Genomic DNA, 42,077 nt, shown 5'->3' with positions numbered 1-42,077 from the left:
AGGCACTTCCGAGCCGTGGAACGACCTCCAACCCCGTGACCTGCACTTTCAGGCCCGCAGAACCTCCAGGGCCCCCGAATTACGTCGAACCCGGGTTCGAGAGAGAAGCTGGCATAACCGAACAGCCCTGATCCAGAAGTAGTCAAACACTCACTCAGGGGCGGAGGGCGGTGGTCGGTCCTTCATCCGCATGGCGACGTAGCTGGCGCGGTCGGTGGCGGAGTGCTTATGCCAGCGGTGGGCAGTGGCGTCGCAAGTGCCGATGAGGTCGGCGAGCATCTTCCAGTGCACGGAGCTGACCAGGGAGAGCCAGGCGCCGTTGCGGGCGAGGCGGGTTGCGGGGATGCCGTGGCGGATGAGTCGCTCGCTCAAGGCGTTCGCGGTGAGGGGACGGCCGGGGCGCATGCCGGGGAAGAGGTAGGGGGTCGGGCGGGCGCGGGCAATGGCTGTCGGTGGTGTGCGGTCGTCGATCAGTCGTTGCAGTAGCGCGGACAGGCGAGGTCGGAGCCAGAGCGGATCACGTCCGAAGAGCAGCCCGACGGTGTCGGGCTCATTCGGGTGGCGTTGGACATCGTCCAGGGTGAGGCCGACGATGCGGGTGCACAGCTGTCCGTACTGGAGGACCAAGCATCCGGCGACGCGGTCGGCGAGAGGGACGGACTCGTCGGTCTCCAGCCGCAGGGCGGTAAGGACACGTTCGGTGTCACTCATGATCGAGCGGTCTTCTGTGCGCTGGGCGGCAGCGATGGCGATGTGGGACGGGGACAGGCGAGCGTCAGCCGACCAGACCAGGAAGTGCCGGAGTTCTGCCTGGTAGTGGCCATGCTGGGTGACCCACCGGTCGCACCGGGCCTGCGTGCAGTCGGCCAGGAGGACGCCGCGGCCATGGAGATGGTCGAGGAACTGACCGGCGACGCGAAGGCGACGTAGGAGGTAGGTACGTTGGCCCTTGGTCAGGGGCTTGCCGCGACGGATGGCGTGCTGGGCGAGCGGCATCAGGGACCAGCGGCCGTAGCGAGCGAGGATGAGCCGACTGCCGGGGTCAAGTGCGTTGGCGCGGACGGTGATGTCGCGGACGAGGTGCGCAAGGTGTTCGTCGCGTGGAGGCAGGATGCCCACCAGGATGAGTACATCCCGCAGGTGGTTGACCGAGGCGGTCTGCCGCAGCTCGTCGAGGGCCTCGTGCGTGGGCAGGAGGGAACCCGTGGCGAGCTGCCTGATCATCTCTCCCCCGGGGCCGCGGAGGTAGGCGTCGAGACTCGACGGCTTCTCGTAGGCGGCCAGCTCGTCGACGAGTGGCCGCAGCCACTCGGGTGCGGTGCCGGTGACAGGGTCGGTGGTGAGGGCGGCCAGTCGGCTCTGAGTGGTGCAGGCCCGGCAGCACGCGTCGGATTCGAGCCGGGCGAAGCCCTGGCAGGTGCGGCAGCGGTAGGAGAAACGGACGCCGACGCACTCAGGGCACACGGGGTCACCACCGTCGTGTTGAAAGGCGATGCTGGGCTGTCGGCAGCGAGAGCAGACAGCGGGGCTGGACAGGACCTGGTCAACACACGCCCGGCAGACCGGCCCTTCGGGCCAGCGGCGGTTGGCGCGGGCGATGGCTCCACAGCGACTGCAAGAGACCCGTATCTTTCCGTAACACGAGGTACAGCGGGGGACTCCGTCTTCGACGGCGGTGACCTCAGCGGTACGCAGTCCGCAGTCTCGGCAGGAGTGTTCGGGAAACCGGTCCTGGCGGCGGCACCGGGTGCACAGAGGCCCGTCGGGACCGCGGGCGACGATCACGGTGGTGGTTTCGCACCGTGCGCAGGGGCGGGAGCGGTCGCGGCTTCGGCAGTACCGGCACTGGGGACCGTGCTCGTTGCGGTGGGCGACCTCCCGGCTCTTGCCGCAGTCCCGGCGCGGCTCATGCGTGCGCATCGCCGCGGCACAACGGCGGCAGATCCTCTTCGCCGCGTTCTGCATCTGGCGAGCTTCGCCGCACACCGCGCACTTCAGGCGAGGGGTGCGCTGGCGGTAGCAGCGCTCGCACAGCGGCCCGTCCTCGCCGCGCTGGTGGACCGCGCGTACCTTGCCGCAGCCGGCGCACGGCTCGCCGGGTTGCTGCTTCTTCCAGCAGGTCTGGCACAACGGTGCCCCATCGTCCAACCGCGCTGTCACGACGCGGAGTTGGCCACAGCGGGCGCACGGTTGGGCATTACGGCGCCGTTGACACGCCTGGCATACCGGGCCGGCAGCGGTCCGAGCGTAGGGAGCCCTGAGCTGGCGGCAGTCGACGCACTCCTCGGTTGGACGGCGGCGATCGGAACAGGTCGCGCACAGCCGACGCGAGCGGGTGTTCACCCGCAGATACCGCTCGCGCCCGCAGTCGTCGCACGAACCGCGGCCCCGCTGCTGGCCTTTGTCCACCACGGTGGCGCCGATCAGGTCTCGGCGTCGAAGAACCCGGCGTCGAGCATCGGCGACTCCGGCAGCAGCGGACGCGGCCCGGCCTGCTCGGGCGGTGCGGGCACGTCGCTTTCCGCCGTAGCGACCTCGACGACGAGTTCCTCGAACCGGCAGCCGAGGATCTTGCACAGTGCCAGCAGCAGATCGACCGGCATCTTGGGCGGCTTGCCGCCGCTGACCAGCCGGTAGATATGACTCCGGTCGAAGTCGAACCCGTACTCGTGCAGGGCCTCGGTCAGCTTGGTGGTGGTGTACCAGTGCTTCCTGACGGCCATCAGCTCGCGCAGCCGCCACTCGTACCGCGGTCTTGAGCTGGCCCTGACGCCTTCCGGACGGGGCTCCGGAGCGGGTACCGCCCTCATCACGCGCCCCTCCGAGACTCAGCACCCTGCAGAGCGAGGGTGATCGCCATCTCCTCATCACACTCCGCCTCGAGCTCGGCCTGGGCGAACGCGAGACGGAGCACCTCGGCCTCGGCCGCCTCCAGGTGCTGGCGGACCTGCAAGTTCTTGTACTCGCTGCTGAGCGCCGTGTAGATCGCCGTCGTGGCGGCGTGAGAGTGGCCAACCTGCTCGGTCACGAACCCCGCGTCGTATCCCGACTCGATGAGCCTGGTGACATACGTATGACGAAGACAATGGGGGCCAAGTTCCTCGGCCAGGCCGGCCTTGTCCCGCCAGTGCGCAAACCGGTCGTTGAGCGACCGCTCGCTGATCCGCGAGCCGCGCTCGGTGGGGAACATGACGCCGTCGTCCCGGCGGCCCTGGTAGAACAACGGCCGCACGTGCTCGACGTAGAACCTGACCGTGGATACCGCCCATGGCCACACAGAGACCACCGTTCGGCGCCGCGGCGGCTGCCCGGCCATCGCCTTGCCCCAGCGCACCGCCAGACCACCAAAGTCCCCGAACTCCGGGAGCCGGGGCTGCCGACGCCAATCGTGCAGGTCGAGCCGGGCGGCCTCCCGGCGCCGCAACCCCCACGCGTACGTGGTCGTCAGCAGCGCAAGATCCCGCGCCGCCGACAGCGCCCCCTTGAGACCGACCGACTGTAGCCGCCGGATCTCCGGATCGATCTGCCCGATCAGCGACCGGATCTCCGGCCGCGTCAGCGGACGGTTCCGGTTCGGTCGGCCAACGTACTCCTGCGAGTGGCGAACCCGGTTCAGATCCCACAGAGCCCGCTCGTTGAATGTCCCGAACAGTTCCTGACAGACCTCCCGCCAGCCGTACGCCGGCTCGCACAGATACGTCAGATACAGCCCGACCTTCTGCTGGTGGGCGATCACCGTTGACGTGGCGACCTGGTCGGCGAGTGCCGCCGACCAGCGGTCGTACAACGGCGCACCCCAGACCGGCTGCCACGGGAAGGCACCCGAGAACGCCTGCAGCTGCCGCACGGTCCGCTCCCGACCACGGATCGTGTCCTGGCCGAGATGCCGGGCCCTCTGACTGCCGCCGAACCCGGTGAGGGTCTGCTCGAAGACGACCGAAGGAGACCGCAGCCGGGCCACCCCGTCCGGCAACCCATGGGTCGAACTCCCGAGTCCGGACCGCCGTGTTCGGTGCGTCGGAAGTTCGATCTTCGTGCTCATGAACCGCTCTCCGCCCCACAACTAGCCGATGCCATTGAGGCATCGGTGATGCCTTGCAGTCATCACAACGAGTGGGCCCGCAGATGGGCACGCTGTCCGGGAGGGCGGGAAGTGGTAGAACTGCGGAGAAGGCGCTCCAGAGATGCGGACAGGTCGGCACTTTCGGGACCGCGCTGATGATGACTCCCGGGCAACCCTGCGCGGAGAAGAGGACGACCCGGCCGTCGGGGACGAAGCACCACGCCCAGGCTTGCAGCACGGGCAGCCGCTCGGGGACGGGGCCGCGGTTGAGGGGGCTGTCCCACAGAGGCCGGTAGCGGACGTGGACGTCATGGCGGTCCAGCGCCGGGACGTCGAGGATGTGCCGGCCGTCGGCGAGGTGCGCTGTGGCGGTGTTCCCGAGCCGGGCACGGTAGGCGGCGAGCATGATCTGCCCGTCCACGGGCCTCAGCCGCTGCACCGCGTCCCGGGTTTCGAGGAAGGCGAACTCGGACAGTTCCTCGCGCGGCAGGCGGATCGCCTCCACCTGGTCGGGGGTGAGGGTTCCCCCATCGAAGACGAACCGGATCTCCCCGGGGAAAGGCGTGCCGGGCTGGGTGTCGGGGTGGTGCGGGGAGAGAGAGTGGACGGCGAGCACGTCCGACAGGGGCAGGTTCGCCAGGCCCAGTTCCTCGGTGATCTCGCGCCGGCAGGTGACGTGAGGGTGCTCGCCGGGTTCGACGACTCCTCCGGGCAGCAGCCACCGGTCGTCCTCGCGGTAGGTGGGGTGAACGAGCAGGACTCGGCCGATCTGGTCAGTGACGAGCGCGGCGGCGCCGACCCACACCGCGTGCCGGGAGACGGCGTGCTGCCCTGCGGACCGGGCGGCACGCGGTGCAACATGATCCGAACGTGAGATGGGAGTGGTCACTTGGCTCTGCCTTCCTCGAGGGTGGGCGGGCGTGTGCTCGGCGCGGGCTGGGGAGCGGATCTGTTCCTCGGACCAGCTCGGATTGCCTGCTCGCAGCTCTCCCGCGTATTTCTCGAAGTACGACCCCTGGACCTGGGGTGGCCGGTATCCCTCGACGAACAGCAGCCGGAGTCCGGCAGGAAGCTGCGACTGGGCATGAAGGGGGCGTTCCAGGACGCCCTGATGTAGGTGCGCGAAGTACCCGGACGGCTCGGACTTGAGGTCGTCGACCAGCAGGTCTCGATAGGCCCGGACACCGACGAGTGGTTCGTCGCACTCCTTGACAGGGATGGCGGCCACGCGCGGGTCGGGCATCAGGATGACGTACAAACGGATCTCCTTGACGGACGGGGGTTCGCGATGCCGCCACAGGCTCGTACGTGGGGACGGCTTCAGCATTAACGGCTTGTGCGGTGCGGGCTCGTCCAGTCGAAGTCGAGGCGTGCGTGCCGCTTCACGAGGGTGCGGGTGCCCGTCTCTTCGGTGCCGCCGCCGAGGCGGGACCGGACCGTCAAGCGGGGAGCGTCGCGGATGTGGTGGTCGCGGTCCCAGACGATGACCTGCTGCGTCATCTCCTCAGCGAGTTGCTCGGCGGCCGGTCCGTAGGCGTGAATGCACCACTCCCATGCGGCAGGGCCGGTCTGCTGGAGCAGCAGGCGGGCGAGGGAGCTGCCTCGGACCACGGCTGCTGCGTCCCAGCCCTTGGAGCGCTCGACGATTCCGGTGTCGAGTTCCGGGTCGACGGCCAAGCGGCAGAAGCCGTCCATCGTGGTGGCGAGCCACAGCATGAGCTTGTCGAACGGGGTGTTGCCAGGAATCGTGATGCCGGTCCGGCGTTCGAGCCGAGGCGCCTGCAGGGCCCGGGTGAGCTGCTCGGCGTCCGCCGTTCCGCCCTCGGGGAACCGCACGCGGATTTCCCCGCCACGCAGGGACACGACGTCTTCCGTCGGCGCTCCGGCGCCTTGCATGGGGATGAACCCGCACACCGTGTACGAGCGGCTGACCAGCTGGTCGCCGTGCTTCTCGAAGGCGACGGCCCAGCTGTATCCGTGGATTGTCAGCGGGACCACGAGGCGCCCGCCCTCGACGAGCGGGGTGATCCAGGCCGGCGGGATGTCGGGGGCTTGGACGGTCACGATGATTGCGTCGAGAGAGCCTTCGTCGGTGAAGCCGGGAGCACCGTGCTCGCCGTCGCCCAGTACGACGCGCACCCGGTCGTACCCGGCGGCGGGCAGGAACCGTGCCGTGCGCTCGACGACGAACGGGTCGATGTCCATGGTGACGATCAGCCCTCCGGGGCCGACGACTTCCTGCATATGGCCGGCGTTGGGGCCGTTGGAACCGATCTCCAGCGCGATCTGGCCAGGGCCGAGGGCAGCCTCGCGGAGCATGACGGCCTGCAGCCAGGGTGCCGAGACCGTACTGGTGGCCCGGCCGTTGCGGTCTCTTTTGGTGGCGATAATCGCGTCCTCTGCGGCGTACACGGTCTCCAGCGGCACCCCGGGGAGGAAGAGGTGTCGGCGCACCCGTCGAAAGGCAGCCTCGACGGAGGCGTCGGCGATGTAACCCTGGTCGATGAGTCTGTCGGTCATCGCCTCGCGCAACCGGTGGCTCGCGCGCTCCCTCTCGGGGTCCTCTGACGGCCTGGGCTGGAGGCAGAGGTTACGGTGCACGGGCGGCAGGTCCTTGAGGAGACCGGGCCAGACGCAGTCCAGCACATGCGCGGACGGCGTGAACAGCGTGCCCGTGAGAGCGGGCAGGTCGGCGGGCCAGTGCCACTCCCAGCGGTGGAACAGGTCGCGTTCGAGCACTGCGGGGGTTCCGTGGTGGGCGGTGACGCGGACGGCGGCGGTCAGGCGGGGCACGTTGTAGGTGGTGTCCATCAGGACGGCGAGTACTTGGGCGTCGTCCGTCGAGGCTTCCAGTCCGGTCTCCTCGGCCAGCTCGCGGACGGCTGCCTGTTCGAAGGATTCGCCTGGGTCGGGCTTGCCGCCGGGAAGTTCCCAGACGCCGCGCGCCGATCGGCCGAGCAGTACGCGGCCCTGTTCGTCGGTGACTACGACACCGGCGCCGATGAGGCCCTGCGGGGCGGGGCGTTGCTTGTCGGCGAAGGCCACCGGCCCGGTGACCGGATGGCGCAGCACCAGCACGGCCAGGCCGTCGGCGTCGAATCGATCGGCCATGGCCCATCCGGCGCTGGCAAGGGTGAGTTCGTCCTCGTCCAGGGCGATGTCGCGCCGGTCTGCGGGGACGGTGCCGGCGAGCGGCGTGATGATGCAGATGGTGCCGTCGGGGCGCAGTTGCTCGCGCAGACGGTTGAGGAGCCATGTGCGGTTTTGGACGAAGGCGTAGCTCAGGCGGAAGGTGATCAGGTCGTACGCATCATGCGGCAGGGCGGCGAGGGAGTCGTGCTCGATGTCGTGGTGCAGGAAGCGTACGTCGGCTCCGTCGGGAGCCTGCGCGGCGGCGAGTTCGACGGCCGACTCCGCGTAGTCGACGGCGTCGACCGAGTAGCCCGTCTGGGCAAGGTGGAGGGCGAGTTCGCCCAGACCGCAGCCCACGTCCAGGGCGACGGCGGGGCCCTGCGGGCGCAGGGTGGTATCCACTACGGCGCGTTCCGCGTCGGTCAGGGCCCGGAAACTCTTCCCGCGGGCGTAGTGGTCGTGCCATTCGTCTTGCTGCGTGTATCCCACCGAGGCTGCTCCTTACGGTCGAGAGGGTGGTCAGGCGCTCTGGGTGCGATGGAGGCGGCGCAGGGTCCGCCGGCCGCGTTCGACGACCTCGGGGTCGTCGTGGGTGAGGCCGTAGGCGATGCCACTGAGGGCGTCGAGGGCCGCCTCGCACTCCATGTGCTCGGCTCCGAGCGGGGTCAGGGGCCTGCCGTACCCAGTGAAGAAGGCAGCGCGCAGGTCTTCGCGACCGTCCCAGAGGTCGGCCAGGCGTACGAAGTCGTGGCCCCGCTGCCGTGGCTCGGCCCGCTCAAAGTCGAAGACGCCGACCAGGCCGGTGTCGGTGAGCAAGGCGTTGCGCAGCTGCAAGTCGCCCAGGGTAGGGACACGCTCGCCGGGCGGCAGGCTGTCGTAGCGCGCGGCCAGCTGGCGTACCAGGTCCTCGTCGGCGGAGGACACCAGCGGCCGGGCTGCCTGAAGGTGACGGTCCACCTTCTGGGTGCGGGAGACCGATGGTTGCTCGGCCGGGTGGCCAGGGGCGCTGTCGTGGAAGGCCCGCGCGATCTCACCGAGCTGCTGGTGCACACGGCGCTCGTCGGTGGATGCCAGGGTGAGGCCGTGGAGGTTACGGCCAGGCAGTTGGGTCAGGACGACCGCCAGGAGCCGGGCGTCCGAGGCGACCAGGCGCGGGGCGCGCTCGCCGAGAGCGGGCACCCACTCCCGGTATGCGAACACCTCACGCGAGTGAAACTTCTCGCTCGGATGCTGCTTGAGGTACCAGGTGCCGCCTGACCTTCCGGTCAGCCTCCAGACCCGGCTGGTGGTACGGCTCCATGAAGCGTCCTCGATTGCCGCGAGCGGGCCGACGGCCTGCTCGGCGAACCTCCAGAGTTCCTGCGAAGGGCTCGACAGATCACGAGAATTGGTCTCGGACAGCAATTGCAGCCGGTTCGGGGCGTCCGCGGTGTAGGCGATGGGATCGTCGGGCTGCTGGAAATGGATGGCGAAGTGCCGTCCGGCGCGCAAGGCTTCCAGCCCGGCGCGGGGGTAGGCGACCATGTCCGGCGGGAGGCGGTCCAGGGGGTACCAGGCCATCTCGCTGCACAGTTGAGGTTCGCGGATGTGCGGCTCACCCGTCCAGGAGCGGACGGCACCGAAGACACCTACGCGGGCAGAGCCTTTGGGACTGCGGTGATGGACGACAGCGGCGATCTGAACATCGCCAGGGACGATGGCGACACCGACTTCCTCGGCGGCCTCCCGGACGAGGGCCTCGACGACGTCCTCGTGGCCACCGTCGATGTGACCCGAGGGCATGTGCCACAGACCGGTGGCGTAGACGCCCCCGGCCCGGCGTGTGAGCAGGACTTCCCATTCGGTCGCGCCGGGGCGCAGGAGGACCGCGTGTACGTCGATGGGCGCGGCGAAGCGTTCGCTGGCCGTCGGCGGCGGCGTCACTGCGGGCTGCTGTGAAGGTGTGGGGGCGGAATCGCTCATGCTGGCTCCGAGGCGGGCGTGGCGGGATGCGGTGCCGTGGTCTGGTCCGGGACGGTCTGGTTGAAGGCGTGGGACTGGAGCAGATAGGCGTCGCGGAAGGCTCCCGTGCCGGTGCGGGGGTCCATGAGCTGGTCGAAGTCACCGTGCTCGATGACGCGGCCGTGGTCGAGGACGACGATGGTGTCGGCGTGCCGGACGCTGTGCAGGCGGTGGGTGACCAGGACGACGGTTTGCCCTTGGCCGGCCAGGGCGCGGATCTGGTCGAACACACGCTGCTCGGCGGCCGGATCCAGGGCGCTGGTGGGCTCGTCCACCACAAGCACCTGGCCTGAGCGGAACCGCCCGCGAGCGATGCCGATCTTCTGCCACTGTCCGCCGGAGATGTTCTGCCCGCCTTTGTAGCCGCGCTGCAGGAGTGTGCCGAGCCCGCGGGGCAGCTCGTCGATGACCGTGTCGGCACCCGAGTACGTGGCTGCCTCCATGATCGGCTCGTCGTCGAACGGGCGGCGGGGGCGGCCGATACCGATGTTCACCCGTGCGGTGAAGGGCCACCGATAGAAGTCCTGGTTCACGGCGGCGACGCGGTCGAAGATCTGTGCGCGGTCGGCGCGGACCGCATCCACGCTGTCCCACCAGATGTGTCCCTCGTCAGGGGCGTAGAGCCCGCACAGCAGCTTGACGAGAGTCGACTTGCCGGAACCGTTGCTGCCCACCAGCGCGATCGTCTTCCCTGCAGGCAGTACCAGGTCGACTTCGGACAGCGCCGGATTCTCCTTCCCCGGGTAGGTGAAGGTCACCTTCTCGAACCGGATCTCCTCTACGTGTTCGGGGAGGTCCTGGCCACCGTCTGGGATGGCACGGCGGCCGGCCTCCGCGCACAGCCGCTCGAAGTCCCCGACGAACAAGCTCTCCTGGTGGACATCGGAGATCTGCAGGACGCATCGACGCAGGGCCGAGGAGCCGGAGCGGATGGCCAGCACCGCGGTCCCTGCGACGGACAGCTGCATTGACCCGGTCCACAACAGCACACCGAGCATTCCGTACGTGGCGGCGGTGGCGGCACCGGTCGCGGCGGCGGACAGCAGACCGGTACGGGCATCGAGCCGGGCCAGCCGGGACTGCTCCCGCTCGCTGGTGTCAGCCATGCCCCGGAAATGCTCCAGCAGGAACGGGCCCATCGCATACAGGCGGATCTCGGCGGCGGCCTCCTGGCTGATCAACAGCCGGGTCAGCAGCTGCGCAGCGCGTGCGTGCTGCACGAACTGGTGGAAACTGACGTACCGGCGGCGAGCCTTGGCCATCGCACCCCACGCGCTGGGCAGCGTCATCGCGGCCAGCAGCGGCAGCAAGGCCCAGTGCAGCACGGTGAGAACCCCGGCTGCGGCGATCAACGAGATCAGCGCGTTGACCACGCTGGTGGTGTACTTCACCATCCGGCGGGCCGACTCCGCGCCCCAAGACGCTGAGTCCAGCAGCCGGTGGAATTCGTCGTCCTCGACCGCTTTCAACTCAACCCGCGAGACCAGCGTCAGGTAGCGCTCCGTGGCCACCCGCTGGACTTTGGGCTCCAGGGCCCCCGTCGCGGCGGTCGACGCCGCCGCACACAGCGCCCCCACGACTCCCATCACCGATACGGCCATCAGGACGGGAAGCGCATGGGTGATCCGCTCCGTGATCGTGCCCGCCCCCAGTAGATGGCTCAGCACCGAATTGACGGCCACCAGGCCGACCGCCTGGGTGACTCCCGAGCCGATCTCGGCCACGGCCACTGTGCGCAGCGCCCGCCGGTCCGCCCAATGCGCCAGCCGTACCGACGTAGCCACCAAACGGGGAAGCTGCCGGGCCATCGACCACAAGGACAACCCCAGCCACGCCCCATGGTGGGCGTTCCAGCCCACGTCGTACTCCAGCTGACCGCCGAACAGCAGCATCTCCGACGCTGACACCGCTTCCTCGGCTTCCTCCGTATCGGGTCGCGGAGCCGTGTCTTCGCTCATGACCGCTCCCGTGCCGGCGCGGGAATGCCGGGTGCGGCCGGGCCGGACAGCGCCCACTCCAAAGGCGCTGGTCCGGTGGCGGATGTGACGTGCTGGGTTCCGTCAGCGGCGATCTCCAGGCGGTAGGAGGTCGGCTCGCCGGCCGCCACCCAGCGCGCCTGCACCTCCTCGACTTCGGCCCAGATGGGCCGTTCGCCGACGGACTCGGCCATCCACCCGCCGTCTGCCGCAGGGCGCACGACGACCCACGAGTCCTCGTCGGGGGCGACGAGCGTCAGGTGCTCGGCCTGGTAGTCCCGCACCAGCCCAGGGGCGAGATGATCGAGGGCGAGCCACAGGCCGTACGCACTCTTGTCCGGTGGCGCCAACGATGTACTCCGGCGTGAGCCGGGCTCGGCGGCGATCCGCTCGCGATGGGCGAGCGCGGTCAGCCATTCCAGCCCGTGCGCGGGGCGATGACCGCTGCGCACCGCGCGCAACGTGGCCTCCACACGCCCCCGCGCGGTCTTCTCCACCACGGCACGTCCCGGCCAGCTCGGCGACCGGGTCGTGATAGTCGTCAACAGCCGTCCACCATTGGCCAGTTGATCCAGCCAGTGCGGCGGGACAGCCTCGACCGCGAAGCCGGACAGCACCCGGTCGTACGGACCGAAGGCAGGTGCTCCGGCATACCCGTCTCCGGTGACGGCGCGAGGGCGGAAGCCGAGCGGGGCCAGGCGCTCCAGGACCGCTTCCACCAGATGCGGGTCGCGGTCCACGAGCGTCACCCGCTCCGGTCCGCAGATCAGGCACGCCGCCGCCCCGGTGACCCCCGGGCCGCTGCCCAAGTCGAGAAAGGACTGACCCCTCTGTGGCTGGAGTTCGCCGAGTAACGCGGCGGTCATCGACATCACGCTGGACATGGACGTGATGCGCCCGCCGGTCACCACGCCGCGCCGCTGCTCGTCCAGGCGTTCACCATCGTGCTGGACGCGGACGCTGTCGCCGCTGTAGAGAACCTTGATCCACTCTTCGCGGTCCTCGGGATGCGCCCCGTCCAGCAGCTTCCACACTCCCGGCTCGACACCGTCGGGTACCTGGCGTACGTACGCCCGCGGGATCAGTACGTCCAGACGCAGGGCAAGCAGCGCCTCGCGCACGACCGGGTCCAGGGACTGGTCGGCTTCCAGCCGGGCGACCATCTCCTGGCGTGCCCGCCTGGCCCGGGGGTCCTCCTCGGGCAGGGGAGCAGGCGGCGCGGTGTGGGGAGCGGCAGGGGTGATGTGGTGCATGCGGGCCTCCAACGAGCTGGGCGAATCGGCGGGCAGGGGTGCGGTGCGGTCAGATCTCCTCCTCGGGAGTGGCCGGCCATGGACGCGGGACGGGAGACGGGGCGGTCACGTGATCGACTCCTCGCCGGCGGCGGGCATGCGGATATTGGCGCGGGGGCTCCCTGCGACGAAGTGCTCCAGCAGGGCAGCGGTGAAGGGGTGAGCGTCGAGGGGAGGCTCACCGGGTTCGGCCCACACCAACTCGGTGTGCCTGTCCGGCTCGGCGTTGAACGGCTCACCGCTCCAGGTCTGGGTGGTGAACAACAAGGCGAGCCGGCGCTCTCCATCGGGAGAGAGTAGATGCGCGGTACAGCACAGCCACAGATCCTCCGGCTCGACGTGCACCCCGACTTCCTCACGGACCTCGCGGCGCGCCCCGTCCTCGAACCACTCGTCGCGGTCGAGATGGCCGCCGACGATGGTGAGTTGCCCCGCGTACCGGGGCTCGGCTCGGCGGAGCAGAAGCACGCGGCCGTCCTGCCGGTGTAGGAGGACAAGTACGTCGACGATGCTCTTGTAGTGGTCAGTCACGTGAGCCCCCTTGCAGGGGGCGATGTGGGGGCTCTCCGCCGCGTGCTGGGGCTCCGGTGCGCCAGGGCCGGGAGGCCGGGGGCAGCCGCTCTGTTCGAAGTTCCGCGGAACGTCGGTGCGTCGCATGCCGGGATGCATTGCGCCTCCTCGTTGACGTGAAGCTCGGACAGGTGCTCGGACTAACGGCCCCGGAAGGAACGCGTTCGGGGGTGGTGCGGGCGAATTCTTCGAGCGAATGTGCGGATTTGTTGTCTCGGGCTAGAGCTGACTGGGAGCGGCGCCTGTTCGACCACGTTGGTGGGCGTCCGAGCGTGAACCGAACACGATCCGGTGATTGCGCGGCCCTTTGTGCGGCGTGCCGCACAGAGCGCTTCTGAGCCCGGCCGGCGGCGTGCCTCCGTGTCCATTAGGTGCCGCACGGCTGGGATGGAGCGGCCCGGTGCATGCACGAGGGGAGTGCCGGGGCATGGCGGGGGCAGGCCGCAGCGCCAGGTGGACACGGCCCGTGAAGCGCGAACGGGTCTTTGTGGGGGGTGTGCCGGCTTACGCAGAAGCCTCCTGCTCCAGGGAGGCGTTCCAGCGGGCGAGGGCGTGTTGGTCTGGGGCGAGCAGCGGAGCGACGGGCCGGCCGAGGTAGCTGTGCTCGACGAGGTAAAGGCCCGCGGTGCCGGCGTAGCCGGGGAACAGCTCGTTGAGGCGGGCCATCACGGTCTGCGGTTCGGCGTCGTCGGCGTTGAGGAGGCAGCGGGCGAGGATCTTGCGGTTCCACACGTCGATACCGAAGACGGCCGGGTCACGCGAGGCGTGGGAGGCGATCACCGCGGCGGTGTAGGGCCCGACCCCCTTGATTTCCTGGACGGCCTCGATGAGGTTTCCGGCGGCCTGGAGGTCCTCGGTGCTGTGGTCGCGGAAGTAGGCCGCGTAGTGCGGCAGGCTCTTGGCCCGAAAGCCCAGCCGGTCCCGTTCCTTCAGAGTCTCGGGCGGGACATGGGCGATCTCGTTTGGGGTGAACCAGGCCCGCAGCGTGATCCCGTCGAAGCGGACGAGACGGCCGTAGTGGACCAGCAGGTTGCGGGTCATCTGGGTCGTGCGGGCGATCGTGACGTTCTGCAGCAGCAGGGCGATCACGGCGATCTCGAAGTGGTCCTCGGGGCACGACTGCCGCATCCCGCCCAAGTCTGTGAGCGCCTGGCGCATCGCGGGCACACGTGTCGCCAGTTCCATGAACGCGGCCTGGTCTTCATCCAGGCCGTATGAGGAGACCAGCCGGCGGGCGAGCTGCTGACGGTGGTGGGGCTTGAAGTCCGCGTCGGTGTAGACGTCGGCGATGACCGTGCGGTCCTCGGCGCGTAGCCGGACACCGATGACGAGGTCGTCGATGCGGAAGGTACGCCAGCTGCGGGCCTGGCTGTGGGCTTCGAGGCCGGTGGCGTAGTGGGACGGCTTCCAGAAGGTGTGCAGGGCGTTGAACGGGCCGTCTCCGGTGACGGGGAGTTCGAGGGTGTCGATGTGGTCGAGGGTGCGGGGGGTCACGTCATGCTCCTGGGTGGCGGCCGTGGGTCGATCGGAGGCGGGAGTCGTCGTGGGGTGGGCCATCGGGCGGGGCGAGACCGCCGGTCGTGGCGTCGTCGTAGAGAGCGAGGGCGCGGCGCAGATGCTGGATGAGGGCCGCTCGCAGATCGGCGGGCTCGACGACTTCGACGTGGGGCCCGTAACTGGTGACTAGCGGAATGAGCCATTCCCAGCGGTCGACGAACAGCACGATCGACAAGAATCCGTCGTCGTGTTCGCACACTCGCGAGGTGGACTTCAGGCTCAGGCGTAGCAGCTCGTCCCGAGCACCAGGGGACACTCGGAGGGTCACGCGGATATCACCCTTGCCGTAGTCCTCCATGGTCTGGGCCCACCAGTCTCGGACGGAGAAGTCTTCGGGATAGGCGAAGGTGAGGTCGGTCGGGTGGAGCCGGTCGACCAGGTTGAGCCGGAAGCGGGTGGGGTCGCCCGCGGTGCGGGCGGCGACCATGTGCCACTCGCCTGCCTTCCAGACCGCCCCGTACGGCTTGAGCAGGGCTGTGTCCTGATAGCCGTCCTTGGTGCGCCAGGTGGTCTCAAGCGCCGTCGCGGTGAGCATGGCGGTGCGCAGGACTGGCAGGTGGCCGGAGCCTTCGTCGCGCCAGTACCAGTCGGCGGTGTCGAAGTGGATGCGCTGGGCCAGGCGCCGGATGACGTCCTGGACCGTGTCGCTGACGCCCGCCATACGGGCCCGGTCCTCTGTTTCTGTGTCCGGGTTGGGAGAGTCGAGGAAGCCGAGGACGTAGAGCCGTAGGGCGTGGTCAGAGTCGATGGTGAGCGGGTCCAGCGCGGTGTCGGCGGCCAGCCGGTAGCCGCCGGTTTTGCCGGGGGTGGCTTGAACGGGGATGCCGGCGGCGGTGAGGGCGGCCATGTCGCGGTACACGGTGCGTTCGGTGACGCCGAAGCGGGCCGCGATCTCCGGCGCGGGCACGTTGGTCCGGCTGCGGAGCAGGTGCACGATGTTCAGCTGTCGGGCCCGTGCGGCGTCGACCATCAGCGCACTGCTCCCAGGGGGTAGATGTGGCCCGTGGTGTATGACCAGTGCGCGGCGGTGGCCAGCTCGATGCAGGCGCCGGCGACCTCGTCCAGCGTCAGGGCCCGGCCCCAGGGCAACTGGGCGAAATAGCTGTGGGGATCGGTGACGCCCTTGAGCGCCATGACGTGGTGAGCAAGGGGCGAATCGATGAGCGAGGGGGCGAGCAGGTTGACCCGGACGCCGTGCTGCTCCTCCTCTTTGGCCACCGTGACGACGAGCGCTTCGAGAGCGGCCTTTGCCGCGGCGTAGGGGCCGTTGTTCGCGCGAGCGGCCTGCCCGGCGTCTGACCCGATGGCCAGGACCGACGTTTTGTCGGACCGCGCCCGGTGGGCCACGGCGTGCCAGGTACGGACGAAGCTGAGGGCGTTGGCCTCGTGGACGCTCTGGAACTCGCCGATCGGGGTCTGGGCCACCGGCCGCTTGCGGGAGGGTGCCCCGACGCAGGCGAAGACCGCGTGCAGCCGACCGGACTGAGTGTCGACGGCCTGCCGCAGCGCCTCGGTTGACGCGTCGTCGGCGGCGTCGAAGTGCACCCATGTGCTGTCCCCGTCTTGCCGGGCGGGCCCGGGGGCACGGGTGTTGTAGGTGGCGACCACCCGCCAGCCCGCCTCGCTGAGACGGTTGTGGATCGCGGCGCCCAGCGCCCCGCTGGCGCCGGTGACGACGGCCAGCGGGGCACTGGTGGACGGGGGCGGGGTCACAGGGTGCCGGCCTCCGGCTGAGAGGGTGCGTCGGGATGGTCCGTGTCCCACATCTCTGCGAACCGCATCTGCTCGTCGGGGATGTCGAAGAGCGCCCCGATGCTGCGGGCGTGGGCGATGGCGTCGGTGTCGCCGCGGGGGATGTCGACTACTGTGTGCGGGAAGGCGACCAGCATGCGCTCCTCGTCCAGCAGGTGCGCGTAGTACAGCCGCGATTTCAGCGCGGCGGCCAACTCCAGCGCGAGTGCCGCGGCCCGCTCGGCCGGCACCGTCAGCTCGATGATCTCGATCGGGGTGTGCTCGTCCAGCAGATGTGGGTAGCGGCGGTCCTCCATGCCGGAGAACGCTGCGGGGAGCGCGCCAGCGGCAAGGCTTTCGGTGATCACCACGGCGCGCAAGGTTGGGCTGGCCACGTTGGACAGGGTCCTCTCGGTCTAGTGGTAGGGGAAGGTGAGGGTCTCGAACACGGTCCGGCCGGTGCACAGCGCGAGCAGCCGCTCGATGCCGAGGCCGAAGGTGAAGGCGTCGGCCGGCTCGCAGGCGATGTCGGCGAAGAAGTCGGCCGGCCCCTCGTCGGCCGGAACGCCGTGCAGCTGGGTACGCAGGGCGATGTTGTTCTCCACCATCGGCCGGTAGTCGTCCGCCGTGCGGAGTTTCACGCCGCCATCGCAGATCTCGATCCCGGCAGCTATCAGGGAGAACCGCTGTGCCCGGCCGGAGGAGTCCACGCGGGAGTTGTGCCGCAACTCGTAGGGAAACCCGTACAGGACGACCGGGGCGGTAACGGCTTCCTCGACGGCGTGCTTGACGAAGTCCTCCATGACCGCCCAGTCGGATTCGCCTGCCGCCAGGCCGTGGCCAGCCAGCCAGCTCCGCGCCGCCGTGACGAGGGCAGGGCCGACCGGGGCTTCCGGCAGGTTCAGTGCCTCGGCGATCGCATCGTCGACCGTGCGAGTGGTGATCGTGGAGAAGTCGATGCCGCCGGGGGGCTGCAGCGTGGCGAACGTTGTCTGGACAGCACGCTGGACCAGCTCGGTGACCAGGTTGATGCCGTCGGACAGAGTGATGTCCCTGGCAGCGGTCTGCAGCATGGTGAACTCGATCGCGTGGCTGTCGTCCGCTCGTTCGGCCCGGATTGCCTTGCCGAGGTCGTAGACGCGGTCGACGCTGACGACCAGGCGCCGCAGGTGTTCCTCCGCCGAGTGCTTGAGGTGGAAGCTCTCCCCGGTGAACGGGTGGCGGGTGGAGAACTGCGGAATCGGCGCGCTCTCCCGCGCCGCGCACAACACCGGTGTGGCTGCCTCGGCGTAACCGGCCTCGTGCAGCCAGGCCCGCACGGCGCGCAGCAGGTCCGCCTTGGTCAGCAGCAGGTTCCGCTCTCCGGGGTGTTGCTTGAGTAGCGTGCCGTACAGGCGCCGTTCCTGCTTCGGGATGGTCATCCCTGCTCGCCTCCCCGGGTTGTCCACGGGGAGGTGATGGTCAGGGCGTGCTCGGCGTCGCTGTCGAGGAGGATCTCGGCGCCGATCGGCAGGGTGTTCTTGAGCGGGGTGTGGCCGAACGGCAGCCCGAAGGCGATGGGGAAGCTGTACTCGGCGCACAGGTCCATGACCATCTCGTGGGCCCCCAGTCCGCCGGAGGGCTCGCAGTTCACCAGCTCGCCCACGACCATGCCGGCGATCTGGTCGAGGACGCCCCGGTCGCGGAAGTGGGTGAGGGTCTGGTCCAGCAGCTCGACCGGCTTGAACGCGTCCTCCCACGCCAGGACGGCGCCGCTCCAGTCAGGCTCCCATACCGTGCCCAGCAGGCAGCGCAGGGAGGACAGGCAGCCAGCGACCAGGTGCCCCTGGGCGGAGCCGGTGCGGGCCCAGGCGAGCGGCGCATCGATCCGCGCGGCGCCGGTGTCCCCGGCGAGGACCGCGGCGAAGTGGTCGCCCGTAGTGGCGGGGGCGTCCTCGGAGCCCCAATCCCACAGCACGGCGGGGCCGTGGAAGGTTGGCATGCCGGTGCGGGCGGTGATCGCGTTCAGCAGCAGGCTCGGATCGCTCACGCCCACGATCGGCTTGGGGCGAGCGGCGATCAGCCCGTAATCCAGGCCGCGCAGCAGCCGGTTGGCGTTCTTCCCTCCGCCCGCGCACACCACCGCGTCGATGGCGGAGTCAGAGATGAAGGCATGAAGGTCGTCCACGAGCTGCGCTTCGCTGCCGGCGCGGTAGCCGTCGCGGTTCGTGGCGTGGGGCGCAATGACGGGTTCGTAGCCTCGGCCGCGCAGGTGCTCCACGCCTCGGTCGAAGATCTCCGGATGCGCGGCGGGCTCAGGCGCGGACACGGTGACGATGCCGATGCGTCCGCCCTTGGCGAGGGGCGCGGGCAGAAGTCGGGCGGTGCTCAACGGGTTCTCTCCTTAACAGTGGGACCGGACAACCCGCGCACGATCGGTGGTGGGCCGGGCGCATGGGGTGACCGTAGGGGGTGTCAGCGGGCGGGTGCCAGCCGCATACGGGTCTCCTGCCTGGCCCGGGCGGCGGTCGCCTCGCTGGTCCAGGGGGTCAGGGAGGTGTAGTAGTCGAACGTCGACCAGTCCTCCAGGGAAGCGGGAGCGGTGAAGCCGTGCTGAAGGGCCTGCTCCCACAGCGGTGTGCCCGGGTAGGGGGCGAACAGGTGCACGCGCGTCTCGGGTTCCGGGTCCAGCTGCCGCAGCTCGCCCATGAGGGAGTAGGTGTCCTCCATCTCCGCCTCGGTCTCGTCGGGAAACCCGACGATGAACGTGTAGGAGCCGAGGATGCCGTGGGCTGCGATATCAGCGGCCACATCGAGGATCTGCGCGCGGCTGATTTCCTTGTGCACCACCTCGTTCAGGACCCGGTCGTTGCCAGACTCCACGCCCATCAGGAGCCGGGAGCAGCCACTCTCGGCGATCCGCTCCAGCAACGGGAGCTTCGCCCGGCGCGCCTTGAGGATGTCGTTGGGGTTGATGCTGGCCGCCCACCGCAGGTCCAAGCCGCGGTCGATCAGCCCATCGCAGAACCCGATCGCCCGCCTCAAATTCACGAACCAGTCCGCATCGTAGAATTTCACGCCGTTGATGCCGTAGGCGGCCTGCAGAGCGGCGACGTCGTCGAGGAGGTCCTGGGCGGCCATCGCACTGTACTTACGCTGGTAGGTCAGTTCGAAGCAGAACCGGCACCTGTACACGCACCCCTTGCTGGACACGTAGTTCAGCGTTCGGGAGGCCACTGTCGGGTCGTCACGGATGTACTGGGCGACGTCCAGCAACGACCACGGGTAGGCGCCAAGATTCCCCGTCCGCGGCGGGTTGACCGTCCCGCACACCACGCACCCGCCCTCGTCAATGCGCAGGCCCGGGACCAGGCGACGCGGGGTGCGGCCGAGTAGCGCCTTCACGTACTCGACCATGGAGTTCTCGCCGGGCCCCTGGAGGACGACGTCGACCAGCGGATGCGCCGCGGTCTGCTCGGGCTGCACATTCACGTGCGGACCGCCGAAGACGACCGGGGGACAGAACGGGTGTTGCTTCGCCGCGCGCACCATGTTCAGGGCGTGGCCGATCTGCCCACCTCCGGTCATGATGCTCACCCCGATGCACACGGTGTGCTCAAGGTGCTGGTCCAGGAGGCGCTCCCATGCCGCCATGTCCTGCTGGTTGCCGTCGAACAGCACCACGTCGACCAGGCCGCTGGCCATCAGCGGCTTGGCGAGCGTGAGCAGCGAGAAGGGCATCCAGTGGTAGACGTAGTCCTTCTCATGGTCGATCTTCGGGTAGGCGAGGATGACGGTGGGTCGGCCGGTGGTCTCCTGCCGGGGAGCAGGGGTGGCCGGGGACTGGGTCAGGCCGCCTGGCAGCCCCATGTAGACGCTCATCGGCCAGCCTCGACCAGATGCTGGGGGGTCGCGTCGCCGGGACGGAAATAGGAGGCGGCATACATCTCGAAGGCCGCCTCCAGCTGTGCGGCCAGGCCCTCACTGTCGCCCTTCTCCAGCAGCGGGGCGAGGTCGACGGTGACGTCCTCGCGCAGCAGGCAGAACTGCAGTCGGGCATCGGCGGTCAGCCGCAGGGCCATCAGCGCGTCGTGGCAGGGGAACAGGGGACAGCCCCGGCAGACCGATCCGTACCAGGCGCCGGCGTTGGAGTCCTTGATCACGACCTTGGTGCCCGAGGGCATCGTGAAGACGGTCATAGGGTGCCCGAGGCCGCCCTGTTGGAGGACCTCCTCGTCGATGGCCCGCACCCGCAGATCGCCAGCCAGCTCCTCCAGCGGCACGTACAGGTCCGGAAGCCGGAGCTGTCGCTTGATCTCCAGACGCCGGGCGAAGCTCTCGCTGGACTCGTTGAGGTCTTTGATGATGTCGAGCAGCTTCACACTGTGGACGCCGGCGTCCTCACAGAACTCGATCAGGGCCTCGACCTCCGTGGTGTTGATACCGGACATCACCACCACGTTCACCTTCACCGGGACGCCGGTGGCGACACACGCCTTGATCGCAGCGAGCACTTCGGCGTGGTCGTCGACGCCGCAGATCTCCCTGTGGAGCTGCGCGTCCAGGGTGTCCAGGGAGACGTTGAAGAGGGTCACCCCCGCCTCGGCCAGGGCCGGTGCGAGTTCGCCGATCCGCGGGTGCCGGGAGATCACCTCGACCTCGCGCATGCCAGCCTCCTGCCGCAGACGCCGCACGGTGTCGACGAGCGGGTCGTACAGGGCCGGGTCTCCACCCGTCAGCTTGATGGCATCAACGCCTTGGTCTTTCGCGGCGGAGGCTACGGCGACCAGGTGGTCGGGGGCCAGATCGGTTCCCGACTCGGTGGCTACCGCCTCGCCTGAAGGACGGCAGTAGTAGCAGCTCCTCTTGCAACGGGAGTTCACGGTCACCCGTAACTGCGGTTTGCGCATGTCACCTATCCCTCGGACATCGCTGACATTCACGTGCATAGCCTTTCGGCCCCTCTCTCTGGTCAGCAAGAACATCGAGAAGACTCGATGTCAGGGTTTGCTCGGCGTGAACCCCAAACCCTGACAGGAGTGTTATGAAGATCGGTTGTTGCATGGCTAGGCTCGAACGCGTGGGCGCTGTGGTGCGGCCGTCCTCGGCGGCGAGGCTTGGCCGAATGACCGACGGCTGAAACCTGTGTGACGTATGAGGCTTCCGAGCGCTGATCAGTCCCTGGAGACGTCGGGCCGTCATCCGTTATTGAGCCTGTTCTTGTTGTCGGTGATCGACAAAAGCTCCTTCCAGGGATGGAACGGGTGGGCATCTGCGTGTCAGGTCCAGGCAGCCGCCCGGGTCTGGTGGTCAGTTCCACTCACGCATGCGCGCGGAGTTGTCGGTCATACACGTCCTGCGGCTCCAGGCCGAGCGCGCTCCGCCGTTCGTCCAAGCGCTCCGGGTCCTCGACCAGGTACGGCCCTACAACGTTGCCGGCGCCGTCCTGTTCGTACTGCGTGCCGTACACCTGCGCCCGTCCGTCGGCGACCCGGATTCGGTCGGTGAGATAGGCGAAGTGCCGGGCCGGCACATCACCGGCGAGCGCCGCGTGTGTAAGCAGTTCCAGTGCGCGGTGCTGGAACTGAGTGTCGTGGTCGGCGTGCTGTGTGATCAGCCACGCGGCATCGGCGCCTTCCTCACCGACGAGGTCCACGCCCGGCCAGCCGTGTGCCGAGACGACGGCCTTCAGCCATGCCGTGTTGTCGACGTCGATGGCCCTCACCGCCGCTGAGTCCTCGGGGAGCCGTGACTCCAGCATGCGATGCCTGGCCGTCTGGTCTCGCTCCTGGCGCTCCTTCAACTCACGTGCCAGGTCCGGCCTTTTCACTGCTCGTTCCTCCTCGGTAGGGACAGGCGGGCCGCGCCGTTCAGGTGTGGCGTGTGCCCGCTACCGTCGGTTTGGTCAGTGGTCAGGGGCCGGCACGGGGTGGGAGGGTTCCCCGTGCCAGCCGGTCAGCCCCGCTTCCTGGCTGGAGTGACGCCCTATCGGCAGCCAGGAAGCGGGAGTCTTCAGCTGGGACCGTGCAGCACGATTCCGATCAGGCTGCCGCTGCCGTCCAGGCCGTAGGTCGTCATGAACTGCCAGCCACGACACACCGCTTGGATCTGCGGCTCGGTCAGGCCACGGTGCGGGGCAGTCGGAGGCATCAGCTCTGCGCGGTGCGTCGTGATCTGCAGCAGGCCCGAGCGGTTCAGCCAGCGTCGCGCGTCGGAGAGGAAACGGGGCTGGTCCAGGAACTCCAGACTGTGTCGGCACACCACGATGTCGACGGAGCCCGGCTCCAGCATGCCCAGGATCGCATCGGCGTTGAAGTCGTGGCGGGCGAACGTCAGCAAGTCCCCGTGGTCCTGGTGGCTAGCCCGCGCGTGCTCGATGGCCACGCTGCTGAAGTCGAAGGCCCTCACGGTCAGGCCCCAGGTGGCCATGTGTGCGGCCATATGGCCCTGGCCGCAGCCGATGTCGACGACGCGCTGCCCGGACTTCACGGTCGCGTAGTTCCGGAACATTTGACGCTCGAACGGCGTCGGATCCGGTGCCCGGTATCCCGTGGAGTACATCGTGTCCCAGTACTCCGGCGTCTGCCACTCATGCACCACGCTCAGGGTGTTCATGCGGCCGACTCCGGGCCTCGGACCCTGGCCTGCCCCTCCATCAGCGTGGCCGGCCTCCTCGGGTCGCTGGCCAGGGCCTCACCGGACGGGACGCCGAACAGGGTCATGCCCGCCGTGGGCGGGGCCTTGGCCTCTACTACGCGAAGGGCAGCGCCGGGCTCGCGCGGCGGCAGGTGGGTCATCGTGCGTCCTCTCAGTGATGGGCGTACAACAGCAGGGCCTGATTTCCGACGGCGAGGGTGGCGACGAACAAGATCTGGGTGGTGGTGCTGTGGCGCCGTCTCAAGCAGTAGGTACGTCGCGGGGCATCAACAGGGTGAGCCAAACATCCTTGCCGCCACTGGGGGGTTGAGAGATGCCGAACTTGTCCGCGATGGCCCTGACGAGTTGGAGGCCGCGACCGTTCTCGTCGTCATCGCCGGCGCGTCGCTGGAGCGGCAGCGCCGAGTCGGAGTCGTGCACGCACAGCGCCACCCCGTCGGGAATGCGCGTGACGGTGACACGGGCAGATCGGCGTCCCTCGCTGTCCGGCCGCGTGTGGTCCAGGACGTTGGTCATCAACTCGGAGATGGCAAGGGCGCCTGTATCGATCAGGTTTTCCAGGCCCCACAAGCGCAGGTGCGCGCTGACTATGGTCCGCGCGATGCGTACCGACAGCGGCGTCACGTCGTAGTCCATCTCCAGCTTGCCCGAGGTGGCGCGCGTCGTTCCGCGCACACCTGTTGGAGCTGTGGGGGGAGCAAGGAGACTGGCCATTCCAGGTCCACTTCGTTCTGGCCAAACCTCATGCGAGAGGTCCGACTGCGGTGTGTACTGGTGCGTGATCGGTCAGCAACTATTGAGTCAGGCCGAAGCCCAAACGTGCAGATCGAGAAGCGGAAACCTCGGCTTTCCGTTTCAGGAGCCAGGGGACCCTCGTCATGCCACGACCTGAGAAGCAGCTGAACCCCGACGCCTCACCCCGTGACTGGTTTGGTTCAGAGGTCCGGTACTGGCGCAAGATCCGGGGACACTCAGCCTCCTCGTTAGGGCCGTTGGTGCAGGCCAGCCCGTCCCTCATCGAGAAGATCGAGAAGGGACAAGCCTCCTGTCGGCGAGACCTCGCGGAGAGCCTTGACAAGGTGTTGGCGACCGGCGGCGTGCTCACGCGCGCCTGGGGCATGGTGTACGGGGAAGCGGAAAAACGCCGCAGTGAAACGGAAAAGAGAACTGGTCGAGCGGTGGAGGGAACCGTTCAGGCACACCCAGGCCGCATCCTGGGCAGAGATACGTCGTCGCCGCCTGGGAGCCCTGAGTCTGTGGACCGTCGCGCCTTCTTGGCCAGCAGCAGTCTGGCCGCTATCGCCCCAATAGACCTCGCCACGCTCGTCGCCCGCTCCGCCCCACCGGCGCTGCCGAAGCGCATTCGCGGCAAGGACATCTCAGAGGTCCTGGCCGTAGCGGAGGACATCTACGCCCGGGACAATGCCCACGGAGGCGGAGGGTTGGTCGGGGCGCTCGCCACCCGTGCCATGCAGTGGGCGGTCGGCCTGCTCACGGTGCCCTGCGCTGAGCCGCTGGGAGCCCCTCTACATGCCGCCGTCGCACGTCTCGGCATTGTCGTCGGAGCGAGCCACTTTGACACCTACGCCCACGACGATGCCCGCGTCGCCTTCAAGATCGCCGCTGACTGCGCAGAGGAGGCTAACGACTGGCTCCTACGCGCCAAGGTGTACTCCCTCCTGGCGCGGCAGGCAGTCTGGATCGGAGACCCGGACACCGGACTGACCTACGCAGAAAAGGGACTGGTCCGATCCGATCGGCTCACTCCGACCATCCAAGCGATGCTGCACACTGCACGAGCCCGCGCGTTTGGGAAGATGGGCGATATCGGCGGTGCAATGGCCGCCGTTGGCGCCGCCGACGACGCCTTCGCCAAGTCCAACCCACAGGACGATCCGCCGTGGATGTCCTACTACAACGAGGCCCAACACCACGGCGACACGGGGCACGCGCTATACGACTTGGTCCTGCTAAAGGATCAGGATCCCGGGCAGGCCAGTCGCCGCTTTGAGATCGCCATCGACGGCCACGACGACTCCTACCCACGGTCGCGCGCCCTCTCCGGAACCAAGCTGGCCAGTCTGCTGATGGCGAAGGGCGACCCGCACCAGGCCACTGCCATTGGCCACCAGGCCATCAGCGATGCCGGCCGCCTTACCTCCCGACGTGCGGCCGACGATCTCAAGGAACTCAGCCGTATTGCTGCCCGGCACCGCCGCATCCCCGAGGTGGCATACCTCCGCGAGCGCATCGGCGCTACCTTGCAGACATGACGATCTCGGCTGCTTCTTCCTCCGCGGTCCTAGACGAAGCCTGCTCGAGGGCAGGCTTCGACGCGTCTGTCGCCGAGCCGATCCGCCGGGCGGAAAACGAGATATGGCGCCTTCCAGGCCAAAGCGTGATCGTCCGAATCGCCCGGCCTGGCCAGTTCGCGGCGACCGTCCGTGAAGTGCGGGTGGCTCGCTGGCTCGCCGAGAACGCGGTGCCGGCCGTCCGCCTGGCCGACGTCGATCAGCCGATCGAGGCTGACGGTCGGTCAGTGACCTTCTGGCAGGAACTCCCTCCCCATGAGCACGGCAGCCACACCGACGTTGCGCACCTTCTTCGGCGCCTCCACGCTCTGCCCACACCCACCTTCGAACTCGGGCACCTGGACCCTTTCGTCCGCCTCAGCGAGCGCCTGCAGGCAGCAAGTACCTTGTCCAGCACCGACCGGAAGTGGCTGGAGCGACTTCATCAGGAACTGGCAGCAGCATGGGCCGAGCGCCCAGTCGGGCGTCCGGACTGCGCCGTGCACGGTGACGCATGGCCAGGCAACTTGATCCGCACTGCCGAGGGCCCACTGGTGATCGACCTGGAACGCTTTTCATTGGGCCCGCCGGAATGGGACCTGGTGTCAACCGCTGTCCGTGCGCGTACGACGGGCGCGGTCAGTGCCGCGCAGTACGACGAGTTCTGTGCCGCATACGGCTACGACGTAACAGACTGGCCCGGTTACTCGATTCTGGCTGGCGCTCGCGAACTCCGCATGGTGACGTATGCCGCCCAGCACGCCGCCAGCAACCCCGAATGGAGGGGGCAGGCGCAGTACCGCGTTGACTGCCTGCGCGGTCGGCAAGGACCACGCCCGTGGAACTGGAAAGGGATCATGTAGTGGACTGACTCGCGCAAGGCCCCGACCTGCTGTTCCGCTACGGCACGCCGCAGTTCGATGCTGTCCTCGAGGGGCTCCTGGGGCGGGTACCTGAACGTACCCCGACGTCCGCACCTGGCTATTGTGCGGCCGCACTCGGCGCGCGCGTATACCCGGGCCTCGTCAGCGCATCCGACGCCTAGCCCGATGTCGGGCGTTGGGTACTCCTTGCGCAGGTCCTCGGCGAGCCGGTCGGCGATGAACGCGTACCAGACCCGGGCGCTCGTCAAGGACAGTGCGCGGCGACCGCTGGGCATCCTCCCCTCCGAGCCTTGGCCCTGACATACGCCAGCTACGGCGCCTCCACGCCGCAGGCGAGGTTGGAGCTCCTTTTCCAAGCTGCCAGCGACGTACGGGGCTACGGCATGCCACTGCTGCCGCCTGGTTCCTCGGCAGGCAGGCGGAAGAGGCTGCCGCGGCCGGCGACGAGACGGGAGCGCTCCGAGCGTTGGAGCGAGCGCGCTTCGCTTACGACTTCGGGGACCATACCAGCGAGCAGGCGTGGGTCCGTTTTGTAACCCCTTACCGCATGGACTCGTTGGCCCTCTCCGTATACGGCCAGTTGGGGCGTCCCGAACTCACCGCCACAGCTAACATCGCGGTCGACCGCCTCGGGGACGAACTGCCGGACGGGGGCGTCGTAGTCCTTGGTGACCTCGCTTCGGCCCTGCTGCGTGGAGGTGACGTAGACCAAGGTGTTCACGTATCTCGCCAGTTCGCGGCGGCAGCACAGGCCAAGCCCAATACGATGGGCAAGGAGCGCGCATCGACTATCGCCGCATCGCTACCCCACAGGGAGTGCGAACTGGCTCTTCATCTATTGCAGTCGCGCCCTGAACTTTACTGGCGCGGCGCGCGGGCAAGCTCAGGACGCAAACGCTGTCGTGCGGCCGTTACCCGTCAGTCCTCTGCTGTCTCCTCGGCAACCCAGGACAGGTATGCCTCCGACCCGCCGGTCACGGGCAACGTGGTCCACTGGGGGACGTCGTACGGGTGCTGCTGGTGCAGCCACGCCTCCAGCGCCGGGAGACGGTCTGTCGTCGTCATGTACGAGATGCGCCACTCCTGAGCTGCCTCGACCTTGTTCTTCCACCAGTAGAAGGCGGTGATGGGCCCATCTATGTGAACGCCTGCTGCCAGCTTGCTCTCGACCGCGCCCCTGGCCAGCGCCTTCGCCTGGTCCTCGTTGTCGCTGGTCGTCTGCGCGATCACAATATCGTTGGCCATGCAACTACCTCTCCAGTTCGGATACCGCGACCCTACCCAGCCGTCCAGGGCACACTGAATGCCGGCCGCTACCGGTGAAGGCGGTGGGACTCCACCACGACCACTCCGTGCGCTCGCACGGCCGCGAACGATCCGGCGTGCAAGTGGCAGTGGACACGGGGTTCCGGTCGGGCCCAGGAGCGGGTGAGAAGATCACCTCTGGCAAATTCGGTGAACGGTAGGGGTAGGGCAGGGGCATGGCAAAGAGGTCCGCGTTGCGGGGGTACTTGCTTGAGGAGGCCCTGGCCTGGTTGCTCCGGTACAGCGGCTACCGTCTGCTAGTCGACTATCGACAGGACGAAGCCGAACTCAGCGGATCTGGTGGCGCTCTGCGTGTCCGTGGCCGCGGGGCGCTCCATCAGGTGGATGTGCTCGGTCAGTTCGCTTTCACCCCCGCATTCTCCCTTCCCGTGCGGCTGTTCCTGGAAGCCAAGCACTACTCGACCCCGTGCGAACTGGAGGTCGTGCGCAATGCGCACGGCGTCCTGCACGACGTCAACGAAAACTTCATGAGTCATGCCGGTACCCGGCCCCGGCGGCGCTACCAGTACACCTACGCGCTCTTTTCCGTCAACGGGTTCACTCAGAGCGCCCAGCAGTATGCCCTCGCCCACCAGATCTCCTTGGTGGACTTGTCCGGGGAGTCCTTCACGTGGCTGCGCAATGCGATCCGGATCGCTGCAGCCAGCCTTTATTCGGCGCAGAACGCCCATGCCGTCGCGCGCTTCCCGTTGACCTGGATGCGCAAGGTGCTCCGCGAGGCTCTCGGTACATGGCCGACCGGGGTGCCGCCGCTGCCGGTCGATACCAGTGCCGAGCAGTTCAAGGCTGCTGCCTCTGTGATCCTTGCCCAGTTTGTCGACACCCTGGAACAGCACGCTGCGGCTGAGCTGCTGCTGGGCTTCCCTGCGGCCCCGTTCATCCTGCCGCTGGTCGCCGAGGATCAGGAGCAGTTCCTCTCCTACGCCGAACAGTGCCCCGACCACGCTGTGCGGCTGCGTAGGTCGGGGCAAGCCGCAACTGCTGAGTGGACGCTTTCTCCACGAGAAGACGAGGGCGCTTATCGGCTGGCCTTCAAGCTGCCGGAACACATTGAGGTGTGGATCAGCGGGATTGAAGAGAAGGAGCGGCAACGCATCCTGGACATCAAGCAGCAGTTCCTGTCTTGCATCACGATCTACCGCATGAACGGCAGCAGTGTCCGCGCTTATCAACTCAACTATGAGCCGGGCGAGTTGCGACTGTCTCCTGACGGAGGCCAGTAGCAGATCGGCTAGAGGGAAAGAACTGCACCGGCAGCAAATCGCCTGTGTGCCGAGTTGTTCAGGTGCCCCATTCCATCCGTACGGGCTCGCGGGCCGCGGCGAGGGCGCCGTCGAAGTCGGCGAGGCGTTCGGCGAGGGTGGTGGTGGCGATGTGGGGCGGGAGGGCCGCCGAGAACTTCAGGCCGCGGACGGCTCGCGGGTCAACGGTGGGCAAGGTGAGAGAGTCGGGGAGTTCGGAGCGGGCGGTCTTCCAGTCGGCGGGGGAGAGGTCCTGGCGGAGCCGGATATGGGTGTCGGTGGGGCGCTGTACGGGGTCGGCGAGGTTGCCGAGGGAGGCAGCGAGGGTGGTGTTGGCGCGATAGCCAGCCCACGTCCACCAGCGGGTGGCGTCCGCGTCGCAGACCAGCAGGGTGCCCGCCGGGTGTACTTCGTGGGGTGCGCGGTCCATGCGGAGTTCGGCAAGGGCCGCGACGGCGCGGCGGGTGAGGCGGACGTCGGGGTCGGTGCCGAGCAGGACGTCGCGCATGGCGCGGGTGAGGACGTAGGACAGCCCGCGGGCTTCGCTGCCCTGCCATTTGGCGATGCCGCCGTCCTCGACGGGTTCCACGAAGGCACGGCGTCGGGCCCAGTCGATGAACGTGACTTGCCAGCTGCGGCCGGCCAGCAGCAGGCGGCGCGGGCCCGGTCGTTCTTCGGTGAGGACAGTGGGGTCGGTGGTGCCGATCTCGGTGCGTCCAGCGAGCACCGTGAACTCGGGGGGCGCCGTGAAGGAGGCGGTCAGCTCCATGAAGTGCCGGCGGCCGAAGTGCTTCTCGGCTTCGGGGCCGATGAACAGCATGCCGCCGTCGTTGTCGAGGAAGCCGCCTGTGACCAGGTGCGACAGGAGGGGCGCGGCGGACTGGTCGAAGGGAGCCAGGCCGTTCCACTGCTCGGGCCACAGCCGGTCGCCGATGCGGTGTTCCTGCAGGGTGACGGCGAGGAGTTGCTGTGCTACGAGGTGGCGGGGTGAGGGCGGCGGGGTGACGGGTTCCACCCAGCCACGGGCCCACAGAGTGAGCAGGCCGGCGGCTTGGAGCAGGGCGTCGGGCCGGGTGGCGAGGAACAGACAGTTGCGGGAGGTGCCGGCACGACGCCCGGTGCGGCCGATGCGCTGCAGAAACGAGGCCACTGTGCTGGGCGAGTCGATCTGGATGACACGGTCGAGGTCGCCGACGTCGATGCCGAGTTCCAGGGTGGAGGTGGAGACGATGACGCAGTCGCGAGCTTCGGCGAATGCTTGCTCGGAGCGTGCGCGTTCGTCGGTGGACAGCGAGGCGTGTGAGAGGAACACGGTGACGTCGCGGGCGCGCAGTGCCGCACCTAGTTCTTCCACCTGCTTGCGGGAGTCGCAGAAGACAAGCCGTTTCTCTCCCCGGTGCAGGGCGGAGATCACCTTGGCGGCATTGGCGAGCGATCCGACGTAGTCGAGCTCCACCTCTCCTGCGGGGCGCGGGTGTTCGGTGGTGCTGGTTGTGGCGGGCAGAGTCACGCCGGGGGCGACGACCCGGCCAGGGCGGTCGGCGGGGCGTGCGCCCTGGAGCCAGGTGAGCAGGGTGTCGGGGTTGCCGACTGTGGCGGACAGCCCGATGCGCTGGATGCGGTGACCGGCGAGCCGTTCCAGGCGTTCGAGCACGGCAAGCAGGTGCCAGCCGCGGTCGTCCCCAGCGAAGGCGTGCACTTCATCGACGACGACGGCACGCACCCGGCCCAGCATGTGTGCGTGGTCGGTCTTGACGCTGATGAGCATCGCTTCGAGCGACTCGGGTGTGGTGAGCAGGAAGTCGGGGGATTCGGTGCGGATGCGACGGCGTACGGACTCGGGGGTGTCGCCGTGCCAGAGGGCGGCTCGGCGCCCCAGCCACTGGGCGTAGCTGTCGACCCGGTGCACCAGGTTGTTCAGGAGCGCCTTGAGCGGGGCCAGGTAGAGGACGGAGGTGCCGGTCCAGCGCTGCTCTCGCATGGCGGACAGCAGGGGGAAGGTGGCGGCCTCCGTCTTCCCGCCCGCCGTCGGCGCGAGCAGGACCGCGTCCTCACCGTTCGTCAGCGGGTGCACGGCCGCCTTCTGCAGGGGGCGCAGATCGGGCCACCCGAGCGTGTTGACGATGTGGTGCAGGACTACCGGGTCGAGGCGCTCCAGCGGGTCGGTGCCGCGCGGCTGCTCCTGCACGTCTGCAACTCCAGGGCTGTTCGTCAGAGTTCGGGACTTCGGGAACTGGGTCGTCAGAGGTCGATGTCGAGGTCGTCAGCCGAGGCGGCCGGTGCGGGCGCGGCGAAGTTCCGTTCGGTGGCGGTGAGCTCACTGCTGCCCACGGTCAACTTGTAGTGAGTGCGCGGGTCGAAGTCGGGGAACTGGTCGATCCGGTCGAGTACGTCGCCGACCAGCTTCTTCAGATACAGCCGTGGTGCGACTCCGACCTTCCCGCCCAGTGCCCCGCCCACGGCCCGGGCCAGGTCGGTGAGGTAGGCGTCGTCGGCAAGCTGCTTGATCCTGTCGGGGGACTGGGAGCCTTCGGCATACAGGTCGCGGATGGTGGCGCCCAGGCCGGTCAGTGATGTCTCGGTGAATCCGGGCAGCCGGATCTGGACGGCCCGCGGGTTGTCGAAGCGGGGGTCGGTGGTGAAGTCGGTGGCGAGGCGCTGGGCGAGCGGTGCGAGTCGCTGGACGCCCTGCTGCCCGTCGTAGAAGGCGGGCGTGCCGGTGATGATGAGATACAGGCCGGGGAAGCGGCCGGAGTGGACCTCGTCGATGAGCTGCCGCAGCGCGTTGAGTGCTTTGTCGCGGGCGTCGGAGCGGACCCGTTGCAGGGTTTCTACTTCGTCCAGGACCAGGACGAGGCCGGCGTGCCCGGCGTCCCTCAGCACGGTGAGCAGGCCCTGAAGGAAGCCGAAGGCACCGAAGTGGTCGAGGTCACCGCGGACGCCTGCACTGCGCCGGGCGGCTGCGGCGACGTGCGGCTGGCCGCCGAGCCAGGCCATCACCGCAGCGGCCGTGGCCTCGTCGCCGGCATCCAAGGACTGCTTGTATCCGCGCAGGGCGGTGGCGAACGCGGGGGCGTGTCGGGACACCTCGGCCAGGCGGGCAGTGAGCAGCCGGTCCACAGCCTGTGGCAGCTCGCTCTCGCTCGCGCCGTCGGCGAGTGCATCCTCCTCGAGTGCGTAGAACCAGGCGTCTACGACCGGCCGCAGGGCGCTGGGCGGGAAGCTCGCAGTGGCCAGGCGCTCAGTGAGTCGCCGATAGACCGTCTCCAGCTTGTGCAGCGGGGTCTCGGTCTCTGACACCTGCACCTCGGCCACGGCAAAGGTGCGCCGTTTGGCGCGCTCGCCGAGCCATCGAGTGAAGAAGGTCTTGCCGGATCCGTACTCGCCGCGCACGGCCTTGAACACCGAACCACCGGCGGCGGCAGTGTCCAGTTCCTCATCGACGGCCCGCTCGAAGCGGCCGAGTCCGGTGGCGAGCAGGTCGAGGCCGCTCTCGGGGACAGCGCCGCGCCGCAGCGCGTCCACCACAGCACGCCGCCGCACCGCGCTGACCGGGGTGGTAGCCCCGGATGCTGAAGATCCAAACGCGTTCACCCGAATAGTCTCCCATCCGGCTGCCCACCTGGCCGGACACCCGGCCGTGCACCGCGCTGCCGGTACCTGGAGCGGCCGGGCGGGCCGACTACCCCGCCCGGCATGGCCGCAGACCCCCGGTTCACAGTCCGAACTGCTCGATCAGCTGGCCCCGGTGCAGGCGCAGGGTGCGGTTGTCGGGGAGAATCTCCAGGATCTGGGCACCGTCATAGTTGAGGAGCTGGGCCAGGGTCGCGGCTAGGCCAGGGGCACGGGTGGCGGGCTGGCCGGCGCGTTCGGCCAGGGCGGTCATGGGCAGGGTGCCCGCTTCGACCAGCGCGGCCAGAGCCTTCGGCAGGACCGCCTTGTCGCGTGGCACACGGGCGAGCAGTGCCAGCTGTTCCTGGTACAGCTCGGTGGCCATGAGGCGATTCACCAGTGCGGTGGCAGGGTCCTCTGTTTGATCGGAGACGGGTACGGCCGCAGGCTTCACTACAGGGGCGACAGGTTCCTGTGGTGCGGAGCGTGCGACCTCGTCCTCGCCGAAGAGACTGATAGCGCCCTCTGTCACGGGCGGGGCTGACTTCTTGGCCTGTTTGCGGCTTGGGCGTGCAGCGGTGGCCTCGGGTGCCGCGACGGCATCGGTTCCGGCCCTCGTCTCGGCCTCGAGTCCGGTGGTGGCCTCGTTGTCCTGCTCCCACCATGCGGGCGTAAGGTCGCCCAGCTCCCGCCACCCCGTAGGTGGCTCCGCGCCGAACGGCAGTAGGGCGAGCAGGGGGATGGTGAACTCGGCAAGGGTTGCCCCGCCGTGGTAGCCCGCCTTGAGCGCGGTGTACCGGGCGTCGTGGTCCCGCAGCGCGACGATCCGCGATCCGGGCTCTGGCCAGACCACCCGTGGTCCGGACAGCTCAATTTCGACCGGTGCGATGGGTCCGCCGGGGGCGCGGTGACGGGCCGACCCTATGGCGCCGGCGGCCGTGTCGATCTTGCTGCCGCGTCGCTCGACCACATGGCCGTGGTCGGAGGTGAGGAGCACGGTCATGTCGTTGGCGCGGGCGGCCCGCAGCAGCGGTTCCAGGCCGCCGATCTCCTTGATCTCCCAAGCGCCGTCGCCGAGCTTCTGCTCCTTGGCGAGCCGGTCGTCGACGGTGTTGAGGACGACCGCGACATGGGTGCGCTCGTTGGCGAGCGCTTCAGTCAGGGCGGTGGAGAAGGGCGAGCCGGTGTCGGGGCTGCGCAGATCGTCCTTGTGGAAGACAGCCGCAGGGGCCCCCTTCCAGCACGGGTGCTGAGGGAAAAGCCGCTTCTCGTCGTTCTGGTCGCCCTTCATCAGGGTGCCGGCGAACAGCGAGGTGCGGGAAACGGTGGTGAGGGTGGGCAGCGCAGCGGCCACGGCACGCCTCATCGGTGCTCCGGTCGCGCCCTGCAGCGGGTCGAACTCGGACCAGTGTGCGTGCAGTTCCTCACCCAGTTCGGCTGCGATCGCCGCACTCATTCCGTCGATGAGGAGGAGCAGGACCCGTCGGCCGGGACAGTCCACGACGGGCGCGACGACCCGGTCCAGGAAGCTTTCGACGGTGAGCATGGCGCCGGGGGCGGTGCCATCTGCGGTCCACACCGCGAGCCGCTCGGAGAACGCGCGGTCCAGCTCACGACGTTTGCTGCGCACCTGCTCGCCGATCCGGCTGTAGGCGTTGGCGAGTGCGTCATCTGCGTCGCCGCCCGCGTCCAGGTGTTCCAAGGCTCGGTCTACCCAGCCGAGTTCGCGGATCTGGCGGTCGGCGCCGTCTGCCACCGAGGCGATGTCGACTTCAGGCTGGGATGCCAGCCACCGCCGCAGCCGCGCTGCCATCCGTACCCGTTCGATACGGGCCTGCGTGGCGCCGTCGACGGCCAGGGCGTGTTCGGCCAGCGCGGTGATGGCAGCCGTGACCGTCTCCGGACCGCCGTCGGCGAGGGCGCGGCCCGCGGCGGTGAAGCGGGCATCGAGTCCGGCGGCGAGCAGCGGACTGGCAGCGGCGGCAGTCTGCGCCCCGAACTGTGTGACGAGCTGTGCGGCCCTGCTCAGGACCGGGTCGGCGAGCCGGTGTTCGCCCCGGTCGACGAGGCCGCGGACGTACGCCTCACCGCTTTGCCCGAAGGAGGTAAGGAGTCGGTCGAGGTCGTCGCCCTGGGCGGGGGGCTGGTCGCCGAGCCATCGCTCGGCGCGCCCGCGCGCCCGGTACAGGTCGTGGTCGGCCTCCGCGTGCCCCCACAGAGCCGCGCAGACGACCGCGTAGGCGGCTGCGTCCGCCCCGTGGTCGGCGTCTACCAGGGCGGTAATGATCTTTCCGGTGGAGCCGGCCTGTTCGGGTTCGGCGAGGAAGCGGGCTAGGCCGGCCCGTTCCGGTCCGCGCAGGTCGCGCAGGAGGTTGGGGCCGCCTGGGATGTGGGTCCACCGGAACAGGGTGATGGGGTCGATGCGGTCTCCGTCGTCGTGTGCGGCCGGCCCGCCCAGCGCGTCCGTGTCACGGCGGCCGAGCCGGAGCCGACGCCGGGCCAGCCGGGTGAGGGCCTCGTCTCGGGAGAGCAGTCCCTTGCCGAGCGAGGGCCAACCGCGGCTGGCCGCCGCGTCAAGGAGCGCTTCGGCCGCCCAGGTCTCCCTCCGCAGCCGCCCGTCGAGACCGCGCGCGTCGAACGCCTCCTGCACGACCTCCCAATTGTCGACGGACCGGATCCTTCCGCCGTAGACGCGGGCGAGCAACCCGGGGTCCAGGTCGGTGTCTTCGCGGTTGGTGAGGACGACCAGGACTTTGGGGTCGGGAGGAGTCGGCGCGGCGAGGTGACCCAGGATCTGCTCGTGCACGGCCAGCACCGAGGGCGCGACGACCACCCGCGCCTGCAGCCCGCTCGCCGTACGCTGCACGGCGGGCCCGTCCCAGACGGGAGCGGCCCGCAGCAGCAGTACGCGGACCGTGCCGTCACCGAGCCGACTGCGGGCGGCGAGGTACTGACGGACGGTTCCTGCCGACAGCCGGGCGGGGCCGGCGGTCGCGGGGGCTGTGGTGACCGTGTCGGACATCAGTCGACGACCTTCCAGGTGACCTCGACGGTGGCGTTCGGGTGCTCGGCCGCGAGCGCCGCGATCTCCGCCTGCAGTTCGGCGGCGGCCCGGGCGGCGGTAGTCCGCCCGCCGCCGGAGCGGGCCACGGACCGGGACGGTGTGCGCGGCCCCGGCTGCTGCGGCGGCTCCGGCAGCACCTGCGGGTGGGCGGAGCCGCCGTTCAGGTCCACGCTGTCGGAGCTCGGCGGCGGAGTGGGCGACGGCTGGGGGCGCTCGGTCGTGTTCTGGCGAGACCTCAGCAGGGACAGCACTTCCCGGCTGCTGGCGTGCAGCACGCCCGGCAGGTCGGGGTAATCACCCGGGTCGCCAGCAGCAGCATCCCGCACCCGCTCCAGGACGGCCGCGCCGTCCACGCCGAGGGTGTCGGCCAGGCTCAGCTGGTCCCAGCTGGTGTTCTTCAGCGCGCTGGCGACCTTCCCTGCGCTCTTCAACGACATGCCGTACCGGTGTGCGGAAAAGTCGCCGAGAGGGAAGCGGGCGAGCCGGTCCACGACGGTCTTCGCCTCGATGCCCGCTTCCGTCACCTCCTTGACCAGTTCCTGCGCCCGCCGGGCAAGGACGAGGCGGGGGGAGTCGTCGTTCAGATGGAGGAAGTCGCGGTGCTTCTCCAGTTCCCCGACGAGCCGTCCGGCGTCCTGGCCGAGTGAGGCGGCGGCCTGCTTGATCTGTGCGGCGAACTGGTTGACGATCCGGCCGCGCCGCAGTTGCGGCGCCTGGTCGCCGAGCATGGTCTCGAACCGTTTGCGCGCCTCTGTCCAGTCGCTCTCGGTGGGCAGTTGCTGCTCGCGCAGGGCGTAGTCCGGCTTCAGCTCGTGCGGTGCGGGCGCGGGTTCGATGGGGACGCCGCCGCGCACCCATACCCGGTCGGTCATCTCCGCGTACGCGGCGGCGAGCAGCCGGCGCAGCGGCTCGGGCAGTCCGCGCGGCTCGGGAAGGTCGCTCCAGTCGGAGAGCTTGACCAGGGTCGGCTCGGCGGTGCCGTTCCGGCGGGCTCGGTCGTTGAAGTGGTCGGACCAAGCGGTGGACTGCCGGTAGTACGCCTCCCGCATCGCGCCGAGCCCGAGGCCGCCCGCGATCCGCGCCATGGTCTTGCGGTCCTTGGAGTCGACCTCGGTCTGGCCGTCACGGTTCTCGGCGGCCTTGCGGACATACTCGAAGACGGTCTTGATCTCGGCAGGCTTCACGGGCCTGCTAGTGCCGTCCGGGTCCAGGTCGGGATGGGCGGGGTACTGGTGGGCGAGCAGCTTGCCGGCCAGGTCGCGGGCGGCGGTATCCAACGTCGCGCCAAGCGGAAGCCGCAGCTCGGGCACGTCCTGCTGGGCGACCAGGTGGGTGTCGAAGCTGAGGTCGACGACCCCTTCCTGCTTCTGCGTGAGCCCGTACGCCTGCCGCAGCGCCTGGCTGACGCGCTCGGTGAGGACGAGGAGCTGCGACTGGAGCATGCCCTTGGCGCGCTCTTTGTCGTCGGCGTTGAGGCTGCGCGCGAAGTCGGAGTCGAAGCGGGTCTCGTCAGCGAGGGCCTTGTCGATGACGACGAGGCGTTCGAAGTCGCCGCGGGAAGCATCGGTCAGGTGGGTGGGCAGCCAGGCCAGGGAGCGTGAGTCACCGCCCGGCTTCTCCCGCAGAGCGCGCAGCCGCTGCAGGTCGTCCATCGGCCCGAACTCGCCCTCGTCATAGGGGAAGTCGACGATAAGCCGCCAGGCGTCCTCCTGGCTGGGCCGCAGGGTCGCCTCGGGCAGCGAGTCGACATCGGCGACGTTACCGAAGACCACCTCGATCTGCCGTTCGGTGCCCTTCCACACCAGGTTGAGCACGTCGTAAGCGTCGAAGCCGCCAGGCCCGTCGCTGACGCCGAGCGCCTCCTTGAGCAGGCCGCGCATCTTGGCACGCCGGTTGTTCTGGTTGTTGTGGACCTGGGCGTTGGCGAGGACGGCGTCCAGGTCGACACCGGTGAGCTCCAGACGCACCACCGCACCCGGCCCGGTACCGGTCACCTTTATCTCGGGGAAGGTCGCCGCCCACTCCTTCGCCTTCTGTTCAAGCCGGCCGACCTCGGTCCCCGCGATGCGGGTAGTGATGGAGCCGTGGTTGAGGGCGTGCAGCCGTGCCAGGGTGAGGTCGGCCAGCGCGGGCACACTGGGCGCGAGCGCAGACAGCAGCAGGGTCTGCAGCAGTCGGCTGTCACCGGTGAAATCGCGGCAGCGGGCCGCAAGTTGCGGGTCGCCGAGTGTCTCGGGGCGGCGCCGGTACGCCTCGACCTGGTCCTCGGTGACCTGGTTGGTCTTCAGCAGGTACGGGCGCAGCTTGTCCCGGTACAGCTTATCGGCGGCCTCGAAATGAACACTGGTCTCCCCGCTGAACGCCTTGTCGCCGCCGCCCGCGATCGCCGGGTAGAGATCACCCAACGGCACAAGCTGCCCGAGCCGCCAGTCGTTGCGGTGATCGACGAGCAGCTGGCTCATCAGCTTCAGACCGGTGCGGGAGCGCTGCAGGGCCGCGGAGATGTGTACCAGGGTGTCCATGAACGCCGGCGGGAACGGGTACGTCCGCCTGAACGCGCCCTCGTCCGCGCCGGTGGTGGACTTGTCGTGGCCGAGCAGGGTGTCCCACACGTCCGGGCCGAGCCTCTTGGCCTCGGCGAACGCCGCCTCCACCTTCGCCTCGGCCTCCGGGCTGGTGGGCTTGAGTAGGCGGGCCTGCGCGATCTGTGGGAGGTTGCGGTCCTCGAGGACGATCTTGTCGAAGCGCCCGCCGCTGAGCTTCAGACTGTCCTGGACGGCGGCCTCGGCGGCCCCCGACATCTCCTCGCCGACCAGCTCACGCAGGTCGCGCTGGCGGGCGATGAATGACACCACCGGGATGGCGCGCCGTTCGTCGCCGCCCTCCACAAAGTTCGTGATCTTGTCGGCTTCGCGGGAGACGAACTTCTGGTCGTGGATACGGGAGGCCAGCCACAGAATCAGCTCGTCCATGAAGAGGACGAGCCCGTCGTAGCCGAGGGACTTGGCGTGCGCGGCGATGATGCCGAGCCCCTTGTCCAGCGAGACGAACCCGTCGGCGTCCTCGGAGGCGTTGCGTGAGAACGATGGGAACAGGGTCTGGGTGAGGTCCTGCACGAGACGGGCCCGCAGTTCCCGCGGCGTGGAGGGGTTCTCCAGGTCGAGGTCCTTGGTGTTCTCATGCTCCTCCGGCGCGTTCACCGCCTGGTCCAGCAGCTCAGTGGTCCAGGCGAAGGAGTCACCCCACTCGTCCTCCTGGCCGTCGCCGGCATCGGCGAGCTGCTCGATCACCCGCTCGTCGCCGTTGCGGCGACGCTGCTCGGCGAAGTCCTCGAAGAGCCCGTCGGTCCGGTAGACCTGCGGCAGCGCGCAGCCAGGGTGGAGTTTCCGTACGTGCTCGACGTACTTGCCGAGCACGCGCTGCTCCAGCGACTTGGAGCCCAGCATGTGGTACGGCACCAGCAGGAACTTGCGGTCGTCCGCATCCAGCCAGGCGTGCCGGGCCCGCACCGGGTCGAGGTCGCGGCGCGCCCGGGCGGCCTGGTTCCGTGATAGCAGTGCGTAGAGCACCGCCATGAAGTGCGACTTACCGGAGCCGAACGAGCCGTGTAGATAGGCAGCCTTCGAGGAGCGGCTGTCCAGCGCGGACTTGATCAGGTCGAGGGCTTCGTCGAAGTTGCCGAGCAGCCGGTCGGTGACGACGTAGTCCTTCAGCGCCGCTTCGACCCCCTCGGGCGTGACCGCTTCGTTCAGCTTCAAGACAAAGTCGGAGGTGGACACCGACTCCGGGATGTCGATCAGCTCCCGAAGCAGCGGTCGGTCCTCGGGACGAGGATTGTTCCTGTTCATGAAAGCCATGTGTGTCTGCTCCTCGCCCTGCTCAGGCGGACTCTGCGCCGCTTACGGCCTCGGTGACGGTGTCGTTGTCGGCGTCGATGATGGACGTCTGGACGGCGGCCTTCGTCTCCGTGCGCGCCCTCGATGCGGTGGCCTTCGACGCACCGCGTCCACGGCTGGCGGCCGACGGACGCCAGGCCCGCAGTACATCGTCGGTCAAACCGAGCTCGCCCTGCTTCTGCTGCCTGAACGCCAGGATCTCGGCGGCCGGCGACGCCCCGAACTCCGGGTCGTACTCGCCGTACCACTGCTCCAGCCACGGCTGCAGCTCAAGCAGCCCGGCCAGGTAAGGCACGAGTTCGTCGTCACTGAGACCGGCCTGCTGGATGTACGAGGCGAGCGCGAGGGCCTGCTCCAGGTGATCCCAGCCAGCCCACCCGTACAGCTCTGGCGACTGCGCGTTGGCCGTGCCGTACGACACGAACCGTTCCTTGGGTACATCGAGCTTGCCGCGCGCACGCCAGTAGCTCGGCTTCAGGAAGTCCGCCGAGGTGTACTTCGGCGGCACGGGTGTCTCCTTGCGGATCTGCCGCTTGGTGGGCTCGTCAGGAGCGGCGTCTACCTCGCGCTGCTTCTCCCACACGTATTCCCAGTCGGCCCGCTTCTTGAGCCCGGTGGGCTTGTACCGCAGCGCGGAGACGAACGGCACGTGCTCCTCGGACAGCAGCTCCCGTACGGTCTTCGCGAGGTCCTGCCGGGGCGCGTACAGCTCGGCGACGGACATGAAGTCCTCGTCCACGGACAGGTTGTCGGCGAGACGGGCGAGGGTGGTGACAGTGGGGTTGCCACTGGCGTCGAACCAGTGCGCGCGGTCCTCAACCCGTGCGAGCAGCCAGGACTTCAGCGCCTTCTGCCGCATCGCGTCCCAGCCCTCGGTGGCCCAACGCCGCTTGTACTCCGGACGCTCCACCATGCCGATGGCGCGGTTCGACTCGATGACCTCGATCCGCCTCTGCACGAGCGCCTGGTAGTCGGCGGGCCAGTGCGCGGGGACCTCGGTGATGGGGGTGGCCCCGTGCCGCTTGAACCACTCGTCGCCAGCCGCTGCAGCGGCGACGCGGCGTGCGAGCACGATCTCGAAAGCGCGCTGGCCCAGGGCGAGTTCGGGGATGGCGGAACTGTCGGGCAGACGTAGGTCGTCGGAGTGCAGCTTGTAGAGGGAGTAGACCTGCCAGTCGAGTTCCTCTTGGAGGGCAATCATGCGCGCGCGCGTCGCGTCGTAGCGAGTCTGGGCTTCGCGAAGGGCGGCAGCGGTGGGGACGACGTTGGCTGCGAGGGCCAGCGGGATTTCCTCGGAGAGCTGCTTGGCGAGGGAATCGAGCTCGGTCGCGAGAGCAGTGGGGTATTCGGCGGGGAGGGGGAATTCTTCCAGCTTAGTTCCTGTGAACTCGTAGCGTTCCTCCCAGCCTTCGCTCTGGATTCCACGCCCTAGGCCACTTCCTCCCTTCGCATGACTAACCATCTTCAGCCAGAATCCGGCCGTGGAGCTGTTGAGCAATCCAAGCAGCATCAGATGCTCTTCCGCTGTGGCACCCTCACGGAGCTTGATCACCTGCGCCGAGTCCTTCACGGGGAGCTGGCCGGTCTGGAGGTAGAAATGATTATGCGTCGCAATTTTTGCGTAAACGATCAACTTTTGCGCCTTGACGCGGGAGTAAACCTCACGCCATGAAATCCAAGGGATTCCCCTGTCTAGCATCGTGATGCTGAAGCGCTTGCGAAGTTCCAGTACGTGACGCAGTGGCCACATGAAGCGCAGCAAGTCCTCGATCTCTGCACCTTCGAGAAGCTTCATGTCCTGGTCGTACGGGCTGGTGAGCCACGTTGCGCCGGTGAGCCCCCAATCCCGTACCTCATCGCCATTGGCGACAGCGGTCGGCCTGGCACCTCGCTGGCGGGCGGCAGCAGTGTTCACCGAGCCAAAAGCGTTGTCCTCGCCAGTAACGATAGACAGGCCGAGTTCTTGTGACGCAGTTCGCAGCCTCGTTCCCGTGCCCTCGACGATCTTCAGGATGTCTGGTGCGGCACCTCCTGCCAGACTCCATGGATGCTTTGACAGGTCCTCACGTCGCGTGTCGCGAACGCTGATCCAGTCACTCTCGGAGCCTGGGGAGTCGGTCTGCTGAGTGATAGCTCGCCAGACGAGTCCATCCTCCGCCTTCTTCGGAGCCGCTGGCTCCCCCTGAACGCTCCGGACCGTGCGGACAGTGGCCCGGCGCGCGCCCGTGTAATCCAGGGGGCGGCCGACGAGGATGACCGTCGGTGTTCCATGCCCTGGGATGTACGCCCCCGACGTGTCGATGACCTCTGTCAGTCACGGCAGCTGTAGTTCCGATCATGGCTGGTCCTGGAGTTCGTGTCGGCGCTGGTGGCGGGCTTGCGCGACGGCTTGATGGTGGCGGCGCCAGGCCATCCAGTGCAGGACGTGTTCCGCTTCCCGGACGGGCGGTGTGAGGACGAATGCCCGGAGAAGCCGGACGAGTTCGGGACAGGTCAGCGGGACGAGCCGGACCGTGCCGGCGGGTCCGACTGCGATCGTGGCAGCGGCTGTGAGTGCGAGGACGGCGGAGGCGATCAGGGAGAACAGCGACCAGCGCATCCAGGAGTTCCAGCAGGTCACTTGCCCTTCATCCAGGCCGGTGAAGGTCTTGCCGAGTTGGAAGGTCTCCTCGATCCGCCATCTGCGGCAGATCACCTCGACCAGCTGGGCAAGGGTGACATCTTCGGGCGTCCAGCAGCGGAAGAAGGAGAGCTCGCCGGTGTACCGGTGCCGGCGGGCGACCAGGACGCTGGTGCCCTTCTCGT

General features: G+C 68.6%; 29 protein-coding genes and 3 pseudogenes. 4 read left to right on the top strand and 28 right to left on the bottom strand.

Going from position 1 to position 42,077, the window contains the following annotated elements; translation table 11 throughout:
• Positions 1 to 150: 150 nt before the first annotated feature.
• The 21 genes and pseudogenes from AB0M27_RS35895 to AB0M27_RS35795 form a co-directional block, all read right to left on the bottom strand.
• The gene (locus AB0M27_RS35895; protein ID WP_365728225.1) at positions 151 to 1,464 is read right to left on the bottom strand and encodes a hypothetical protein; all 1,314 of its coding nucleotides are present in this window, start codon (positions 1,462 to 1,464) and stop codon (positions 151 to 153) included.
• Between the two features lie 959 nt (positions 1,465 to 2,423).
• The gene (locus tag AB0M27_RS35890) at positions 2,424 to 2,810 is read right to left on the bottom strand and encodes a helix-turn-helix transcriptional regulator (RefSeq protein ID WP_365728223.1); all 387 of its coding nucleotides are present in this window, start codon (positions 2,808 to 2,810) and stop codon (positions 2,424 to 2,426) included.
• Positions 2,810 to 4,042, bottom strand: coding sequence for a tyrosine-type recombinase/integrase (locus AB0M27_RS35885; RefSeq protein WP_365728221.1), 1,233 nt, complete (start codon positions 4,040 to 4,042; stop codon positions 2,810 to 2,812). The genes AB0M27_RS35890 and AB0M27_RS35885 overlap by 1 nt, the downstream gene beginning before the upstream one ends.
• 490 nt (positions 4,043 to 4,532) lie before the next feature.
• A pseudogene (locus tag AB0M27_RS35880) lies at positions 4,533 to 5,306 on the bottom strand (NUDIX domain-containing protein); the annotation flags it as partial.
• Between the two features lie 83 nt (positions 5,307 to 5,389).
• On the bottom strand, positions 5,390 to 7,684 hold the full coding sequence (gene fxlM, locus AB0M27_RS35875; RefSeq protein ID WP_365728219.1) for a methyltransferase, FxLD system: 2,295 nt from the start codon (positions 7,682 to 7,684) through the stop codon (positions 5,390 to 5,392).
• 30 nt (positions 7,685 to 7,714) lie between these two features.
• The gene (locus tag AB0M27_RS35870; protein ID WP_365728217.1) at positions 7,715 to 9,157 is read right to left on the bottom strand and encodes a phosphotransferase; all 1,443 of its coding nucleotides are present in this window, start codon (positions 9,155 to 9,157) and stop codon (positions 7,715 to 7,717) included.
• Entirely contained in the window at positions 9,154 to 11,154 is a 2,001-nt protein-coding gene (locus AB0M27_RS35865; protein ID WP_365728214.1) for an ABC transporter ATP-binding protein, read from the bottom strand. Before AB0M27_RS35865 ends, AB0M27_RS35870 begins: the two co-directional genes overlap by 4 nt.
• Positions 11,151 to 12,425, bottom strand: a complete 1,275-nt coding sequence (locus tag AB0M27_RS35860) for a hypothetical protein (RefSeq protein WP_365728212.1) — start codon at positions 12,423 to 12,425, stop codon at positions 11,151 to 11,153. The genes AB0M27_RS35865 and AB0M27_RS35860 overlap by 4 nt, the downstream gene beginning before the upstream one ends.
• 105 nt (positions 12,426 to 12,530) lie before the next feature.
• Positions 12,531 to 12,995 (bottom strand): NUDIX domain-containing protein, encoded by a 465-nt coding sequence (locus AB0M27_RS35855; protein WP_365728209.1) that lies wholly within the window; start codon positions 12,993 to 12,995, stop codon positions 12,531 to 12,533.
• A gap of 543 nt (positions 12,996 to 13,538) precedes the next feature.
• Complete coding sequence (locus tag AB0M27_RS35850) at positions 13,539 to 14,528, bottom strand: endonuclease III domain-containing protein (protein WP_365728206.1); 990 nt, start codon at positions 14,526 to 14,528, stop codon at positions 13,539 to 13,541.
• A gap of 1 nt (position 14,529) precedes the next feature.
• Positions 14,530 to 15,561, bottom strand: coding sequence for a WYL domain-containing protein (locus AB0M27_RS35845; RefSeq protein ID WP_365728204.1), 1,032 nt, complete (start codon positions 15,559 to 15,561; stop codon positions 14,530 to 14,532).
• Entirely contained in the window at positions 15,561 to 16,304 is a 744-nt protein-coding gene (locus tag AB0M27_RS35840; RefSeq protein WP_365728202.1) for an SDR family oxidoreductase, read from the bottom strand. Before AB0M27_RS35840 ends, AB0M27_RS35845 begins: the two co-directional genes overlap by 1 nt.
• On the bottom strand, positions 16,301 to 16,717 hold the full coding sequence (locus AB0M27_RS35835; protein WP_365728200.1) for a hypothetical protein: 417 nt from the start codon (positions 16,715 to 16,717) through the stop codon (positions 16,301 to 16,303). The genes AB0M27_RS35840 and AB0M27_RS35835 overlap by 4 nt, the downstream gene beginning before the upstream one ends.
• A 21-nt stretch (positions 16,718 to 16,738) precedes the next feature.
• A complete protein-coding gene (locus tag AB0M27_RS35830; RefSeq protein ID WP_365728198.1) occupies positions 16,739 to 17,743 on the bottom strand; it encodes an amino acid--tRNA ligase-related protein in 1,005 nt (334 codons plus the stop codon).
• A complete protein-coding gene (locus AB0M27_RS35825) occupies positions 17,740 to 18,693 on the bottom strand; it encodes an LD-carboxypeptidase (protein ID WP_365728196.1) in 954 nt (317 codons plus the stop codon). The genes AB0M27_RS35830 and AB0M27_RS35825 overlap by 4 nt, the downstream gene beginning before the upstream one ends.
• A gap of 83 nt (positions 18,694 to 18,776) precedes the next feature.
• Complete coding sequence (locus AB0M27_RS35820; RefSeq protein ID WP_365728194.1) at positions 18,777 to 20,183, bottom strand: radical SAM protein; 1,407 nt, start codon at positions 20,181 to 20,183, stop codon at positions 18,777 to 18,779.
• Positions 20,180 to 21,211 (bottom strand): radical SAM protein, encoded by a 1,032-nt coding sequence (locus AB0M27_RS35815; RefSeq protein ID WP_365728192.1) that lies wholly within the window; start codon positions 21,209 to 21,211, stop codon positions 20,180 to 20,182. The genes AB0M27_RS35820 and AB0M27_RS35815 overlap by 4 nt, the downstream gene beginning before the upstream one ends.
• 410 nt (positions 21,212 to 21,621) lie before the next feature.
• Positions 21,622 to 22,131, bottom strand: coding sequence for a DUF6624 domain-containing protein (locus AB0M27_RS35810; protein WP_365728190.1), 510 nt, complete (start codon positions 22,129 to 22,131; stop codon positions 21,622 to 21,624).
• A gap of 182 nt (positions 22,132 to 22,313) precedes the next feature.
• The gene (locus AB0M27_RS35805) at positions 22,314 to 22,916 is read right to left on the bottom strand and encodes a class I SAM-dependent methyltransferase (protein WP_365728188.1); all 603 of its coding nucleotides are present in this window, start codon (positions 22,914 to 22,916) and stop codon (positions 22,314 to 22,316) included.
• The gene (locus AB0M27_RS35800; protein WP_365728186.1) at positions 22,913 to 23,098 is read right to left on the bottom strand and encodes a hypothetical protein; all 186 of its coding nucleotides are present in this window, start codon (positions 23,096 to 23,098) and stop codon (positions 22,913 to 22,915) included. Before AB0M27_RS35800 ends, AB0M27_RS35805 begins: the two co-directional genes overlap by 4 nt.
• Positions 23,099 to 23,198: 100 nt before the next feature.
• Entirely contained in the window at positions 23,199 to 23,633 is a 435-nt protein-coding gene (locus AB0M27_RS35795; protein ID WP_365728184.1) for an ATP-binding protein, read from the bottom strand.
• Positions 23,634 to 23,836: 203 nt separating this feature from the next.
• On the opposite strand from AB0M27_RS35795, the gene AB0M27_RS35790 reads away from it, so the two are divergent.
• From AB0M27_RS35790 to AB0M27_RS35780, 3 genes and pseudogenes are all read left to right on the top strand, one after another.
• Positions 23,837 to 25,231 carry a helix-turn-helix domain-containing protein gene (locus tag AB0M27_RS35790; RefSeq protein WP_365728182.1) on the top strand — a complete coding sequence of 465 codons (1,395 nt, stop codon included), beginning with the start codon at positions 23,837 to 23,839 and terminating at the stop codon, positions 25,229 to 25,231.
• On the top strand, positions 25,228 to 26,112 hold the full coding sequence (locus AB0M27_RS35785; RefSeq protein ID WP_365728180.1) for an aminoglycoside phosphotransferase family protein: 885 nt from the start codon (positions 25,228 to 25,230) through the stop codon (positions 26,110 to 26,112). Before AB0M27_RS35790 ends, AB0M27_RS35785 begins: the two co-directional genes overlap by 4 nt.
• A 272-nt stretch (positions 26,113 to 26,384) precedes the next feature.
• Positions 26,385 to 26,974: pseudogene (locus tag AB0M27_RS35780) on the top strand (transcriptional regulator); the annotation flags it as partial.
• A gap of 77 nt (positions 26,975 to 27,051) precedes the next feature.
• Here AB0M27_RS35780 and cutA read toward each other — a convergent pair.
• Positions 27,052 to 27,378 (bottom strand): divalent-cation tolerance protein CutA, encoded by a 327-nt coding sequence (gene cutA, locus AB0M27_RS35775; RefSeq protein ID WP_365728178.1) that lies wholly within the window; start codon positions 27,376 to 27,378, stop codon positions 27,052 to 27,054.
• Positions 27,379 to 27,614: 236 nt separating this feature from the next.
• On the opposite strand from cutA, the gene AB0M27_RS35770 reads away from it, so the two are divergent.
• Positions 27,615 to 28,682 (top strand): hypothetical protein, encoded by a 1,068-nt coding sequence (locus AB0M27_RS35770; RefSeq protein ID WP_365728176.1) that lies wholly within the window; start codon positions 27,615 to 27,617, stop codon positions 28,680 to 28,682.
• A 58-nt stretch (positions 28,683 to 28,740) separates the two neighbouring features.
• Here the strand turns inward: AB0M27_RS35770 and AB0M27_RS35765 are convergent, their stop codons facing one another.
• The 6 genes and pseudogenes from AB0M27_RS35765 to AB0M27_RS35740 form a co-directional block, all read right to left on the bottom strand.
• Entirely contained in the window at positions 28,741 to 30,888 is a 2,148-nt protein-coding gene (locus AB0M27_RS35765; RefSeq protein WP_365728174.1) for a DEAD/DEAH box helicase, read from the bottom strand.
• 53 nt (positions 30,889 to 30,941) lie between these two features.
• Positions 30,942 to 32,294 (bottom strand): BREX system ATP-binding protein BrxD, encoded by a 1,353-nt coding sequence (gene brxD, locus AB0M27_RS35760; RefSeq protein ID WP_365728171.1) that lies wholly within the window; start codon positions 32,292 to 32,294, stop codon positions 30,942 to 30,944.
• A gap of 121 nt (positions 32,295 to 32,415) precedes the next feature.
• Complete coding sequence (pglZ, locus tag AB0M27_RS35755; RefSeq protein WP_365728168.1) at positions 32,416 to 35,334, bottom strand: BREX-2 system phosphatase PglZ; 2,919 nt, start codon at positions 35,332 to 35,334, stop codon at positions 32,416 to 32,418.
• Positions 35,334 to 39,233, bottom strand: a complete 3,900-nt coding sequence (locus AB0M27_RS35750) for a phage resistance protein (RefSeq protein WP_365728166.1) — start codon at positions 39,231 to 39,233, stop codon at positions 35,334 to 35,336. Before AB0M27_RS35750 ends, pglZ begins: the two co-directional genes overlap by 1 nt.
• A 22-nt stretch (positions 39,234 to 39,255) precedes the next feature.
• Positions 39,256 to 41,574 (bottom strand): BREX-2 system adenine-specific DNA-methyltransferase PglX, encoded by a 2,319-nt coding sequence (gene pglX, locus AB0M27_RS35745; RefSeq protein ID WP_365728228.1) that lies wholly within the window; start codon positions 41,572 to 41,574, stop codon positions 39,256 to 39,258.
• Between the two features lie 33 nt (positions 41,575 to 41,607).
• A pseudogene (locus AB0M27_RS35740) lies at positions 41,608 to 42,077 on the bottom strand (IS701 family transposase); the annotation flags it as partial.

The organism is Streptomyces sp. NPDC052107, from assembly GCF_040680215.1.
Taxonomy (GTDB): domain Bacteria; phylum Actinomycetota; class Actinomycetes; order Streptomycetales; family Streptomycetaceae; genus Streptomyces.
Note: the sequence above shows the minus strand (reverse complement) of the source record. Positions and strands in the feature narration are given on the sequence as shown.

Coding starts and splice junctions, on each gene's coding strand:
- AB0M27_RS35890 (WP_365728223.1), bottom strand. CDS start 2,810: ATGAGGGCGGTACCCGCTCCGGAGCCCCGTCCGGAAGGCGTCAGGGCC.
- AB0M27_RS35885 (WP_365728221.1), bottom strand. CDS start 4,042: ATGAGCACGAAGATCGAACTTCCGACGCACCGAACACGGCGGTCCGGA.
- AB0M27_RS35870 (WP_365728217.1), bottom strand. CDS start 9,157: ATGAGCGATTCCGCCCCCACACCTTCACAGCAGCCCGCAGTGACGCCG.
- AB0M27_RS35865 (WP_365728214.1), bottom strand. CDS start 11,154: ATGAGCGAAGACACGGCTCCGCGACCCGATACGGAGGAAGCCGAGGAA.
- AB0M27_RS35860 (WP_365728212.1), bottom strand. CDS start 12,425: ATGCACCACATCACCCCTGCCGCTCCCCACACCGCGCCGCCTGCTCCC.
- AB0M27_RS35845 (WP_365728204.1), bottom strand. CDS start 15,561: ATGGTCGACGCCGCACGGGCCCGACAGCTGAACATCGTGCACCTGCTC.
- AB0M27_RS35830 (WP_365728198.1), bottom strand. CDS start 17,743: ATGACCATCCCGAAGCAGGAACGGCGCCTGTACGGCACGCTACTCAAG.
- AB0M27_RS35820 (WP_365728194.1), bottom strand. CDS start 20,183: ATGAGCGTCTACATGGGGCTGCCAGGCGGCCTGACCCAGTCCCCGGCC.
- AB0M27_RS35815 (WP_365728192.1), bottom strand. CDS start 21,211: ATGCGCAAACCGCAGTTACGGGTGACCGTGAACTCCCGTTGCAAGAGG.
- AB0M27_RS35805 (WP_365728188.1), bottom strand. CDS start 22,916: ATGAACACCCTGAGCGTGGTGCATGAGTGGCAGACGCCGGAGTACTGG.
- AB0M27_RS35800 (WP_365728186.1), bottom strand. CDS start 23,098: ATGACCCACCTGCCGCCGCGCGAGCCCGGCGCTGCCCTTCGCGTAGTA.
- AB0M27_RS35790 (WP_365728182.1), top strand. CDS start 23,837: ATGCCACGACCTGAGAAGCAGCTGAACCCCGACGCCTCACCCCGTGAC.
- AB0M27_RS35785 (WP_365728180.1), top strand. CDS start 25,228: ATGACGATCTCGGCTGCTTCTTCCTCCGCGGTCCTAGACGAAGCCTGC.
- cutA (WP_365728178.1), bottom strand. CDS start 27,378: ATGGCCAACGATATTGTGATCGCGCAGACGACCAGCGACAACGAGGAC.
- AB0M27_RS35770 (WP_365728176.1), top strand. CDS start 27,615: ATGGCAAAGAGGTCCGCGTTGCGGGGGTACTTGCTTGAGGAGGCCCTG.
- pglZ (WP_365728168.1), bottom strand. CDS start 35,334: ATGTCCGACACGGTCACCACAGCCCCCGCGACCGCCGGCCCCGCCCGG.
- AB0M27_RS35750 (WP_365728166.1), bottom strand. CDS start 39,233: ATGGCTTTCATGAACAGGAACAATCCTCGTCCCGAGGACCGACCGCTG.